The following is a 57,671-nucleotide window of genomic DNA, read 5'->3' on the forward strand; positions in this document are numbered from 1 at the left end:
TGCGCCGGCTGCGACCTGCCGCTGTTTAGCTCGGAGACCAAGTTCGAGAGCGGCACCGGTTGGCCGAGCTTCTACCAGCCGATCGAGGGCAATGTCGGCAAGACGGAGGACCGCAGCTTCGGCATGGTGCGCACCGAGGTGCACTGCCGGCGCTGCGGCGGCCATCTCGGCCACGTCTTCGACGACGGTCCGAAGCCGACCGGGCTGCGCTACTGCATCGACGGCTTCGGACTGGTCTTCCACCCCGCGACGCCGTCGGCGACGTAGGGCGTTGAGGTGTCATTCCGGGGCGGTCCGCAGGACCGAACCCGGAATCTCGACGTTCCGGATTCGCTGCTCACGCAGCGCTCCGGTACGACAATGTGCCCCGGCAATTGTTGCCGGTCCGGCAATTATGCCCCGGTCTTCGGCTGGGGCATTTCTATTTAAGCCATTGATTTCGTGAGAATACCGGCCTTGGCATAGGCCTTGCGACTGTCTCCCCGACTGCGGCCATGGTCGACCGGCCGCCGAGACCGGATTTGGAGACAAAGTTATGGGTATCTTCGATGCAATGAACACCTCGGTGGGTGGCCTGCAGGCGCAGTCCTACGCGCTTCAGAACATCTCGGGCAACATCGCGAACTCGTCCACCACCGGTTACAAGGGCATCGGCACCAGCTTCGTCGATCTCATTCCCGACGCCTCGGTCCCGAGCAAGCAGGTCGCGGGCGGGGTGACGGCCAACGCCAAGGCCACCATCACCACCCAGGGAACGATCTCGTCCTCCAGCGTCGCCACCAACATGGCGATCACCGGTGACGGCTTCTTCTCGATCCAGAAAGCCACCAGCATCGTCGACAACCTGCCGCAGTTCAGCGGCGTGACCTATTACACCCGGCGCGGCGACTTCCAGCTCAACGCCAACGGCAACCTCGTCAACGGCGCCGGCTACTATCTGATGGGCGTCACGGTCGATCCGAAGACCGGCAACCCGCAGGGCAACGTTGCGAGCGTCCTGAAATTCCAGAACAACTTCATCCCGGCGCAGGCAACCACCTCAATCCAATACGCCGCCAACCTGCCGAGCGTGCCGAACACGGTGGCGAGCTCGACCGCAGCGACCGGTACGCTTCTGGCAGCCGGCGGTATCAACCCCTCGGATTTCGCCGCGAACCCGCTGCCGGTCGGCACTCCGCCCGCGCCCTATACCAACGCGACGGTATCCGGCGCAGCCGCAACCGGCAATTTGCGATCGCCGTACTCGTCGACGACGGGGACGGGGACGGTTGCGCTCCAGAACAATTCGGCCGCGGTGGCATCGACCTCCACGTCGCTCGACAACACGGTGGGCACCCATCTCGCCTCTAGCATCCTCACCGCGCTGAGCGGCCAGACGCTGACCATCAACGGCAACACCATCACCTTCAACGGCGGCGCCACCGTCACCACGGCGGGCAGCAACACCACGATCGGTCTCGGCGCCGGCACGACGGCGACGGTTCAGAGTATCCTGACCGCGATTCAAACCGCAGGCGGTGCCGGTGTCACGGCGACCCTGACGGCGAGCGGCAACATTCAGATCTCGACAGGCACGACCACCGACGTGGCGGTCGGCAGTGGTACGGCGGCGACCGCGCTCGGCCTCAGCAGCGTGACGCGCGGCGGCAACGTGTTGTCCTCTCCAGCGATCACGGGTGCCACGGTGCTGAGCGGCACCGCGACCGCCGGCGGCGCCGAGGTGCTCACATCGGGGTTTATTGCGGGCGACACGATCACGGTCGACGGTCAGACGCTGACCTTCATGGCGTCGGGCGCGGCCGGCGCGAACCAGATCAACGTCACCGACAACATTACGACCCTGCTCGGCAAGATCGACGCTCTCTCCGGTGCGTCGGGATCATCGGTCAGCGCCGGTGGCGTGATCACGCTGAACACCGGCACCGTTTCGAACCTGTCGGTGTCGAGCTCCAACAGCGCCGCCTTCGCCGCGCTCGGCTTCACCTCGACCATCACCAAGAATCGCAACGGAGGTGGCACCGCAGGCACCGGCGGCGTGATCGGCAACGATATCGCGACATTCACCAAGGAATCGATCAGCGGCGGTGCGGTGACGGCCTACAACGCCGCCGGCACGCCGGTGAACCTGCAATTGCGCTGGGCCAAAACCGATAGCGCCTCGCTGGGGCCGGGTCATTCCGACAGCTGGAACCTGTTCTACCAGACCGACCCGAACGCGACCGGTACGGCGGTCGGCTGGGTCAATACCGGGCAGGCCTTCACCTTCGCGGCCGACGGCTCGCTGACGTCGCCAAGCGGCTCCGGCATCACAATCCCGAACGTCAGCGTCGGCGGTCAATCGCTCGGCTCGGTCGCCTTCAACATCTCCTCCGGCGGGCTGACGCAGTATGCCTCGACCAGTGGCGCGGTGACCATCAACACCATCACGCAGAACGGCTACGCCGCCGGCCAGCTCCGCTCGGTCGCCGTCAACAATAACGGCCTCGTGGTCGGCACCTTCTCCAACGGCCAGAACCTCGACCTCGCGCAGGTGTCGTTGTCGCACTTCAACGGCACCAACTACCTCAAGGCGCTCGACGGCGGCGCCTACGCGGCGACGGACCAGTCGGGTCCGGCGATCGACGGCGCCTCGGGCACCATCAGCGGCTCGTCGCTGGAGGGATCCAACACCGACATCGCCGACGAGTTCACCAAGCTGATCGTGACCCAGCAGGCCTATTCGGCCAACACCAAGGTGATCACGACGGCGAATTCGATGGTCCAGGATCTCCTCAACGTGTTGCGCTAATCGGCGCGTAACGTAACCAAAGGCGGCAAGTAAGATGGGTTTGAGTTCAGCCCTTGCCAGTGCGATGAGCGGTCTGCGTGCCAACCAGGCTGCGCTGTCGATCGTTTCGTCGAACGTCGCAAACTCGCAGACGCCGGGTTACGTTGCCCAGACGCCGAACCAGATCGAAGTCAGCACCGGTGACTTCGGCGCGACGGCTAAGACCACAGGCGTCAGCCGCGACATCGACAGCTATGTGCAGAACCAGCTGCGCACCGAGACCGGCGGCAGCGGCTATGCCGACCAGATGGCCAACATTCTGAAGCAGCTTCAGAGTGTCTATGGCACGCCCGGCAACAGCGGCACGCTGGAAAACGCGCTGAATAATTTCACCTCATCGCTGCAGGCGCTCTCCACCAGCGCAGGCTCGTCGTCGGCGCAGCGGGTCGCGCTCGGCGCCGCACAGGCGCTGGCGACGCAGCTCAACGTCACCACCAAGGGCATTCAGTCGCTGCGTTCCAACGTCGAGCAGGATCTCAGCACCTCGTCGCAAGCCGCCAATGCGGCGTTGAACCAGATCGCCGACATCAACACCAAGCTGCAGGGCCTGGCGGCCACCGATCCGTCCGCAGCAAACCTGATGGACCAGCGCGACCAGGCCATCAACGCGCTGTCGAAATATGTCGACGTCCGCGTCACCACCGACGGATCGAACCAGGCCAACATCTACACCACGACAGGCATCCAGCTGGTCGGCGCGGGCCTCGCCTCGCAATTCTCGTTCGCGTCCGTGGGCGCGCTGAGTGCTACGTCGCTCTATAATATTGATCCCGCCAAATCAGGCGTTGGCGCGCTCAGCATCAAGCTGCCGAACGGCTCCTCCATCGACGTCGCCGGCAACAACGTCGTCTCCTCCGGGCAGATCGCGGCCGATTTGAAGCTGCGGGACCAGACGCTGGTGCAGGCGCAGAACCAGGTCGACCAGCTCGCCGCGACGATGTCGACCGCGTTGTCGGACAAGACCACGGCGGGCACCCCGGTCTCCGGTCCGCCCGCCGGCTTCGACATCGATCTTGCCGGCGCGCAGCCGGGCAACACCGTCAACATCACCTATACCGACTCCACCAACACGCAGCGTCAGGTGACGCTGGTGAACGTAACCGATCCGACGGCGCTGCCACTGCAGAACGCCACCAATGCCAATCCGGTGCAGATCGGCGTCAATTTTTCAACCGGCATGGGCGCGATCGCTTCCGCGCTCAACAGTGCGCTGCCGGGCTCCCATTTGTCGTTTTCCCCGTCGCCCGCGAGCGCGACGGTGCTGCGCGTCACCGACGACAATTCCGGCCTCGCCAAGGTCACTGCGGCGTCGAGCAGCAAGACGGTCTCCTCGCTGACCTCGGGTGGTCCGCAGCTGCCGCTGTTCACCGACGGTGGCCAGGCGCTCTACACCGGCGCAATCACGGGGACGGGCTTGCAGATGACCGGCCTTGCCGGCCGCATCGCCGTGAACACGCAACTCGCCGCCGATCCGACCAGGCTGTCGATCTACAACACCTCGCCGCTGACGCCCACCGGTGACACCACGCGCTCGGACTATCTGTACTCGCAGCTCACCAGCGCGGTGTACTCCTATTCGCCGCAGACCGGTCTCGGCTCGGCCAGCCAGCCGTTCACCGGCAGCGTTTCGAACTACCTCCAGCAGTTCCTGAGCGTGCAGGCCAACGCCTCGACCCAGGCGACCCAGCTGCAGCAGGGCCAGAGCGTCGTGGTCTCGACGCTACAGGCCAAGTTCAACTCGACCTCCAGCGTCAATCTGGACTCGGAGATGTCGAACCTGATCCAGCTCCAGAATGCCTATGCCGCCAACGCCCACGTGATGTCGGTGGTGCAGAGCATGATGAACACGTTGATCCAGGCTCAAGGGTAATCAGTAGGGCTCTGAAACATGTCGATCAGCAGCATCAATTACGGCTCGTCAGTCCTCGGCGCGCAGATCCGCAATATCAACCAGCAGCTCACCGACCTGTCGACGCAGCTCTCGACCGGCAAGCTGTCGCAGAACTATTCCGGCATGGGCACCAACGAAGGCTTTGCGATCGCCTCGCGCGCGCAGCTTTCGAACATTGCCGCCTATACCGACACGATCACCAACGTCAACGTCAACATCAATCTCGCCAACACCGCGCTGCAGTCGCTGACGACGATCCGCAACACGGTGCAGACAGGCTCGGCCGGCACCTCGCAGGATCTCAACGTCAACGGCCAGACGGTGGCGCAGAACACGGCGGCCGCGCAGTTCGGCTCGATGGTCGGCGTCCTCAACACGCAGTCGGGCAACCGCTATCTGTTCTCCGGGACCGCCTACAACACGCAATCCGTCGCCAATGCCGGCGACATCATCAATGGCACCACGACGCAAGCGGGCCTGAAGACCGTCATGGCGGAGCGCCAGGCCGCCGATCTCGGCGCCAACGGCATGGGACGGCTGGTGCAGTCGACGTTGCCATCCGGCGCGATCCAGGTGCAGGAGGATTCGCCGACGTCGCCGTTCGGGTTGAAGATCGCGGCGGTGTCCTCGACGCTGACGGGCGCGACCGTCACCGGCCCGAGCGGCTCGCCGGTATCGTTCTCGGTCAATCTCAATGGCGTCAATCCAAAGAATGGCGACAAGCTCAGCGTGCAGTTCACGCTGCCCGATGGTTCGACCGAGCAGATCGACCTGACCGCGTCCACTGCGACGCCGACGCCGGTCGGGAGCTTTGCGATCGATCCCGGCAATCCCAATATCATTCCAGCGGTCCCATCCAACCCGGCCATCACCTCGGCGAACCTCAACACCGCGCTGAACACCGCAATCAAGAAGCTGGCGGGCACCTCGCTGGTGGCCGCATCGGCCGTCGCCGCCGGCGACAACTTCTTCAATACGGCGGGATCCGCCACCGCGAATGGTGCGGCCCTCGGCAATCTGGTCTCACCCTATACCTCGACGACCGGGACGGGGTCGGTCGCGTTGCAGGACAGCGCATCGGCGGCTGCCACAACGACGACGTCGCTCGATCCTTCGGCGACACCCCATCTCAACGGGGCCGTTCTCAGCGCGCTCGCCAACGCTCCGACCGGTACTACTTTGACCATCACCGGCGCGAGCGGCGCCCACACGATCACCTTCGACCCCAACGTCGCCACGGTCACGTCGGCCAGCGGCAATACCACGATCGGATTGGCGTCGGGCAGCGTCGCGAAAGTGTCCGACATCTTGAATGCGATCGCGACGGCCGCCGGCATCCCCGCCGCCAACGTGACCCTGAGCGCCAGCGGCAATATCCAGATCGCGACTGGCACTGCCACAGACGTGACGGTCACCGCCGGCCCGGCGGCCACGGCGCTCGGTCTCAGCAGCGTGATGCGAGGCGTCAACACGCCGTCGACGCCTCCGATCACCGGTTCAACCGTGCTGAGCGGCACGGCGACCCCGGGCGGCCCGGAAGTCCTCCAATCGGCGTTCCAGGCGGGGCCGCCTGCCGACACCATCACGGTGAACGGTCAGACGCTGACTTTTGTCGCCTCGGGCGCCACCGGGCCAAACCAGATCAACATTACCGACAACGTCGCAACTCTCCTCAGCAAGATCGATCAGCTCACCGGCACCACGAAGCCGTCGACCATCCATGGCGGCGTGATCACGATCAACACGGACGATCCCGGCAGCCTCAACATCACGAGCTCGAACAGCGCGGCGTTCGGGGCGCTCGGCTTCACGACGTCCCCGGTCACGGCGGCAAAGGCCCCGCTGCGCGTCGGCTCTTCGCCATTAGGCTCTGCGACGACGCTGGTGAACGGCTCGGCCACCACAGTGAAATGGTACACCGGCAATGACGGGCCGGGCTCGGCGCGCTCGACTGCGGTGGCGCGGGTGGATGACTCCGTCACCGTGCAATATGGCGCGCAGGCCGACGAGACCGCGATCCGCAAGCAGTTGCAGGCGATCGCCGTGTTCGGCACGTTCTCGACCTCGCCGACCGGGCAGTATGCGGGCGGGCAGGTGGCCGCGTTGGCCTTGCGCACCACGCAGGCGCTGACGCCGCAGGCCGGGCAACAGAAGATCGAGGACATCCAGACCGACATCGCGATGGCCCAGAACACGATGAAGGACGCGACCACGCGCCAGACCCAGGCCAAGGCGCAACTCCAGACCATCGTCGACCAGGCGGAATCGGCTTCGCCCGACCAGGTCGCGAGCGAGATCCTGTCGCTCCAGAACGCGCTACAGGCGTCCTACCAGACGACCGCCAAGCTCGCGGAGCTCTCGCTGGTCAAGTTCCTGTAACGGCGCATTAAGGCGCCGTTAACCATGCCTGTTTACCTCTTGGAGAGGATTGGAGCGGGCGGAGCCGTCAATGTCGGACAAGATGCAATTGGTGGTGGCGACGCCCTGCTTCGGCGGGCAGGTTTCGAGCATCTATGCGAGCTCCATCTTCGCGCTGCAGCGCGCCGTGCACGGCATGTCGAACCTCGCCCTCAAGGTACATTTGCGCGACGGCGATGCGCTGATCACGCGCGCACGGGCCAATCTGGTCGCGATGTTCCTGGACGACCCCGACGCGACACATTTCCTGTTCATCGATGCCGATATCGGCTTCAGGCCGGAGCAGGTGTTCCGCCTGATCGAATGTGGCGCCGATGTCGTCGCGGGCTGCTATCCGATCAAGCGCGTCAATTGGGGCAAGGCTGCGCGGGCGATCCAGTCGGGACGCATCGATGTGCCGGCGGCCTCGCTCGACTACGTGCTCGAGATCGAGGACCCCGATCGTATCGTGGTGGTCAACGGTTTTACCCGCGTGCGCTATGCGGGCACCGGCTTCCTCATGATCCGCCGCCAGGCGCTGGAGGCGATGTGCCGCCATCCTGATTACGCCAATCTGCAGTTCTTCCGAGAGCATTCGCACGATACGCTGGCCGCGAGTCGGAACCGGTTCGCGCTGTTCGAATGCATGATCGATCCGGCGAGCGGCACTTACCTCTCCGAGGACTTCGCCTTCTGCAAGCGCTGGACCGATATCGGTGGCGAGATCTGGGCCGACATCCAGAGCCCGCTCGATCATGTCGGTCCCTCGGTGTTTCACGGCGACATCGCCTCGCAATTCGCTGCCGTGCCTGCGGCGGCCGACGCGGCGTGAGCTTGTCGGGATGAGCGTCGGCGCATCCCGCCCGTCAGACATCGCGCGCGCATCCGGAGGCGGCTCGCGCTATCGTCTGCGCGATCTGTTCACGCCGCTGGATACGCTGCTCGTCTCCGGCGGTGACGGGCGGCTGGCGCTTGATCCGAAACAGTGCGTCAACGCCTATGGCTGCGGATCCTCGCCTGAGCCCGAGATCTGGAATTTCGCCTCTTCGACCGCATCGACGATCTCGCAAGGAGCCTATGACCGCGCCGCGCTGGCGCGCGAGGAACTGGTCCACAAATCGCTGTTCGACGAGGTCGAGATCGCCTTCGACCGGCGCTGCGAGGACATGCGCGCGGAGCTGCGCGGGCACTTCCTGCTCGCGCCGAGCGTCGATGTCGTGTTCTCGCCATCGGGTACGGATTCCCAGCTGCACGCTCTGTTCCTTGCCCACGCGGTGCTCGGCGCGCCGCCGGTGACGATCGTGGTGGGTGCCGACCAGACCGGCAGCGGCACTGTTCATACCGCGCGCGGGCACCATTTCAGCACGGTGACGGCGAGCGGCGTTGCGGTGCGCAAGGACGCAGCGATCTCGGGCCTTGCCGGCGACACGATCGCGGTGCCGCTGCTTGACGCCGCTTCCGGCTTCGCCATGCGTCCTGACGCGGATGATGCTGTCATCCGTGCAATCGAAGCCAGCCTCGCGCAAGGCCGGCGCGTTCTGTTGCACATCATGGATTCGTCAAAGCTCGGCTGGCGCGCGCCAAGTTTCGCCTGTCTCAACGAGATCGCGCGGCGCTGGCCGCGCGAGGTTCAGATCGTCGTCGATGCCTGCCAGGCGCGACTCGGCCGCCGCCGGCTGCGCCTCTATCTCGATCGCGGCTACATGGTGCTGATAACAGGCTCCAAGTTCTTCGGCGGCCCCGCCTTCAGCGGCGCGCTGCTGCTGCCGAAGGGATTGTCGCGGGCGCTCGACCGGATCGACCGGATCGCGCCTGATTTCTTCGATTATGCCGGCCGCTGTGACTGGCCGATGGCGTGGACGGCGCTGCGCTCGCGCTTCGAACGCCGTCCGAATTTCGGTCAATGGCTGCGCTGGGAAGCGGCCCTGGCCGAGATCGGCACCTATTATGCTGTGCCCGGCGCCTTCCGCACCAAGGCGATGGCCGAGCTGGCAGCCGGCATCGACAGCATGATCGCGCTGTCGCCGTCGCTGCGTGCCGTCCCGCAACCCGTCGGCACTGCTGATGCCGATGATGAAGAATTTATGCAGCGATCGATCTTTCCGTTCACCCTGATGCGCCACAATAGGCCGGTGTCGATCTCGGATACCAGCACCGTCCATCGCGCGCTCGCGCGCGCCATGAACGATGACATCGGCGGCAGCGCCGCGGACCGGCAGGTCGCGGCGCAACGCTGCCTCGTCGGCCAGCCGGTGCGGCTGCAGCAGCCGGACGGTGCGCCGCAGGCTGCGTTGCGGCTCTGTGTCGGCGCGCGAGACGTCACCGAGGCCTGGTCGGCCGACAGCGCGCAAGCGCAACGTAATGTGCAGCACGTTCTCGATCGCATCGCCCACGTCCTGGTGAAGATCGAGCTGCTGCTTGACCGTACCGCCGCTGTGCCGGCGTAGCCCGTATAGGTGTGAAATGTTGCATCCGCTTGCCGCGCCCGACTATGCCGACCGTATCGGCTTTGCGCATTTGACGCGCCAGGCCTTCGAGGGTGTCGACCTGCACCCGCTGCGCGAGCATCTGCTGGCGCGAATTGCCGAAGGGACGGCGCAGGCTGGCGAGGGCCTGGATCTGTCCCTGATCGCCCAGCTGATGGGGGAAAAGGAAGCCGGGCTCGTCATCCAGTCCGAGGTGCTCTCGTTCCACCAGCTGTTTCGGACTCCTACCGCTGCGCCGAAGCCGGGCCTGCGCGTGCTGGCTCTGGCAGCGGACATCGACATGGGCGGTAACACGCCGATCGAATTCCTGCTCGAAGGTTCCGACATCGAGCTCCTGACGCTTTATGTGACCAAGGACAAAGGCCTGCCGGAAACGCTGCCCGAGCACGACGTTGCCATCGTGGTCGCATCTGATTCCGAAGAATGCCGCGAAGCGCTTGCGCTGATCGCAAAGGCTGCGCCGAACTGGCCGCGGCCGTTGCTCAATCGCCCCGAGCTGATCGGCAATCTCGATCGCGACAAATTATTCCGGCTGCTCGCCGGTATTCCCGGTCTCGACATTCCCGTGACCGCCCATGCGACCCGTGCACAATTGACCGCTCTGGCGGAAGGCCGGATTGCCTGCTCGGAGATCACGGGCGAGTTGCACTTTCCGATGATTGTGCGGCCGCGCGGTACGCATGCCGGCGTTGGACTTGCCAAGCTCGACGATGCCACCGCGCTCGCGGCCTATCTCACCGAGCGACAGGAGCAGGACTTCTTCGTGGCGCGTTTTGTCAACTACGCGAGCCCCGACGGGCTCTATCGAAAAATCCGGCTCACCGTGGTCGACGGTAAGCCCTATGCCTGCCACATGGCGATCGCCGATCGCTGGGACATTTGGTATCTCAACGCCTACATGGCGTTTAGCGAAGAGAAGCGGGCTGAAGAGGCCATCTTCATGCAAGACTTCGATCGCGCTTTCGCCGCGCGCCACAGATCCGCGCTTGACGAAATGAGCCGGCGCGTCGGGCTTGATTACTTCATCGTCGATTGCGCCGAGAACCAGAAAGGCGAGCTGTTGGTGTTCGAAGCCGACAACACCGCCGTCGTGCACAACATGGATTCGCCTGTCGTGTTTCCATACAAGCCGCCGCAGATGCGCAAGATCTTTGCCGCATTCACAGCGATGCTGTCGCGGCATGCCGAGGGGACCGCAACGGCGGGCGTGGGAAGCGCAGCATGAACGAGATCATCCGCAATCCGAAGGCCGGCGCCACGAACGGGTCGCTCGATCCGCAGGACTGGAGCGCGTTTCGTGACCTCGCCCATCATATGCTGGACGAGGCGATCGACGGCATTGCCAATGTCCGCGCGCGGCCAGTCTGGCAGCCGATCCCCAACGAGGTCCGTGCGGCTATTCGAACCGACGTGCCGCGCGAGGCAACCGATCTCGCTGACGTCTATCGCGAGTTCTCCGAGCACGTCGCCCCTTACGCGACGGGCAACGTTCATCCCGGCTTCATGGGCTGGGTGCACGGCGGCGGCACCGCCGTCGGCATGGTCGCGGAGATGCTTGCAGCTGGCCTCAACGCCAATCTCGGCGGGCGCGATCACATGCCGATCGAGATCGAGCGCCAGATCGTCGAGTGGATGCGCGGCCTGTTTGGCTTTCCGCAAGGCGCGAGCGGCATCTTCGTCACCGGCACGTCGGTGGCCAATCTGATGGCGGTGCTGGTGGCGCGCACGAATGCGGTCGGCACGCTGACACGGCAGCACGGCATCGGCAGCGACGGTGTGCTGCTCACGGCCTACGCGTCGAAGGCCGCGCATGGCTGCATCTCTCGCGCCATGGACATTGCCGGCTTCGGCACCGACGCGCTGCGCAAGATCGAAGTCGATGCCGATCATCGGATCGATGTCGCTGCTCTGCGCGCACGGATTGCTGTTGATCGCGAAGTCGGTTTCAAGCCGTTCCTGGTCACGGCGTCGGCCGGCACTGTCGACATCGGTGCGATTGACGATCTCAGGGCGATCGCGGAGCTGTGTCGCGAGGAAGGCATCTGGTTTCACGTCGACGGCGCCTTCGGTGCGCTCGCGATCCTGTCGCCGGAACTCGCGCCGTTGCTTGATGGCATCGCGCTTGCGGATTCGATCGCACTCGACTTCCACAAATGGGGACAGGTGCCTTACGACGCCGGCTTCCTACTGGTGCGCGACGGCGAACGTCACAAGCAGGCGTTTGCGCAGCCGGCGGCCTATCTGAGCCGCGAGGCGAGGGGGCTTGCGGCCGGCACTGTCTGGCCTTGCGATCTCGGCCCCGATCTGTCGCGCGGCTTCCGTGCGCTGAAGACGTGGTTCACGCTGAAGACGTTCGGCACTGACCGACTTGGCGAGGTGATCGCGCGAAGCTGTGCGCTCGCAAGATATCTGGAGACGCGTGTTCTCGCCGAGCCTCGGCTCGAGCTGCTGGCGCCCGTCAATCTCAATATCGTCTGCTTCCGCTACCGCGCCGCAGACGCGGTCAATCGCGAGATCGTCGCCGATGTCCAGGAATCCGGCATCGCTGCGCCGTCGAGCACGATTTTGGACGGCAAGTTCGCGATCCGCGCCGCGATCGTCAACCATCGTACCGCCGAGAGCGATATCGATGCGCTGGTGGCGGCCGTGATCAGGTTCGGTATGCAGCGGACCGGCGGATTGATCGAGGTCGAGGCGCCGCCGCTCGCGGCGCAGTGTTCGTGATCAGCGGAAACGACAACGGCCCCGGAGATGATCCGGGGCCGTTGTCGTTTGCGCGAACTTCTTGCGGAGATCAGGCCGCCGTGCTGACGTGACCCTCGGGATGCGCAGCGTTGTATTGGTCGCGCAGCTTCTCTTCATAGGCGATCAGCTTGCGAGCGTCCTTCAGCGCCCTGTAGAGGTCGCCGTTCAGGATGTTGTTGTTGATGCCCTCGATGATCGGCCAGGAGCTCGGTACGGCGGTGACGATGTCCCGCACCAGGTTGAAATAGGTGCCGTGCTGGGTCTGGGGGTCCGGCGAGATGTACATCAGCTGGACCGCCAGATAGACGAGCTTGGCGGGCGTATCTGCGGTCTCGGGTGTGAGGATGTCGCGCTCACGCAGGATCGGCACGTTGTCGCCGTCGATCAGAAGGCGGGCCCGCTGGTCGGTGTTGGTGATGACGCAATTGCCGACGATGATGCGTTCGTGCGGTCTGAGCTCGACCTTGAGGGCCATGCCTGTTCTCCATCAACGCTTTTGTAACGAGCGGCGCACCCTTCCCGAATAACGGCTGCCCGCCCTGATTTGGGTCCAATCCTTGCTGAATGTGGTTAACGGGTCGTTAACATTTTCGCGGCAGCCGAAAAATCAAGCGGTGCCAATGCGTTGCGCCCCTGCGACGACGCCGGTCAGAACCTTTGCAGCGAGGCGTTTCCGTCCGACGCGGAGAAACCACCGGTTTCATTTCACGGATTGTTAGAGGCTCGGAGGCACCGTCCGCCGGTCGTTTGATCAATGTCGGTCAAACAGGACGCGTAGCTACCAGAAAGGTAACAGTATGTCCGGTATCGTCCTCTCCTCTTCGGTTCGCCAGAACCTGCTCTCCCTCCAGTCTACCGCCGATCTCCTCGCCACCACCCAGTCGCGTCTGTCGACCGGCAAGAAGGTGAACTCGGCGCTGGACAACCCCACCAACTTCTTCACCGCACAGTCGCTCGACAACCGCGCCAGCGACATCAACAATTTGCTCGATGGCATCGCCAACGGCGTGCAGGTGCTGCAGGCCGCCAACACCGGCATCACCTCGCTGCAGAAGCTGCTCGACTCCGCCAAGTCGATCGCCAACCAGGCGCTGCAGACCACGGTCGGCTATTCCACCAAGTCGAACGTCTCGACCACGATTGCCGGCGCGACCTCGTCCGACCTGCGCGGCACCACGACCTACTCGAGCGCGACGGCGCTGACCAACGTGCTGTTCGACGGCACGGCCGGCGGTGCGCACGCTGCCACCTCGACCACCACGCTCGGCGGCACGATCGGTACCGTGACCGGCTCGGTTGTTCAGGACAACAACGGCGGCGGTGCGGCCAATATCACGGCGACGACAATCCTGTATGGTGACGGCCTTGCCGCGGGCACTTCCGGTCTGACCACGGGCGCCGCTACCCAGTTTACCGATGGATCGAGCTTCACCGTCAACGGCCACAGCATCACCTTCAAGGCGGGTGCTGCTCCGGCTGCGGCGTCGGCTCCGAGCGGCTATGGTGTCAGCGGCAACATCGCGACCGACGGCAATGGCAATTCGATCATCTATCTTGGTGCCAGTGCCACGAACGCGACAGCCACGGTTGGCGATGTTCTGAAGGCGGTCGACCTTGCCAGCGGCGTCCAGAATGCGGTCGTCGCTGCGGGCGCGGCGACGATCACCACCAACACCAGCCAGACGACGTCGGTGAGCGCGCTCGCTGGCGGCAAGATCACGCTGGAAACCTCGACCGGTGCCGATCTCAGTGTGGTTGGCAAGGCCGACCTGCTGAAAGCTCTCGGCCTGACCACGGCGACCGGCTCCGGCAATGCCACAGTGACGGCGACCCGCACCACCAGCTCGGGCAGCCTCGGCACTCTGATCACCGATGGTTCGACGCTGAACGTCAACGGCAAGACCATCACGTTCAAGAACGCAGGTACGCCTGCGGCTGCCAACGTTGCCAGCGGATCCGGCGTCAGCGGCAACGTCGTCACGGACGGCAGCGGCAACTCGACTGTTTACCTGGAAAAGGGCACGGTTGCCGATATCTTGAATGCGATCGACCTCGCCACCGGCGTGCAGACCGCATCCAACTCCGGCGGCACGGCGACCCTGAGCACCGCGACCGGCCAGACCAACTCGTCGATTGTTGCCGGCGCGCTGCACATCTCCACGGGTGCCAACTCGGATCTGACGATCACCGGAACCGGCAATGCCTTGTCCACGCTCGGCCTCACCGGCGCGACTGGCACCGGTACCGCGTTCACCGCGAGCCGCACCGCGGCCTCCGGTGGCGTCTCCGGTAAGACCTTGACCTTCACCTCCTTCAATGGCGGCACGGCGGTCAACGTCACCTTCGGCGATGGCACCGGCGGCACGGTCAAGACGCTCGATCAGCTCAACACGGCTCTCCAGGCGAACAACCTGACTGCCACGATCGACGCCAACGGCCGGCTGACGGTCTCGGCGACCAACGACTATGCGTCGTCGACGATCGGTTCGGCTGTCTCGGGTGGTACCATTGGCGGCACGCTCACCACGGCGCTGACGTTCTCGAATGCGACCGCGCCGGTTGCTGATCCTATTGCCCAAGCCACCCGCACCAACCTGGTCTCGCAGTACAACAACATCTTGACGCAGATCGACACGACCTCGCTGGACGCTTCGTTCAACGGTGTCAACCTGCTCAACGGTGACCAGCTCAAGCTGGTGTTCGACGAGACCGGCAAGTCGAACCTGAACATCACCGGCGTGACCTTCAACTCGAAGGGTCTGGGTCTCGCTGGTCTGGTGCAGGGCACCGACTTCATCGACAACTCGGCCACCAACAAGGTGCTGGCCAATCTGAACACGGCGTCGAGCACGCTGCGCTCGGAAGCTTCGACCCTCGGTTCGAACCTCTCCGTCGTGCAGGTGCGTCAGGACTTCAACAAGAACCTGATCAACGTGCTGCAGACCGGCTCGTCCAACCTGACGCTGGCCGACACCAACGAGGAAGCGGCCAACAGCCAGGCGCTGTCGACCCGCCAGTCGATCGCGGTCTCCGCGCTGTCGCTGGCCAACCAGTCGCAGCAGAGCGTGCTCCAGCTGCTCCGCTAATAGCGGACGACATCGCAAGCAAGTCATGGCGGCGGGGCTTCGGCCCCGCCGTTTTCTTTTTGCAGGAGCGATCGAGAGGTGATTTGGCGAGACTGAAAAAGTAACCGTTGGTTATGGTTAACGGGGAGCAAACGGCGAAAAAACGTGAAGAGTTTCAGATCGATCGTCACCGATCTCGGCGTGCTCGCACGGCCTTATGGTGAACCGGCGCTTACGGCTCGCAAGCAGATTTCATCTTTTGTTAGCCATGTACGCGCAGGCTGTGCCCGTCACTCGATCCGAAGCGATCGAACGAAGACGCGTAAACCAGAAGGGTAAGAGTCATGTCCGGTATTGTTCTCTCTGCGTCGGTTCGCCAGAACCTGCTCTCTCTCCAGTCCACCGCCGATCTCCTCGCCACCACCCAGTCGCGCCTGTCGACGGGCAAGAAGGTGAACACGGCGCTGGATAACCCCACCAACTTCTTCACCGCACAGTCGCTCGACAACCGCGCCAGCGACATCAACAATTTGCTCGATGGCATCGCCAACGGCGTGCAGGTGCTGCAGGCCGCCAACACCGGCATCACCTCGCTGCAGAAGCTGCTCGACTCCGCCAAGTCGATCGCCAACCAGGCGCTGCAGACCACGGTCGGCTATTCCACCAAGTCGAACGTCTCGACCACGATTGCCGGCGCGACCTCGTCCGACCTGCGCGGCACCACGACCTACTCAAGCGCGACGGCGCTGACCAACGTGCTGTTCGACGGTACGGCCGGCGGTACCCACGCTGCCACCTCGACCACCACGCTCGGCGGCACGATCGGTACCGTGACCGGCTCGGTTGTTCAGGACAACAACGGCGGCGGTGCGGCCAATATCACAGCGACGACAATCCTGTATGGTGACGGCCTTGCCGCGGGCACTTCCGGTCTAACCACGGGCGCCGCTACCCAGTTCACCGATGGATCGAGCTTCACCGTCAACGGCCACACCATCACCTTCAAGGCGGGAGCTGTTCCGGCTGCGGCGTCGGCTCCGAGCGGCTATGGTGTCAGCGGCAACATCGCGACCGACGGTAGCGGCAATTCGATCATCTATCTTGGTGCCAGTGCCACGAACGCGACAGCCACGGTTGGCGATGTTCTGAAGGCGGTCGACCTTGCCAGCGGCGTTCAGAATGCGGTCGTGGCTGCGGGCGCAGCGACGATCACCACCAACGCCAGCCAGACGACGTCGGTGAGCGCGCTCGCTGGCGGCAAGATCACGCTGGAAACCTCGACCGGTGCCGATCTCAGTGTGGTTGGCAAGGCCGACCTGCTGAAGGCTCTCGGCCTGACCACGGCGACCGGCTCCGGCAATGCCACAGTGACGGCGACCCGCACCACCAGCTCGGCCAGCCTCGGCTCGCTGATCACGGACGGTTCGACGCTGAACGTCAACGGCAAGACCATCACGTTCAAGAACGGCGGTACGCCGGCGGCTGCGAACGTGCCCTCCGGGTCCGGCGTGTCCGGCAACGTGGTCACCGATGGCAACGGCAACTCGACCGTCTACCTGAACAAGGGCACCATCGCCGACATTCTGAATGCGGTGGACCTCGCCACCGGCGTGCAGACCGCATCCAACTCCGGCGGCACGGCGACCCTGAGCACCGCGACCGGCCAGACCAACTCGTCGATTGTTGCCGGCGCGCTGCACATCTCCACGGGCGCGAACTCGGATCTGTCGATTACCGGTTCGGGCAACGCGCTGTCCGTACTCGGTCTCACCGGGTCGACCGGCACCGGCACGGCCTTCACGGCGAGCCGGGCCGCTGCTCCCGGCAGCATCTCGGGCAAGACCTTGACCTTCACTTCCTTCAATGGCGGCACGGCGGTCAACGTCACCTTCGGCGATGGCACCGGCGGTACGGTCAAGACGCTGGACCAATTGAATGCCAAGCTGCAGGCCAACAATCTGGCCGCGACGATCGACGCCAACGGCCTGCTCACGGTGTCCGTGATCAACGACTATGCGTCGTCGACGATCGGCTCGGCGACTGCTGGCGGTGCGATCGGCGGCACGATCACGACCGCCTTGACCTGGACCAACGCGACAACGCCGACAGTCGACGCGGTCGCTCAGGCCACCCGTTCGAATCTCGTTGCGCAGTACAACAACATCATGTCGCAGATCGACACGACCTCGGTCGACTCGTCGTTCAACGGCGTGAACCTGCTCAACGGCGACCAGCTCAAGCTGGTGTTCGACGAGACCGGCAAGTCGAGCCTGAACATCACCGGCGTGACCTTCAACTCGAAAGGGCTCGGTCTCGCCGCGCTGCTGCAGGGCACCGATTTCATCGACAACGCCGCGACCAATCGCGTGCTCACCAGCCTGAATTCCGCCTCGAGCACCTTGCGCTCGGAGGCTTCGACCCTCGGTTCGAACCTCTCGGTGGTGCAGGTGCGTCAGGACTTCAACAAGAACCTGATCAACGTGCTGCAGACCGGTTCGTCCAACCTGACGCTGGCCGACACCAACGAGGAAGCGGCCAACAGCCAGGCGCTGTCGACCCGCCAGTCGATCGCGGTCTCCGCGCTCTCCCTGGCCAATACTTCGCAGCAGAGCGTGCTCCAGCTGCTCCGTTAATAAGTAGCTGATATCGCAGAATAAAATAGGGCGGCGGGGCTTCGGCCCCGCCGCCTTTTTTGTCGTTCTGGAGGGCCTACGAGCCGTCAACCCCGCATTAACCCTATCCCTTAAGTCGCCGTTAACCATACTTTAAAGGACAGCCCCTAAGACTCCACCAAAGCACGTTCCAGATCGGCGAGCCCGATTCGTATCCGGTTCAAGAGGAAGACCGCCAATGTCCAACATCGTTCTCTCGGCGTCAGTTCGCCAGAACCTGTTGTCGCTGCAATCCACGGCCGATCTGCTCGCCACCACCCAGTCGCGTTTGTCGACCGGCAAGAAGGTCAACACCGCGCTCGATAACCCGACCAACTTCTTCACAGCGCAGGGGCTGGACAACCGGGCGAGCGACATCAGCAACCTGCTCGATGGCATCAACAACGGTGTGCAGGTGCTGCAGGCCGCGAATACCGGCATCACCTCGCTGCAGAAGCTCATCGACAGCGCCAAATCGATCGCCAACCAGGCGCTGCAGACCACGGTGGGCTATTCGACCAAGTCGAACATCTCGACCACGATTCCCGGTGCGACGCCGGCGGATCTGCGCGGCACCACCAGCTATACGAACGCAACCGCGACCGGCAATGTCGTTACCAACGGCACCGCCGGCGGCACGACCCCGATCACGACGGCGACGACGCTGGGCGGCATTTCGCAATCTCTGGTCGGAGCTGCGGCTCCGAACGGTGCCGGCACGGCCGCAAGTCTCGCCCCCGGGCTGTTCCTGTACGGCTCGCCGGCAGCTGCGAGCACCATCGCCGCAAATGGCGCGCCGGCAGACGGTGACGTGATGGTGGTGGACGGCAAGACGATCACTTTCCGCGCCGGTCCCACGCCTGCAGCCGGTGCAGTTCCCGCAGGCTCGGGCCTCAACGGAAACATGGTCACCGACGGGAACGGCAATTCGACCATTTACATGGGCACGCCTGGCACTCCGACCGCCACCGTTCAGGACGTGATGAATGCAATCGACCTGGCGAGCGGCGTGCAGAAGGCGGCCATCTCGGCAGGCCTTGCCACACTATCCAACTCGTCCGGCACAAACGCGGCCATCGCCGGCGGCGTTCTGACCCTCACGACTGGCACGGGCTCCGACCTCAGCATCACCGGCAAGTCCGATCTTCTGAACGCACTTGGTCTGACGACCGCGACGGGTTCCGGCAACACGACCGTCACGAAGACTCGTCTGACCACGTCGGCGACGCTGGGCAGCCTCGTCCAGGACGGTTCCACGCTCAACGTGGACGGCAAGACCATCAGCTTCAGGAACGCCGTGGTGCCGGCCGCCGCTCCGGCGGGGTCCACCAAGATCGGCAATCTCGTGACCGACAACACGACCGGCAACACGGTGGTGTATCTTCAGGGTGGCAACATCCAGGACACGCTAAATGCAATCGACCTGGCGACTGGGGCAGGTACGATCAGCGGCGGCGCGGTGGTTGCGGCGAGCGGCTCGTCGCTGTCGTCGGTCGTTAACGGTGCACTCAAGCTCTCAACCGGCACCTCGGCGGATCTGTCGATCACCGGGACGGGAAATGCCCTCTCCGCATTCGGACTGACCGGATCCACGGGCACCGCCACCGCCTTCACTGCGACCCGCGCGCCGGGAACGGGCAGCATCTCGGGCAAGACGCTGACCTTCACCTCGTTCAACGGCGGGACACCCGTCAACGTCACGTTCGGCGACGGCACCCATGGTACCGTCAAGACGCTCGATCAATTGAACGCTCAGCTTCAGGCCAACCACCTGACTGCGACGGTCGACGCCAACGGGCTGCTCACGATCACCACCGTCAACGAGTACGCCTCCTCGACGCTCGGCTCAAACACGGCCGGCGGCGTGGTCGGCGGCACGATCACCGGCGTGGCCTCTTTCACGACCGCGCAGCCGCCGATTCAGGACCCGGTCGCGCAAACCGCGCGTTCGAACCTCGTCAGCCAGTTCAACAACATCCTGGCGCAGATCGACACGACGTCGCAGGACTCCTCGTTCAACGGCGTCAACCTGCTGAATGGCGATACGCTCAAGCTCATCTTCAACGAAACCGGCAGCTCCACGCTCAATATCAATGGTGTGGTGTTCAACGCGGCCGGCCTGGGTCTGAGCAACCTCGTCAGCGGCATCGACTTCATCGATAACGGGGCCACCAACAGGGTACTCACCAGTCTCAACGCGGCCTCGAGCACTCTGCGCTCGGAAGCGTCCGCGCTCGGCTCCAATCTCTCGATCGTGCAGGTGCGTCAGGACTTCTCCAAGAACCTGATCAACGTGCTGCAGACCGGCTCGTCCAACCTGACGCTCGCCGACACCAACGAGGAGGCGGCCAACAGCCAGGCGCTGTCGACCCGCCAGTCGATCGCGGTCTCCGCGTTGTCGCTGGCCAACCAGTCGCAGCAGAGCGTGCTGCAGCTGCTCCGCTAGTTCGAAAGCGCAAATACAAAGTTTGAGACGGCGCGGCGGGGCTAATGCTCCGCCGTTGTTTTGAGGGAGTTCGCTAAGACGGGATTAGCTGCGATCGATGCGCATGATGCAGTGCAAGTTTACAGCTTGCATCTTGCGCAACTATCATCGCGCTCATGAAGCACTCTGTGACCCGTAATAATCCGGAGTCCTTCCAAGCGCACATGTAAGCAAATCTTAAGCGCTGCTGCATAGGGTTGGGAAAGAAATCCTTAAGTCCGTTCAACGGATTAGGAAGCTTCCAAGGTGTGATTGATGTCGAATTCCGCTGCCTCGGCCTACGCGCGTGTCGCAACGACCACCGCATCTCCTCGCGACATCGAAGCGCAGACTTTGCTGAAGGCTGCCAACAAGCTCCAGGATGCCGTCAACGCCGCTGATCCGTTCAGCGAGCAGACCACGCAGGCGCTGTTGTTCAATCGCAAGCTCTGGACCATCTTCCTCAGCGAGGCGATGCGCGACAACAACCCGCAGCCGCTCGAGGTCCGGCAGAAGATCGCCAATATCAGCGTGTTCGTGCTGAGCCAGACTGCGGCGCTGCAGATGAGCCCGCAGTTCGATCACTTCCGCCCGCTGATCGAGATCAACCGCAACATCGCCGCCGGTCTGTCCGGCCGGCCGTGACGGAACGAGCCCGGCCACGCTCGACAAATGAGTGGCCGATTAAGCGCTGAGGTCCGTGTTGAGCGGGCGCGTGGGCTCCGACTTCAAATCCAGTGCGTGGAAATAGGCTCGCCGGCGCAGGATCGCCTCGTCGGGAAATTGAGTGACCACTGCCTCGGTCTTTTCGTTGACGACCTGGAAGACCATGGATGCAGCGGCCTGGTCGAACACGACCTGACGCGAGATGTTCGCATTGCTCTGCAGATCATTGCTCGCGGGCGCGCTCGTGTCGCTCGCGGCGACCGTCTGGCTCAGCGGCAGATCGGTTTGCACGGCATCGTTCGCCGCCGAATTCGACGTCGTTACGAACTGCACGGGGGCCGGGATCCCCACCGGCCGGATGCTGAAATCTGTACTCATGGCAGCCTCCTGGTTGCCTTGCGTGAGTCAAATCCCAACCCCTCTCAATGCGCAACCATGGAACACCAGGATTGAAGACCGGGTTAGCAAACGTGCCTAACCGCGCGACGCTTTTGCCGCGCGGTTTTTCGTAAAATTTGAAGCAGTTTTGGTGTGTGCCTAGAGCGTGCGACTAACCGCGAGCGGAGTGATGTGACGGGGCCCCGGCGCGGCGCGGCGGCCTGCTGCGGTATAGGTGTTCGGCACATTGCGCTTCTGGATCTCGGCGTTGACGCCGCGCACGACGCTTTCCGAGACCGCATGCGCGGTCGCGAGCACGGTAAGGTTGACCTGGAGCATGGCGCGGAAGGCGTCGTGGTGCCGGTGCAGTGTCGATAGCAGCTCGGGCGCCGATTTTGCAAGCTTGTCCTGGTTCGCTTTCAACTGGCTGACGGCGGCGACATAGCGCTTCGACAGCTCCTGCTTCTTGCCTTCCATCGTCATCGCCTCGCGGACCTTGCCGGCGCGGACCAGTTCGGTCTCGCGCTCGATCAGGCCGAGCAGGGCGTTCATCGCATCCATCAGATCTTCGGCGAGCTTGCGCGCCTCGGCGCTGCCGGGCGTGTTGTTCGGGCGCTGCGCTGGCATCGGCTGACGTGACGCGTTGAAGTGGTTCATCTCGTTTGACCTTATGCCGTACGAAGAGTGGTTTTGGCCTGCTGCATGATCAGGGTACGGTAGACGTCGCGCGCGACGCCGACGCCGCCGGCGCTGGCAAAGTTCTTGGAATATTGCTCGGTCAGCATCGAGCGCCATACGCCGGTGCCGGGCGTGTCGCCGAACGGACCTTCGCCCTTCAGGCCTGAAGTCATCTGCGCGAACATGCTGTTGAGGAACATGCCTTCGAAATCGGTGGCGGTCTTCTGCGCCTTGGCCTGCTGCTGCGGCGAGACCTTCTGGAGCGCTGCGGCGAGCTCGAAGTCGGGTCGGCCGTTGCGGCTTTCCACCGCGAAGGCGGGGTTCGAGGAAAGAGCAGCGGTGGCGAGACGCGCGGTGTTGATCGTGCCGGTCTGCATCACATCACCTCGATGTCGGCTTCGATCGCGCCGGCGGCCTTGATCGCCTGCAGGATGCTGATGAGGTCGCGCGGGCCGATGCCGAGGCCGTTGAGGCCGTCGACGAGCTGTTGCAGCGAGACGCCGTCCTTGACGACGGCAAACTTCTTGCCGTCCTCGGTGACGCCGACGCTGGAGCGCGGCGTCACCACGGTCCGCCCCCGCGACAGCGAGTTGGGCTGGCTCACTTGCGGGCTCTCGGAAATCGTCACCGTGAGATTGCCCTGCGCGACCGCGACGGTGGCGACGCGGACGTCGCGGCCCATCACGATGATGCCGGAGCGCTCGTCGATGATGATCTTGGCGGCAAGATCGGGATCGACCTGGAGCTGCTCGATCTCGGTCAGGAAGGCGACGACGTTGCCCTTGAACTCGGGTGGGATCGTCAGCTGCACCGTCGAGGGATCGATCGGCTCGGCACTCTTGACGCCGAGATAGTCGTTGATCGCGGCGGCAATGCGCTTGGCCGTGGTGAAGTCGGCGTTGCGCAGCGCGAGCCGGACATTCGGCAGGCGATTGAGCGCGAACTCGATCTCGCGCTCGATGATGGCGCCGTTGGCGATGCGCCCGACGGTCGGGACACCGCGCACGATTTTCGCCGCTTCGCCCTCGGCCTGGAAGCCGGAGATCGCGAGCGAGCCCTGCGCGACCGCATAGACATTGCCGTCGGCACCTAACAGGGGGGTGACGAGCAGGGTGCCGCCGCGCAGATCCTTGGCATCGCCAAGGGCCGAGACGGTGACGTCCATGCGCGTGCCCTGCGTGGCGAAGGCCGGCAGGTTGCCGGTCACCATCACGGCGGCGACGTTGCCGGTCCGGATCGTGGCGCCGCGGATGTTGACGCCCATGCGTTCCAGCATCGCTTGCAGCGACTGCTTGGTGAAGGGGATGTTGTTGAGGGTGTCGCCGGTGCCGTTGAGGCCGACCACGAGGCCGTAGCCGATGAGCTGGTTCTGCCGCACGCCTTCGATATTGGCGAGGTCCTTGATGCGCGAGGTCGCGTTTGCGGACGCGGCCGATAGCGCCAGCGCTGACAGCGCGGCAAAGGCCACCCCAAAAATCCTCACCCAACGAACGCCTGGCATCCTGTGCTCCCCAAGGCTTTCCGAAAAGCCTCCTCACGTCTCGGACCACCTGCGACACTCCCATGACGAGCTGGTCCGACGCTGTCCTTGCGAGCGTTGTGCCAACGCGGTGCAGAGGGCCTAGATGGTTGAATAGGTTGAGTAAATTTGTTTGCTCCGATGTCAGCGGCTGTTGCCGCTAAGGAGCGAAACTGCCGCGTGTCGGCAGATTTTGCCGGGCCGTTTACGCCTCGTTAACCATAATGTGGCGAATGTGGCGCATCGATCACCCGGATTGCTTCGATGCGCATCTACGGACCGAATGGCACCACGCTTGGGACGCCGGCCAGCCAGGCCAGGCGGACGAGCTCCGGCACCTTCGTGTTGCCGGACACCTCATCGGCGCAGGAGACGCGGAGCGCAGCTGCGCCGAAAGCCACCGCCAACATCGACGGGCTGCTCGCGCTGCAAGGTATTGAGGAAGATCCGATCGAGCGCCGCAAGCGTTCGGTCGCCCGCGGCAAGACCGCGCTCGACGTGCTCGATGACCTCAAGATGGGATTGTTGTCGGGCAATCTCGACAAGTCGACCGTGATGCGGTTGCGTGATGCGGCGGCGAATTTGAAATCGTCCTCCGGCGATCCTGGCCTTGATTCCGTGCTGGCCGAGATCGAGCTGCGGGTCGAGGTCGAGCTGGCCAAGGCCGGGCAGGGCTAGTCAGGCAGGCTTAAGAACGTGATCCGTCACCCTGAGGTGGCCGCTTCTTCAGCGGCCCTCGAAGGGCGACGGCCCCGCTGATGCGTCTCGGCCGTTCATCCTTCGAGGCTCCCGGCGCGATGCTTTGCATCGCGCCGCTCGCACCTCAGGATGACGGGACTCCTATGAGTCTTCCACGCGCAGTCGCTACGCCGCTTCTTCCTTCTGCTGCGCGTCGTAGCGGCGCTGGGCGGCGAGCACGTCTTTCAGATTCTCCTCGGCCCAATCGCGCAGCGGATCGACCGCGGCGGCGAGCGTCACGCCGAGCTGCGTGATCGAATATTCGACCGTGACCGGCACGGTCGCGATGGCTCGGCGCTTGAGCAGGCCGTCGCGTTCCAGCGACTTGAGAACCTGGCTCAGCATCTTCTGAGAAATCCCCTCAATCGTGCGGCGCAACTGATTGAAGCGCATCGGCTCCTCGCGCAGCAGCAACAGGATCAGCACGGCCCATTTGTCGCCGACGCGATCGAGAATTTGGCGTGTTGGGCACTCGGCGGCATAGACATTGGGTTTCATCTCGGTTTCTCGCGCTTGGCTCGCATCTATTGTTCCGGTTACTCCTGCGTAATCAGGTAAGCACAAAGTGCGCTCTTAACACTAGCATTCTTTGCGATATCTAGTCACTGATAGTTACTTCTGGAGCAAAGGAGCCTTCCATGAAAATCGCAGTTGCCGGCGCCTCGGGCCGGGCCGGGTCGGAGATCACCAAGGAACTGTCCCGCCGGGGGCACACGGTCACCGCCATTGCCCGGAATCCGGAGAAGATTGCAGGCCTGCCGAACGTCACCCCGACCAAGGGAGACGTTCTCGACCAGGCCGGTCTGACGAAACTCTGGAGCGGCCACGACGTTGCGGTGAGTTCCGTGCACTTCCTGGCGAGCGACCCGCACAAGCTGATTGGCGCGGCCAAGGCTTCCGGCGTCGGACGCTATCTGGTTGTCGGCGGCGCCGGCAGCCTTGAGGTCGCTCCCGGCGTCAAACTGGTCACAACTCCCGGTTTTCCGGCTCAATACAAGGCCGAGGCAGAGGCGGGGTCTGCGTTCCTCGACCTGTTGCGGCAGGAAAAGGAGCTGAACTGGACCTTCATCTCGCCCTCGGCACTGTTCGTCGAGGAGGCGCGGACGGGCAAGTTCCGGCTCGGCACCGACCAGCTTCTCGCAGATGCGAACGGCAAGAGCTGGATCAGCTTCGCCGACTACGCGATCGCGCTCGCCGACGAGATCGAGAAGCCGGCCTATCAGAGGCAGCGTTTTACGGTCGGGTACTAGGCTTTTGGCCGCCCCCGGGCTTCTGCCGGATAAACCTTCCTGTGCAAGGGCTTGGGGGCGGTAACCGCGCCATTAAGGAAATATTGTCTGTCACAGGTGGTAGCTATATAAGCCCCGGCTCAACGGACCCCGTTCCGTTCTTGAGTCGTTGCTTAAGAAGATAGGCCGCCCTTGGAAAAGTTGAAAAACTACCGACCGACCGAAAAAGAGCCTTTCATGAACGACCGGCAGAAGGAGTACTTCCGTTTGAAGCTCCTCGCCTGGAAGGATGAGATCCTCAAAGAGTCCAAGCTCACCCTGCAAGCCCTGCAGGAGGAGAACGTGAACCACCCCGATCTTGCCGATCGGGCATCGTCCGAAACCGACCGCGCCATCGAACTCCGCGCCCGCGACCGCCAGCGCAAGTTGATCGCCAAGATCGACGCCGCGCTCCAGCGCATCGAGGACAACACCTACGGCTATTGCGAGGATACCGGCGAGCCGATCTCGTTGAAGCGGCTCGAAGCCCGGCCCATCGCGACGCTCTCGGTGGAAGCGCAGGAGCGCCACGAGAAACGCGAGAAGGTCTATCGCGACGAATAGAGTCCGAGCCGCAGCGATGCGGCTCTTTGTTTTTGGGACGCAAGGCGCCGTTTGGCGCCATGATCAGCGTTTTGCCTGTCGCTTGCCGCCAAGCGCCTCGAGGTGTGCGCGATCGCGAAAAGTGAATCGCGATCAATGACCTGAAGTCCACTCTTGCGAGCTCACGTGAGTTCACATGAGAAACAGCCTTCACTTCAGGTGCGGGAGGTTTTGCGAGTCGCATCAACGGGATCGGCCCGGATGCTGTGAAGCTGAGCCAGCAGCATCAAGTTTCGCTGCAATCAGGCTTTCCTGCGACGCGGCAAGGCGCGCATCCCCATAAAGCCCGGACCAGCTCAAAATTTCCTTAAACGCCGGCAGCAGCGGCGGGGCCGGTTTCGTCGGCATCCGACGCGGCGATCCTCGCCACCGCCGAAAGCCTGATCCGGCTCGGCCTCGTCAAGGCTTGAGGCCGCACGTCGGCCGCGCTTGTCAGGCCCGGGCGGGGATGCTCCACTGCCGCCCTTGATTTGCGTAGCGTGGGAGAGGCGGCGCCGATGGACAAGATACTCGAAGCCGCAAAGGCGATCGCGCTGGCGCGCCGGAACCATGCGCCACTCGCGGCGCTGGAACATCCGCCTGGTGACGAGGCCGAGGGCTATCAGGTCCAGCGCACGCTGCATGATCTCTTGCTGCCGCATGCAGGTCCGCTGGTCGGCTACAAGATCGGCTGTACCAGCCAGGTGATGCAGGACTACATCGGCATCCCGCACCCCTGCGGCGGCGGTGTGTTCCAGAAGGGCGTGCACGACAGCGGCGTCAAGCTCGCGGCTTCAGACTATGTCCGCGTCGGTGTCGAATGCGAGATCGCCGTGCGGCTGAAGCGGAACCTTGCCGCCGGCGAGGCGCCATTCACCGCGGAATGGGTCGGGGAGGCCGTCGAGGCCTACCATCCCGCCATCGAGATCGTCGACGACCGCTATGTGAAGTGGGAGACGATGGGCGCTCCGACGCTGATTGCCGACGATTTCTTCGCCGCCGGCTGCGTGCTGGGCCCCGCCGTCCCGCGCTCGTCGGTACCGGACCTGAAAGCGGTCAAGGGTCGCGCCATCGTCAACGGCGAGGAAGTCAGCCACGGCACCGGCGCCGACGTGCTCGGCCATCCCCACAACGCGCTCGCCTGGCTTGCCAACCATCTCGCCGCGGAAGGCAAGGGGCTGCATGCGGGACAACTCGTGCTGACGGGGAGCCTGGTCAAGACGCTGTGGCTGAAAGCCGGCGACAAGGTGCGGATGGAGCTGGATGGGCTCGGCGTGGTGGAGGCGGAGTTTACTTAGGAAGGGGCGGCCGGTCCCCGCCGTCATTCCCCGCGAAAGCGGGGAATCCAGTACGCCGCGCTGTCCCGATCCAGAAACGAAGGCCTCGGAGTACTGGATCGTCCGCCTTCGCGGACGATGACAGCAGAGTGCTTGGCTTGCGCTACTGCTCATCACAATCGCTGACGACAGACAGGGCAAAGCGCCTTCGCCAAAAATACATGCGGCCCTCGCCAGGGGAGCTAGCGAGGGCCGCGTCGTACATCGTCGTTCGCGCCTAGGTTCGCGAGCACGATGTGGGAGCTCGGGAGAGGCTTAGAAGGGCAGCAGCACGTCCATGACTTGCTGGCCGTAGCGCGGCTGCTGCACATCCATGATCTGGCCGCGGCCGCCATAGGCGATGCGGGCCTGTGCGATCTTGGTGGAATCGATGGTGTTATCGCTCTGGATGTCTTCGGGGCGGACGATGCCGGCGACGATGAGTTCGCGGATCTCGTAGTTGACGCGGATCTCCTGCTTGCCCTCGACCACCAGGTTGCCATTCGGCAGCACCTGCGTCACGACGGCGGCGACGTTGGTCTGCAAGGCTTCCTTGCGGTCGACGCTTCCCTTGCCCTCGCTGGACGCGGTGGAGTCGGCGGTGAGAATGCGGCCGGGCAGGATCTTGTTGGCCTGCGTGATCGTCTTCGCGCCGATGAAATCGGTGATGCCCGAATCTTCCTTGTTGCTGCGGCTGCGCTGGGTGTCGTTCTCGATATTGGCCTTGTCGGTGATGTTCACGGTCACGGTCAGGAGATCGCCGACCTGATGGGCGCGCTGGTCCTTGAAGAAGGCGCGGCTGCCGTTGCGCCACAGCGAGTTCGGATTGTAGGAGGCGACTTCCGGCTTGGGCATCGGCATCTGCACCGGCTTGTAGCCGGGCTGCGTCGTCGGATTGTCGATCGCCGACAGCTTCGGTTGCTCGCCGATCTGGGACAGGCGGTCGATCGAGGAGCAGCCGCCCAGCGCGCTCGCTGTCAGCAACAGTGCGGAGATCGCGATGTGACGAAGACGGGAAGCCGAACTGAAAGCGGACATGACGAACTCTTACTTTGCTTGTGCTTGCGAGGCGCGAGCTTGCGGGATCTGGGCATCTGCGATCCGGGCCGGCGAATTCGGCGCTTGGACCAGGTTGCGGAGGAGGGCTGCGGTGTCGACAGGGGCGGGCGCTTCGTCCCGCTTGAGCGAGGAGGTGTGTTCGACCGCCGGTTCCATCGACGCGGACTGGCTGGCGCCCTGTACGGTGACCTGGCCGCGGCCGGTGACGACACCGGTCAGCGTGCGCTTGGTCTGCAGATTGAGGACACTCACGGTGTCGCCCTCGGCGCCGCCCTCGATCGCCTTGCCGCGGGTGGTGAGGTAGATCCCCGGGACCTGGTAGATCACGGTGACGCTCTGGTCGCGCGACACGAATTCGGGCTTGGCGATGTCGGCGATGCGGATCGGCGTGCCGGCGCGCATCGGCCGGCGCAGCTGCATGCCGATGGCGCGGTCGCGCTGCGCGGGCTCACCCGTCACTTCGGCCTTGGGCCGTCGCTCCAGCGCGACATCGGAGGATTTCAGCATCTCGGTGCGATCGACGTCGCGGGTCAGGACAGCGACGTCGATGGTCTCGATCGCGGTGCCGGTCAGGCGCAGCTTGGTCGGCGCCGGGTTGCTGTCGTTGTTGATCTCGAACGAGATGTCGAAGCGGCCGCCGCGAGCATCGTAGCGAGTCGCAACCGGCTGCAGCGTGCCAGTGTTGGAGGCTTCCAGCCTGATGTCGGAGATGCCACGGTCGAAGGTGACGGTGATGTTGGCGGCATCGCCCAGGCCGAAGCGGCGCTCGAGCGCGGAAGTGACCGCGTTTTCGAGGTCCTTGTTGGCGAGCGTGCGGGCAAGCCGGGTGACCTGGACTTCCTTGATGTCGCCGATCATCACGCCGATCACCTGCTTGGCGCGGAGCACGTTCAGGACCTGGGCGACCGGCAGCGCGCCGGTGGTGCCGAGATCGGGCGAGCGATAGACCGGAACCTGCGCGGCCGAACCGGCATTGTCGATGAGGTCGCCGACCCGCACCACGTCCGAGCTGACCGTGACGCTGGCGCGCAGCTTCGGCGCGGTGATGCCGTCGTCGGCGGCCTGCGCCGGCAGGGCCAGCACGAGCATGGCGGAGATTGTGACAAGTGCGGTGCGGATCATCATCATCACCTCAGCGGAACAGCGCCGTGGTCGATTGCATCATCTGGTCGGCGGCGCTGATCACCTTGGCATTCATCTCATAGGCGCGCTGCGCGGCGATCAGGTCGCTCATCTCCGAGACGACGTCGACATTAGCCTGCTCGAGGCTGCCCTGGGTGATCTTGCCGTAGCCTTCCGAATTCGCGATGCCGTCCTGCGGCGTGCCTGACGACGTCGTCTCAATGAACTGGTTGCTGCCGACCGGCTGCAAGCCCGCCTTGTTGATGAAACGGGTCACGCCGATCTGGCCGAGAACGGTGTTGGTCGACGAGCCCGGCAGCGTCACGGTCACCTGGCCCTGCTCGTTGACGGTGATGCCCGAGGCGTTGTTCGGAATCGTGATGGTCGGCTGCACCGGGTTGCCGCCGGCGGTGACGACGCGGCCCTGATTGTCCATCTGGAACGTGCCGTCGCGGGTGTACTGGAAGGTGCCGTCCGGCATCAGGATCTTGAAGAAGCCTTCGCCGGAGATGGCGAGATCGAGGTCGTTGCCGGTCTGCGACAGCGTACCTTGCGTCATGCTGCGCGGCGTGCCGACGGTCTTGACGCCGCCACCGATGTCGACGCCGACGGGCAGGATGGTGCCCTGGTCCGAGGCCTGGGCGCCGACGCGGCGGACGTGCTCGTAGATCAGATCCTCGAACGCCGCGGTCTGTTTCTTGAAGCCGGTGGTGCGCAGGTTGGCGATGTTGTTGGAGATCACCTGAACGTTCAGTTCCTGTGCCGCCATTCCGGTCGCTGCGGTGTGAAGCGCCTGCATGTCAGTTCTCTCCTAATCAGGCCGGAACGTCGGCGAGCTTTTCGATCGCCGATTTGTGGAGGTCGCTCTGCTGCTGGAGCAGGTTGGCGATGGCGGTGTAGCTGCGCATCACCTCGACCATGCGGCTCATCTCGCCGACCGAATTCACGTTCGACTTCTCGATGTAGCCCTGCTGCAGGGTGGACTTGGCGTCGGGCTGCTGGGTCGCGGAGCCTGTGTCATAGAGATTGGCGCCGAGCTTGGTCAGCTTGGCCGGATCGTCGAACGTCACCATGCGGATCTTGCCGCGGATCGTGTCGGTCTTGGCCGTGCCTTCCAGCACCGTCACGGTGCCGTCGGGGGCGACGTTGATGTCGTGGTCGGTCGGCTGGAACACGATCGGGCCGGCGGTGCCGAGCACGAGGTTGCCGTCCGAGGTCATCAGCTGGCCGGTGCTGCTGAGCGCGAACTTGCCGTCGCGGGTGTAGCGCTCCGCGCCGTTGGCCTGCACGGCGAAGAAGGCGTTGCCGCTGATCGCCATGTCGAGCGGGTTGTTGGTCGCCTCCATCGGCCCCTGGCCGACGTCGCGATAGGTGCCGCGGTCCTGCACATAGGAGACCCGGCGGTCGGAGCCGATGAAATTGTCCTCATGCGCGTTCGAGCGGAGATACTCCTCGAACAGCGAATGGTCGGCCTTGAAGCCGTTGGTGTTGACGTTGGCGACGTTGTTGGCGATGACATCCATCTGCCGCTCCAACGTCATCTGCCGTGACAATCCGATCAGAAGCGCATTCTGCATCGGTCAATCTCCCCTTGCGTGAGACCTGCCATCTCGCTCTCCCAAGCGCGCCGGCCGATCCCGTGAACGAGGCCGTCGGGTTCTCCCAAACCATCCGGTCTCGCCCCTCTCTGAGCGAAAGCCGTGCCAAGTCGGAAAGATGTGTGATTACAGTCGCTTGCTTATTTTTCGGCCGAGAAGGCAGGGGGCAGAAAGGTTCTGTTAGCCATGTTTGCCCGGCAGATTTTTCCTAGCAGAGGGCCGATTGAAAGGTTCCGTTAACCATTATTACCGTAGCGTTTGCGTGTGAGAGGAGCGCTTTGCGCTGGGGCATTTGTATCGCGTCACTGTCTGCCAGGAGGCTTCGCCCTTTCGACCCTTTATGAGATGAGCGGGCCCGGACGATCATGGCAGAGAATGAAGCGGAAGGCGGCGCAGCCGCCGAAGGCGCGGAAGCCGCTGCCCCCAAGAGCAAGTTCAAGCTGATCCTGATCATCGTCGGCGTGCTGGTCGTGCTCGGCGGCGGTGCCGCCACCTGGTTCCTGTTCTTCCGTCATGGCGACGACGAGCACCATGCCGAGGTCGCGCCGCCGCCCAAGCCGCCGGCCTTCGTCGAAGTGCCGGACATGATGGTCAACCTCGCCGGCGCGCCCGGCGAGCGCGTGCAATATCTCAAGCTCAAGATCGTGCTCGAGCTAAAGGAAGAAAAGCAGATCGAGGCGATCAAGCCGTCGATGCCGCGGGTCACCGACATCTTCCAGACCTATGTGCGCGAGCTCCGCTCCTCCGACCTCAATGGCTCCGCCGGCATCTTCCGCCTCAAGGAAGAGCTGACCAAGCGCGTCAACGCCGCGGTCGCGCCGATCCAGGTCAGCGCGGTGCTGTTCAAGGAAGTCGTGCTCCAGTGAGGATGCAGCGGAAGGGTACGGGCTAGCGTCATGGCCGGCAACGAGCAGATGGACCAGGATGCGATTGCCGCCCAATGGGAGGCGTCGCTCGATTCCGAGGATCCCGCGGAGGCCGCGAAGGCCGCTGCCGAAAACGAACTTTCGGAGACCATGGCCCTGCAATGGGCGGCCATGGTCGAGGACGGCAGCCGCGATCTCGGCAACGGCAAGAATTCCGGCGAGCGGGTGCTGTCGCAGGAGGAGATCGACAATCTCCTCGGCTTCACCGTCGGCGACGTCACGCTCGACGATCACAGCGGCATTCGCGCGATCATCGATTCGGCGATGGTCTCCTACGAGCGTCTGCCGATGCTCGAAATCGTCTTCGACCGCCTGGTGCGGCTGTTGACGACCTCCTTGCGCAATTTCACCTCCGACAACGTCGAAGTCTCGCTCGACCGCATCACCTCGGTGCGCTTCGGCGATTACATGAACTCGATCCCGCTGCCTGCCGTGCTCTCGGTGTTCAAGGCCGAGGAGTGGGAAAACTTCGGCATGGCGACGGTGGATTCCAGCCTGATCTACTCGATGATCGACGTGCTGCTCGGCGGCCGCCGCGGCTCGAGCCAGCTGCGCATCGAGGGCCGGCCCTACACCACGATCGAGACCGAGCTGGTCAAGCGCCTGGTCGAGGTGGTGCTGACCGATGCCGAGCAGGCGTTCCGGCCGCTGTCGCCGGTGACCTTCACGATCGACCGGCTCGAGACCAATCCGCGCTTCGCCGCGATCAGCCGTCCCGCCAACGCCGCGATCCTGGTGCGCCTGCGCATCGACATGGAAGACCGCGGCGGCAACATCGAGCTCTTGCTTCCCTACGCGACCATCGAACCGATCCGGCCCGTTCTGCTCCAGATGTTCATGGGCGAAAAGTTCGGCCGTGATCCGATCTGGGAAGGCCATTTCGCCACCGAGATCGCCCAGGCCGAGATTTCCGTTGATGCCGTGCTCTACGAGGCCGACATTCCACTCAAGCAGCTGATGCGGCTCAAGGTCGGCGACACGCTGCCGCTGGACATGCGCGCGGATGCCAACGTCACCGTGCGCTGCGGCGACGTCACCATCACCGAAGGACGCATGGGCCGGGTCGGAGAGCGCGTTGCGATCCGCGTGACGAAACCCCTGCGCAAGCCAAGTACGACACTTGCGATGTTCGAGAAGGTGGACGAACAGAATAAGCTGATGGAGGCCCCATGAACCACTCCCTAGGAATGGCGATCGAGACGCTGGTGGCCATCTTGCTGATGCTCACGATCGGCTACTGCATCCTGCTCAACAAGCGGCTGACGCGGCTGAAGGCGGACGAGCATTCGCTGAAGGCCGTGATCGCAGAGCTGATCACCGCGACCGAGATCGCCGAACGCGCGATCGGCGGGCTCAAGCTCGCCGTGCGCGACGTCAACGAGAATCTCGGCAGCCAGCTCGCGGCCGCGACGCAAATGTCCGATCAGCTCTACAAGCAGCTCGGCGAAGCCGACCATGTGGTGCGCCGCCTCTCCAAGATCGCCATCGCGGCGCGCCCCGTGACCAATCCGGAAGCTGCCGCTGCCCCCGTCGCCAAGCCGTCGCCCGCGAAAGCGGTGGCCGCCGCCGCCGAAGCCTTCTCGGAGCGCCGAAGGTCCAACGGTATCGCCGCATAAAGTCAGGGTATGAAGTCCTTTCGTAACATCCGCGTCATTCCGGTCGTGCTGGTTGCCGTCGCAGGTCTCGCCACGCTGAAAGTGGCAGGGCTCGTGATCAATGGCGGCTACGTGTTCGACTACCAGCCGAACACGTTGAAGAAGTCCTGGGCGCAGCAGAATTTGAACTTCCCGACCGGGCGAGAGGACCCTGACATCACCGGCTCGACGCATGGCGAGCCGAAGGAAGCGCCGAAGCCGGCCGCACCCGAGAGCAAGCCCGAGGGCACTTCGGTCAAGATGGACGAAGCCCAGCCGCAGGTCTCGGCCTCGGAGCGGGCGATCCTGGAACGGCTGCAATCGCGCCGCCAGGAGATCGAGGCCCGCCAGCGCGAGATCGACATCCGCGAGAGCCTGTTGAAGTCGGCCGAAAAGCGCATCGAAGGCAAGGTCGTGGAAATGAAGGCCGTGGAGTCCCGCATCAGCGCGACCCAGGCCGAGCAGAAGGCCGCCGAGGCCCAGCGCCTCAAGGGCCTCGTGACCATGTATGAAGGCATGAAGCCCAAGGACGCCGCGCGGGTGTTCGACCGGCTCGAGATGAGCGTGCTGATCGAGATCGCCTCGGCGATCGCCCCCCGCAAGATGTCCGACATCCTGGGACTGATGTCGTCGGAAGCCGCCGAGCGGCTGACGGTCGAGATGGCGCGCCGTGCCAATGGCGGCGGGGATCAGGCTGCTTCCGCCGGGGATCTTCCCAAGATCGACGGCAAGCCGACGCAAAAGCCGAATTGAGGGCTCATACTTAAGAAGTCCTTAATTGGCAAAACCTACATTCGAGGGCATGGGCCGGCCTTAGCGCCGGCGTGGACCCGTCGAACCGGAAGAAATGCCGCCAATGGCGCGAGAGGCTGCCGCTGGATTTGTGTCGCGAGCCCGCGCCCTGGCGCTGGCGCTGTCGCGCCATGTCCGGAAAGCGGTCTTGCTGGGCGCCTGCGCGCTGGTCATTCCTAATTCTTTTGCCCGCGCCGCCGACCCGATCCGGGGCGAGGCGACTTTCTCGGCCGGTGGCGGCTTTGCCCGTCTCGTCATCAAGCTCGGCGAGGATGTTCCCTCCGAGGTGACGACGGCCGGCTCCATTCTCGTCATCCGCTTCGACCGCCCGGTCGACGTTCCCGTCGATCGCGTGCCGGAGGGCGCGCCCGACTATATCAACTCCGCGCGTCGCGACCCTGATGGCAGCGCCATCAGGCTGTCGCTGGCGCGGCGCGTCACCGTCAACACCATGAATGCGGGCGAGCGCACCTTCATCGACCTGCTGCCCGAGGGATGGAAGGGCCCGCCACCGAGCCTGCCGATGGATGTGGTGAAGGAGCTCGCCGAGCGCGCCCGTGTTGCCGAGCGCGCACTGCGCGCCCAGCGCGCCGCAGCCGAAAGCAAGAAGCGTCCGCCGATCCGCGTGCGCACCTCGGTCCAGCCGACCTTCGTGCGCTTCGTGTTCGAGATGCCCGACGGCGTCGGCGTCTCCTCCGTGCTCAATGAGCAGAGGCTCACGCTCGTCTTCAATGCCAATCTCAACTTCGATCTCGCCGATGCCGTCGTCGCCGCGCCGCCGAACGTCGCTTCGATCAAGCAGAAGGCTGACATCGATACGACCAGCGTCGAGATCGCCCTGATCGGCGATTCCGACGTGCACTCCTTCCGTGACGACAAGAACTATGTCGTCGACATCGCCTTCCAGCCCGACAAGGGCAAGACCGCGGCGACGCCGGAGGCCGCGATCGCAAAGGCTGAGGCCGGCAGTCACGGACCGGCGCCGGCGGCTGAAAAGCCTGCGGCCGCCAAGCCGAAGGAGGCTCATAGCGAGATCAAGCCGCCGACCTCGGAGGCGATCGCGCGCGAAGCCAAGATCGAGGTGAAGCCCGAAGCGCCCGCCGCGATGCCGGCAGCCGAAGCGCCGAAACCTGCTGCTGCCGTCAACTCGACTGAAGCTCCGCATGTCACGGATGCGCCCAAGCCCGCGCCGCCCGCAATGGAAGCCGCCGTACCTGCCAAGCCCATGGCTGCCGAAGCGCCTAAAGAGGTCGCGAAGGAGCCGGTCAAGGAACAGACTAAGGAGACGGTCAAGGAAGCAGCAAAGGACGCGCCCAAACCGGCTCCGGTCGAGGCGCAAGCCGGCGCGCCGCCCCCTGTTGCCAGCGTCGATGCGCGGCGCGACAGCGACGGCTTGCGCGTGACGTTCCCGCTTTCCGTTGCAACGCCGGCCGCAGCGTTCCGCCGCGGCGACACGGTGTGGCTGGTGTTCGACTCGCCAAAGCCCATCGATGTCGAAACGATCCGCGCCCGGGGTGGTTCGATGATCGGCGAGGTCAGCCGCATGCCACTCGAGAAGGGACAGGGGGTGCGAATCCGTCTCACCCGTCCGCTGGTCTATTCGCTGACCAGCGAGGAGGTCGGCAAGGAGACCAACTGGCTGCTGACGCTCGCCGACAAGATCCAGGCGCCGCCGTTGCCGCTGATGATGTCTCGCAACATCACCGATCCCGCACTCGCCAACATCGCCATCCCCTTTGCCAATCCAGGCCAGCTGCACAAGCTTACCGACCCTGACGCCGGTGACATGCTCTACGTCGTCACCGCGCAGCGGCCGGTCCGCGGCTTCATCAAGCGACAGGATCTCGTCGATCTCTCGCTGCTGGAATCCGCGCACGGCATCGCGATCCGGCCAAATTCCGACGATGTCGGCGTCGAGGTCGGACAGGACAAGGTCATTCTCGGCAAGAAGGGCGGCCTGACGCTGTCGCCGGTCGACGTCTCTGCGGAGCGCGCACCGACTGCGGTGCGGCCGGTCTTCAGTCCCGAGAGCTGGCGCAAGGGCCAGTCGGAAGATTTCTGGACGCGCCAGAGCGATCTGATCACGGCGATCTCGGCCGTCGAGCCGGCGCAACGCTCGCTGCCGCGGCTCGATCTCGCCCAGTTCTACATGTCGCGCGCGATGTATTACGAAGCCAAGTCCGTGACCGAGGTGATGCTTTCAGATCCGCTCAACAAGGAGGAGAGCAGCGCGCTGATCATCCACGCGATCGCGAGCATCCTGATCGGGCGTACGACCCAGGGCCTGAAGGATCTCGCCAACCCCGTGATCGGCAACAGCCACGATTCCCAGCTCTGGAAGGCGCTCGCTTATGCGCGCCAGGGCAAATGGGCGGACGCCCGAGAGAAATTCAAGAACGTCGAATTCGCCATCGCTTCGCTGCCGCTGGACATCCAGCGCATCGTGACGATGGATGCGATGCGCGCCTCGCTCGAGGTCAAGGACTATGCCGGCGCGTCCAAGCGCCGCGGCGAGATCGAAGTGGTCGGCGTGCCGCCGGAGGCGGCGCCTGGCTTTGCGGTGCTGCGCGGCCGGCTCGCCGAAGCGGTCGGGCACGACAAGGACGCACTCGACGACTATAAATTCGCGGTTGCCTCGGCCGATCGGCAGGCCGCCGCCGAAGCCAAGCAGCTCGAGGTCGCGTTGCGCCAAAAGCGCGACGAGATCGGCAAGGAAGAGGCGCTGAAGGAGCTAGAGACGCTGTCGATGACTTGGCGCGGCGACTCGATCGAGGTCAAGACGCTGCAGATGCTATCGCAGCTCTATTCCGAAAGCGGGCGCTACCGCGACGCGCTCACCGCGGCGCGCACCGCGACGAAGATGCAGCCGAACTCGGAAGCCTCGCGCCAGGCGCAGGATCTGGCCTCGGATCTGTTTACGCAGATCTTCCTGGGGCCCAAAGGCGATGAACTGCCGCCGGTCGAGGCGCTCGGGATGTTCTACGAGTTTCGCGAGCTGACGCCGATCGGCCGCCGCGGCGACGAGCTGATCCGCCGTCTTGCCGACCGTCTCGCTTCGATCGACCTGCTCGACCAGGCCGCCGAGCTCCTGCAATACCAGGTCGACCACCGCCTCGAAGGCGCAGCACGCGCGCAGGTCGCCGCGCGCCTGGCCATGATCTATCTCGCCAACCGCAAGCCGGACATGGCGATCACGGCGCTGCGCGCCAGCCGCATCAGCGACCTCTCCGGCGAGCTGCGGCAGCAGCGCCTGCTGCTCGAGGCGCGGGCGCAGAGCGACGTCGGCCGCCATGACCTCGCGCTCGACATCGTTTCCAACGTAGCGGGGCGTGAAGTGCTGCGGCTGCGGTCGGATATTTTCTGGGCGGCGCGGCGCTGGCGGGAGTCCGCCGAGCAGATCGAGCTCTATTACGGCGACCGCTTCCGCGACTTCAAGCCGCTCAACGCGGTCGAGAAGAGCGACATCATCCGCGCCGCCGTCGGCTATGCGCTTGCCGACGATTCGATCGGACTGTCGCGTTTCCGCGAGAAATACGCGCCCTTGATGAGCGAGAGCGCCGACCGGATCGCCTTCGACATAGCCAGCAAGCCGGCCGCCGCCTCCAGCGCCGAATTCGCCGAGATCGCAAAACTCGCCGCAAGCGTCGACACGCTCGACGGTTTCCTGCGCGAGATGAAGCAGCGCTTCCCCGACGCCACCGCCCGCGCCCCGGCCTCGCCGCAGGCCAAGGACGAGACCGAGCACACCGGCTCGCTGCCGACGATCCCCGTGGTGCGGCAGATCAAGATGACGCGGTAGAAATTCTGCTACTTCTGGCCTCTCGACAGGTGCCGGCCGAGGCGGCAACCTGCCCACCTTCGTGCCGGGAGAGCGACGATATGAGCAAGCCTGCCAAGACCGAAGCCGAACTCATCGCCATGGCGCGGGCCGAATTGAAGGTCCATGCCAACGGCCCTGACAGCCTCGTCATCTCTGTTGTCCGCGACGGCGACAGCTGGGAGTTCCGCGCCGACGCCGACCAGGCCACACGCGACAAGCCCGGCTTCCCGGAGAGTGTCGCCATGCTAGTGCAAATCGGCGATCACCTCAGCAAGCAGTATAATGTGAAGCGGTAGAGGCCGTTGAACGACCCACATTCTCGGTGTCATCGCCCGATTTGATCGGGCGAACCAGTACTCCGAGACAGTCGTGATGCGATGGAGAGGCCGCGGCGTACTGGATGCCCCGGTCGAGCCGGGGCATGACAGCGGAAGTTGCGGTAACTATCCCCCGTAACTCTGCACCAGGCTCCCCGCCACCAGCGACCAGCCGTCGACCAGCACGAAGAAGATCAGCTTGAACGGCAGCGAGATCGTCGCGGGCGGCAGCATCATCATGCCCATCGACATCAGCACCGAGGCGACGACGAGGTCGATGATCAGGAAGGGGAGGAACAGCAGGAAGCCGATCTCGAAGGCGCGCTTCAGCTCGGAGATCATGAAGGCCGGGACCAGGATGCGCAGCGCGAGGTCGTCGGGCGTCGCCGGTGGCGGCTCGCCGGAGAGATCGAGAAACAGCTTCAAATCCTTCTCGCGCACGTTCTTCTGCATGAAGCCGCGCAACGGAACGGAGGCGCGCTGGAACGCGTCCTCGACGCTGATCTGGTTGGCGACCAGCGGGCGGATGCCGTCGTCGTAGGATTTCTGCAGCACTGGTCCCATCACGAAGAAGGTGAGGAACATCGCCAGCGCCAGGATCACGGAGTTCGGCGGCGCGGTCGCCGTGCCCATCGCGGTGCGCAGCAGCGACAGCACGACCACGATGCGCGTGAACGACGTCATCATGATCAGGATCGACGGGGCGATCGACAGCACCGTGAGCAGCGCAATCAGCTGGATCGCACGCTCGGTGACGCCGCCACCGCCAGCCCCGCCGCCGCCGAGATTGATGCTGATGTCCTGCGCATGCGCGGGCATCGCGAGCGACGTCGCGGCGATCAGGACAGAAAAAAAGAATACTCTACGCGGGAAGGACGGCAGCCTCACGAAGACGGCTTCGGACGGCCGAGCAGCGAGGCCATCTCGTCTTCGAGATTTTCAAAGCTGGTCTTCTCCTGAGCCGGCCTTGCCGGCGGAGCCGGAGGTGCGGGCGGCTCGGCGCGGGCAGCGGGCGGCTCGGCGCGGGCAGCGCGCGGAGCAGGCGCATCCGGTGCGACCGGCGGGGCGATGGGCTCGCCGGCCGGACGGCGCAAGGCAGCCTCGAGGCGCTGGGCCATCTCGGCGAGATTCTGTTCGGCGCTCGACGGCGCGCCGGCAGCGGGGGCCGGCGGCGGAACGGGGGGGGCGGCCTGCGGTATGGGCGGAGGAGGTGGCGGCGCAGCTGCACGCTCGGCGCGCACCGGCGGCATTTTCGCCGGATCGCTCTGGCGCGGCGGGCGCGGCATCAGCGGCGGTTCGTTACGTGCAACGCGCGGCATCGGCTCGTGACGAGACTCACGCTCGGGACGCGGCATCGGTTCAGGCGGGAAGCCGCCGAGCTGCGGCTCACTGCGGCGCTCGGCCAGTGTAGGCGCCGGCCGGCGGACCTCGTCGGCGAACGACGGACGCGCGGGCCGGGGCGGCGGCTCGGGCATCTGCGGTTCGGGATGGTCGAGCACTTCGGGGCGCGGCGCCTCGTCGGCCCAGCTGCCGGCATCCGGCATCGGGGCGAGGCGCGGCGGCTCGGCGGCGCTGGGACGCTGCGGAATCTGGTCGCGGCCCGCGGCGGCGCGCACGATATTCGGTTCGACGACGATGTCGGTGGGGCCGCCGATCATCAGGAGATGCTCGACATTGTCACGGCGGACCAGCACCAGGCGCCGGCGCCCATCGACCGCGGCAGCGTCGATCACGGCGAGCCGGGGCATCCTGCCGCGCTGGGTGTTGGCACCGAGCCGGGTGGTCGCGAATCGGCGGACCAGCCACGCCGCGACGCCGATCAACGCCAGAACGACGATGAACGCGACGATGAAGGTGATAGGACTACCGTTCATACCTGTCCCCGGTAAATGGCGCTTCTGTCGTGCCTATGGTCGGATCCCGACCATCGGCCTGCGATGCCCCAAACCTGTGATTTCTTAACGTCCCGCGGCAAGTTTTGCCGTCCCCAACTCTTAATAACCCATGAATCGCCCGATCCAAAACGACTTCTTGGCCTGCGCATGCGTCGCCAAGCGGTTGGGTTAATGCGGCTTTTGGAACGGGTCGAATCAGGCGGCGGGATTACATGTCTCAATCGGAAACATGGATCCACCGTGCCTTAACCACCTGTTAACCATACACGCGGCAAATTCTGCCTAGCTTCGGATCTCAGGGTCCGCAAGAGGCGGAAGGAGCCGCAACGATGTCCATCAACGATCTTCCGGTGCTGTCGGCGCTTCGCACCAAGATGCAGTGGCACCAGGAACGCCAGCGCGTCCTGTCCGAGAACGTCTCCAATTCCGACACCCCCAATTTCCGGCCACGGGAGCTGGTCGAGCCGAAGTTCGACAAGAACGGAGCCACCACAGGCTCGATGGGGACCCTGGCCATGACTGTCACCAGCGCCTCCCACATGACGCCGTCGGGTGCGGCCTCGAGCTTCGACCAGAACAAGAACGCCGGTTTCGAGACCCGCCCCGCAGGCAACGCCGTCAATCTCGAAGAGGAGATGATGAAGTCCGCCAACAACCAGATGGACTACGCGGCGGTGACCTCGCTCTACTCGAAGAGCCTGCATCTTCTGAAGACCGCGATTGGCAAAGGCTAGAGCGAGAGGAACTAGATCATGGCCAACGACAGCAGTGACTTTGCCCGCTCCATGGCGATCGCGACCTCGGGCCTGCGGGCCCAGGCCGGGCGCATGCGGGTGATCTCCGAGAACATCGCGAATGCGGATTCGACCTCGGCCACCGCAGGCGGCGATCCCTATCGGCGCAAGGTGCCGACGTTCTCCTCCGCGCTCGACCGCACGCTCGACGCGCAGGTGGTCACGCTTGGCAGGATCAAGCCCGACCAGTCCGACTTTCGCGTCAAATACGAGCCGACAAATCCGGCGGCGGACGCCTCCGGCAACGTCAAATATCCCAATGTGAATTCGGTGGTCGAGATGACCGACATGCGCGATGCGCAGCGGTCCTACGAGGCCAATGTCAACATCATCAGTGCAACGCGCCGGATGATCCAGCGCACGCTCGACATCCTCAAGGCCTGAACAGGAAATTTAAGCCATGGCAACACCGACAATCGCGGCCAATGCCTACGCCAATCTTGCGCGCGTGCTGGAAAACACCGGCGCGGGCAAGGGCAGCGAGCCGAACGGGCAGTCCTTTGCCGCGCTGCTCAAAGACGCCGTCGGCAGCGTCATGGAATCCGGCCGCAAGTCCGACGCGCAGACCGTGGCGATGGCCAACGGCAAGGCGAACGTCATGGACGTGGTGACGGCGGTCGCAGACACCGATGTCGCGGTGTCCACGCTGGTCTCGGTCCGCGACCGCGTGATCGCGGCGTATGAAGACATCATGAAGATGCCGATCTGATCGTCATTCCGGGGCGCGACGAAGTCGCGAGCCCGGAATCTATGGTGCTCAGATGACGCGGCTGAATGGATTCCGGGTTCTCGCTTCGCGAGCCCCGGAATGACAAGACAGAGTGAGAAATTGCAAATGACCGGACCCGAGACCCTCGACGTCGCCCGCGATGCGATTTGGACCATCGTGATCGTGTCCTCGCCGCTGATGGTGGTCGGGCTGGTGGTCGGCGTGATCGTGTCGCTGTTCCAGGCGCTGACGCAGATCCAGGAGCAGACGCTGGTCTATGTGCCGAAGATCCTGGCCATTTTTGCCACAATGCTATTGGCGCTGCCGTTCATGGCCGACGCGCTGCATTCCCACATGCTGCGGATCTCGTCGCGAATCATCGGCGGCTGAGGCACAATGCGCCCACCATGCGCATCGACGTCTCGCTGCTGCCGGCACTTGCCGCGGCCTTCATGCTCGCTTTCGCCCGGGTCGGCGCGATGGTGATGCTGCTGCCGGGGCTCGGCGAGACCAACATCCCGACGCGGGTGAAGCTGTCGATCGCGCTGCTGCTCACGCTGATCATCCTGCCGCTGCATCGCAATGCCTATCAGATCGACATGGGCTCGCTCGCGCCGATGCTGGTCCTGATGCTGCATGAGATCGTGATCGGCATCGTGCTCGGCGCCACCGCGCGCGTGACGCTCGCGGCGCTCCAGGTCGCGGGCGCGGTGATCGCGCAGCAGATGGGACTTGGCTTCGTCACCTCGGTCGATCCGACCCAGGGGCAGCAGGGCGTTCTTGTCGGCAACTTCCTCACCATGCTGGGCGTGACCTTGCTGTTCGCCACCGACAGCCATCATCTGGTGATCGCGGCGCTGAACGACAGCTATTCGATCTTTGCCCCGGGCGAGACCGTCTCGAGCGGCGACGTCGCCTCGCTGGCGACGCGCGCCTTCTCCGCCGCGTTCCTGCTCGGCCTGCAGTTGTCGGGGCCGTTCCTGGTGTTCGGCCTCGTCTTCAACATCGGACTTGGGGTGCTGGCGCGCCTGATGCCGCAGATGCAGGTCTATTTCGTCGGCGTGCCGCTGTCGATCTTCGCGGGCTTCATGGTGCTGGCCGTGGTGCTCACCGCGATGATGGGCACCTATCTCGACTACTTCATCGGCGTCATGCACCAGATGCTGCCGCTCAAGTGACGGGTGATCGATGGCGGAAGACAACGATCCAGAGAGTCAAACAGAAGACCCGACGCAAAAGCGCCTCGACCAGGCGCTCGAACGCGGCGACGTCGCCAAAAGCCAGGAGATCAACACCTGGTTCATGATCGCGGGCGGCACGCTGGTGGTCTCGACCTTCTCGGGCTCGGTCGGCAGCGGCCTGCTGACGCCGTTGCGCAATCTGCTCGCCAATTCCTGGATGATCAAAACCGATTCCGGCAATCTGCTCGCGCTGATGCAGCAGATCGAGGTCGCGGTGCTGGCTGCGGTCGGCGTGCCGCTCTTGATGCTGGTGATCGCGGCCATTGCCGGCAATATGCTGCAGCACAGGCTGGTGTGGTCGACCGAATCCCTCATTCCCAAATTCAGCAAGCTCTCGCCGGCTGCCGGCTTCAAGCGCATCTTCGGCAAGCAGGCAGGGGTGAATTTTCTCAAGGGCATCGGCAAGCTGGTCGTGCTCGGTGTGGTCATGACCACGATCCTGTGGCCGGAGCGGCACCGCATGGAGGCGATGGTCAAGCTCGATCCGATGGCCATGTTGGGCGCCTCCACCAGCCTGACCGTCCATCTGCTCGGCGCGGTGGTCGCAGCGCTCGCGATCATCGCCATCGGGGATTATTTCTTCCAGTATCGCAGCTGGTTCCAGCGGCAGAAGATGTCGCTGCAGGAGATCAAGGAAGAGTTCAAGCAGTCCGAAGGCGACCCGCACATCAAGGGCAAGCTCCGGCAGTTGCGGCAGCAGCGCTCCAAGAAGCGCATGATGGCGGCGGTTCCCAAGGCGTCGGTGATCATCACCAACCCGACCCACTATTCGGTGGCGCTATCCTACGAACGCGGCATGTCGGCGCCGATCTGCGTCGCCAAGGGCGTCGACAATCTCGCTTTCAAGATCCGGGAGATCGCGCGCGAGCACGACATCCCGATCGTCGAGAACGTGCCACTGGCCCGCGCGCTCTATGCGACCGCAGAAATCGACAAGGAAATCCCCGTCGAGCACTACCATGCGGTCGCCGAAGTCATCGGCTATGTCATCCGGCTGAAGCGCGGTTTCAGTGCCGCGCGGCAATAAAACCCCGGAAAAGTACCGGAAATGGCCGTAAACTGGGAATCAGCGTACCTTTCGCCCCTGTCGCCCTTGCGTCTGCGGGTCCGATTCAGGCAGGGAGGACCCGACGTGCCCTGTGGCACGTTGATTCTCTGCCGACAGGCTGCCCTAGCGTGAAATGACCGCCGAGACCGACCACGATCTGTCACGCGAGCCCGTTGCGGCGCATGAGCCGTCGCCGCGCTCGGGCAGCATTGCGCTGGTGCTGCTGGTGGCCGCCGGCCTCGTCGCGGTCGCCGTCGGCCTGATGACGCTCGGGCGCGCGCAGGCGCAGCCCTACATCCTCGGCATCCTCGCCGTGCTGGCGATGATCGGCCTGTTCAACCTGTTCGCCTTCGCCGCCGGGATCATCCGCTTCGCCGACCGTAATCTCGACGATCCCATCATCGGCCGCATCTCCGACCATGCCTTCGACGGCCTCGCCGTGACCGATCCGCGCGGCCATGTGGTCTATTCCAACGCGGCCTATCTGACGTTGACCGGTGCCGCCGGCCCGCAGGACGTGCGCCCCGTGGAGCGCGTCTTCATCGGCAATCCTGACGTTTCCGAAGCCGTGTTCCGCCTGCTGAAAGCCGCGCGTGAAGGAAAACGGCAGCAGGAAGAGGTGCGCATTTCCGGCCAGGACGGCAGCCACGGGCGCTGGCTGCGCATGCGGGTGCGTCCGCTCGGCACCGGCAAGCGCGAGGCCAAATATGCGGTGTGGTCGATCGCCGACATCACCCGCGACCGCGAGCGCCAGGAGGACGTGTTCCAGGAGCTCCAGCACGCGATCGAATATCTCGATCACGCGCCGTGCGGCTTCTTCTCGGTCAATCCCGCCGGCGAGCTCGCTTATGTCAACGCGACGCTGGCCAACTGGCTCGATTATGATCTCGCCGAGATCGGCTCGGGCGGCCTGAAGCTCGCCGACATCGTCTCGGGCGACGGCGCTTCGCTGCTGTCTTCGATCGTGGCGGTGCCGGGCGAGGTGAAGACCGAAGTCTTCGACATCGATCTGCGCATGCGCACCGGCAAGACCATGCCGGTCCGGCTCTATCACAAGCTCGCCTTCGGCGCCGACGGCGCGCCGGGACCCTCGCGCACGCTCGTCATCAGCCGCGCCCGTGACGAGCGCAGCGATCCTGATCGTGCGGCCGAAGTGCGCTTCATGCGCTTTTTCGACCACACGCCGATGGCGATCGCCACCGTCGATCGCGGCGGCAACGTCGTGCGCGCGAATGCGCGCTACGCCAAGCTCGCGCAGGGCCTCGGGCTCGACAGCGCCTCCAAGTCGATCTTCCGTGCGGTCAATGCGCGCGATCGGCACCTTTTGATTGCAGCCATCAATCAGGCGGCCGAAAATCAGGCCGACATCGCGCCGGTCGAGGTGGCGTTGGAAGGACGCAAGGAGCGCTGGGGCCAGTTCTTCGTCACGCCGGTCGATGCCGCCGAGAACGATGCGGAAGCCGCGATCGTGCACATGCTCGAGACCACCGAGCGGCGTGCGCTGGAGAATCAGATCAACCAGTCGCAGAAAATGGAGACGGTCGGCCAACTCGCCGGCGGCATCGCTCACGACTTCAACAACGTGCTCTCCGCCATCATGATGGCGAACGACTTCCTGCTGAACGCGCACAAGCCGACCGATCCGTCGTTCCAGGACATCATGCAGATCAAGCAGAACGCGACGCGGGCTGCGACCCTGGTGCGGCAGCTGCTCGCCTTCTCGCGGCGGCAGACGCTGCGGCCGCAGGTGCTCGATCTCGGCGATGCGCTCTCCGATCTCACCATGCTGCTGCGCCGGCTGATCGGCGAGAAGGTCAAGCTCGACCTGATCCACGGCCGCGACCTCTGGCCGGTCAAGGTCGACGTCTCCCAGTTCGAGCAGGTCATCGTCAATCTCGCGGTGAACGCGCGCGATGCCATGCCCGACGGCGGCAAGCTGATCATCCGTACCGCCAACGTCGCGACGGAAGAGGCGGGCAAGCTCGCCTACAAGGGCATGCCGGCGGCGGACTATGTGCGGATTGAAGTTGCCGACACCGGCACCGGCATTCCCGCTGATATCCGCGACAAGATCTTCGAGCCGTTCTTCTCGACCAAGGAAGTCGGCAAGGGCACCGGCCTTGGCCTTTCGACTGTCTACGGCATCGTCAAACAGACCGGCGGCTTCATCTACGTTGATTCCCAGCCGGGACAAGGCACCTCGTTCCACATCTTCCTGCCGCGTCACCACGCCGAGCCGGAAGTCCAGGTCGAGCAGCCTGCGGCCGTGGCCGCCGCGACGAACGGCGCTGCCAAGGACGCTGCGCCCGCCGCTGTGGAGGCCAAGCCTCGCACCGATCTCACCGGGCAGGGCACCATTCTGCTGGTCGAGGACGAAGAGGGCCTGCGCGCGCTGAATGCTCGCGGCCTGCGCTCGCGCGGCTATACCGTGGTCGAGGCAGAGAACGGCGTCGAGGCGATGGAGGTGCTGGACGAGCAGAGCGGCGCGATCGATCTCGTCGTTTCTGACGTCGTCATGCCGGAAATGGATGGTCCGACGCTGCTCAGGGCGATGCGGGAGAAGAACCCTGATATCCGCTTCATCTTCGTCTCCGGCTACGCCGAGGATGCTTTCGAGAAGAGCCTGCCCGAGGGCCAGCAGTTCGACTTCCTGCCAAAGCCGTTCACGCTCAGCCAGCTCGTGGCGGCGGTGAAGGAGACGATGACGAAGCAGGGGTGAGTGAGGTAGGGACGGAGGCGCCTCAGACTCCGTCATTTGCGAGCGTAGCGAAGCAATCCAGAATCTTTCCGGCGGGGCAGTCTGGATTGCTTCGCTGCGCTCGCAATGACGGGGAGGGAGCGGAATTCCCCCTGCCGGTAACCCGCGACCACAGTTCCCGCACGTATCCGGCCAACCCCCCGTCAAATATGGACTTTTACCGTGTCCCCGCGACCGAGGGCCGCAGCCGCGGGTTCCGAAACCGGCTTCCTTTTTGGAGAAGTCTGCCCATGTTACTGGCACGTCCCCATGCCGGGGATTTGGGAAACGAACATGAATTTCTCGCAATGGTCCCGCAGTCTCGTGAAGACGATTGCCGTCGTCCTGGCGCTCGCGCTGCCGACGGCGCTGGCGATCTCGTCCGCTGACGCCCGCGTCGGCGGCGGCTTCTCGTCGGGTTCGCGCGGTTCGCGGACCTTCTCGGCCCCGCCGTCGACCACGACCGCGCCGGGCTCGACCTCGCAATTCAACCGCACCTATAGCCAGCCGGGCGCGGGTATGAGCACAACCGCGCCTTCGCGCGGCGGCTTTTTCAACCGCGGCGGCGGTTTCCTGGGTGGTCTTGCGGCCGGCTTCCTCGGCGCCGGCTTGCTCGGCATGCTGTTCGGTGGTGGCCTGTTCGGCGGTCTCGGCGGCCTGTCGTCGTTCCTGGGCCTGATCATCCAGATCGTGCTCGTCGTGTTCGTGGTGCGGCTGGCGATGTCCTGGTGGCAGCGCCGCAATTCGCCGCAGGCGGCCTATGCCGGTGCGGGACCGCAGACGAGCAATCGCAGCGGTCTCGGTGGCGGCCTTGGTGGCGGTCTTGGCTCTGGTCTGGGCGGCGGCTTCGGCTTCGGCGCCAACAACGCGCCGCTCGAGATCAAGCCTGCTGATTATGAGGCGTTCGAGCGCCTGCTCGGCGACATCCAGTCGGCGTGGTCGAACGAGGACGTCGCAAAGCTGCACACGCTCGCGACGCCGGAAATGGTCTCCTATTTCGAGCAGGACCTTGCCCAGAACCGCGCGCGCAACGTCGTCAACAAGGTGACCAACGTCAAGCTGTTGCAGGGCGATCTCGCGGAAGCCTGGCGTGAAGGCGAGACTGATTACGCGACCGTGGCGATGCGCTTTTCGCTCACCGACAAGACGGTCGACCGCAGCACCGGCGCGATCGTCGCCGGCAGCGAGCAGCCTGGCGAGGTCACCGAAGTCTGGACCTTCGCGCGCCGCCCGGGCAGCCCCTGGGAATTGTCGGCGATCCAGCAGACCAACTGATCGCACGCAGAGCAACAAACGAGGGCGTCGTGCCTCAAGCACGGCGCCCTTTTTCTTTGAGCCGCCGATGTCCTGATACGGCCGAGCATTTTGCGGGAAGCACTTAATTGCTTGTTGCCTGCGCCGAGCTCCCGCAACTTCGCGCCAGCCAGGTGCAGAAGGAGATATTCGGTGAGCCAGTCCGTCGCGCACTCCAGGACACATCACGACAACCCCGCCAGAAATTCGTCCTTGCCGTTGGAGGCGATTGAAGCTGCCTATGACCGGATCGAGGCCGAGCGCGACCGCAATTGCTGGATCTATGTCCGCCCGCGCGAGGAGGCGCTCGAAGCATGCCGCAAGCTCGTGGCGCGCGCGCGGACGGGCGAACATCTTCCGCTGCTCGGCATTCCCTTTGGCGTGAAGGACAATATCGACGTCGAGGGAATGCCGACCACCGCCGCCTGCCCGGCGTTCAGCTACACGCCGTGGCATTCCGCGCGCAGCGTCGAACGCCTCAGCGCGGCCGGCGCAATTTGCCTCGGAAAGACCAATCTCGATCAGTTCGCCACAGGCTTGTCCGGCGCGCGTTCGCCCTATGGCCCCTGCGCGTCGGTTGCCGACGCGCGCTATGTTGCGGGCGGCTCAAGTTCCGGGTCTGCGGTCGCCGTGGCGGCAGGGCACGTGGCGTTCGCGCTCGGCACCGACACCGGCGGGTCCGGCCGCATACCCGCCGGTTTCAACAACATCGTCGGAATCAAGCCGACCGTTGGGCTGGTGTCGTCACGCGGGCTGGTGCCGAATTGTCCGACGATCGATTGCGTTTCGGTGTTCTGCAATACCGTCAGCGATGGCGAGGCAATCCTCGACATTATCGAAGGGTTCGACTTCGAAGATCCCTACAGCCGCCGACCGAGGGCGTTTTCCTTCGCGGGAGGATCGTTGTCATCGTTCCGGTTCGGCCGCATTGCATCAGCCGATCTCGAATGCTTCGGCATGCCCGAATGCGGCGAGCTCTATCAGCGCGCCTGCGCGCGTTTCACCGAGATCGGCGGAACGGCTGTTGAGGTGGACTTCACCCCGTTCCGCCAGGCCGGGGAGTTGATGTTCAGCGGACCTTGGGTCGCCGAGCGGCACTCGGCAATCGCTGCGCTCCTGGACATCGAGTCCGGCTCCCTGCTCGATGTCACCAGGACCGTGCTGGCTTCAGCCGCCGGCTATTCGGCGATCGATACGTTCGGGGCGATTCACCGTTTGCACCGGCTGCGCCGCGACGCCGAGGCGATCTTTGCGGGGATCGACGCGCTGGTGGTCCCGACCGCACCGCGGCCCTTCACATTGGAAGAGATGCTGCGCGATCCGATCACGCTCAACAATCACCTCGGCTACTATTCGTACTTTGCCAATCTGCTTGATCTCTGCGGCGTAGCGGTTCCGAATGCGACATTGCCTGATGGCATGCCGATGGGCGTGACCCTGCTGGCGCCGGCCTGGCACGATCGCGCGCTGATCGGACTGGCGCGGCGATTCGAGGCTGGTGCAGACCGAGCGGCCTTCGAATTGAAGCCCAGCGCCTGAAAGGCGGAGATTATTCCATCTCCTGCCCGAGCATCGAAAGATCCAGGATCGAAATCACGGATCTGTCGTACCGGATCACGCCTTCCCCCTGGAGCCGCGCGAGTTGCACGGTCACCCATTGGCGGGTGGACCCGATGAGATTGGCGAGATCGCCGTGGGTAAACGGCATGCCGACGACGATCTCGTTGTCGCGCTTCACGCCGTAGACGTGCGACAGGAAAATCAGCAGGCTGTGCAGCCGCTCGGTCACCGAGCGCGTCCCAAGCATCTGGGCCATCGCCGAATAGCATCGCGCCTTGAACGCCAGGGCATCCAGCAAGGCGACGGCGATCGCCGCCGATTCCAGCGCAAGCCGCCGCAGCGCCGGTCCGGGCATGAACGTCAGCTGGCTGCGTTCGGCCGCAACCGACGTCCACATATGTGGGCCCGTTCCGAACATGTCGGGGCCGCCGACGAAGTTGCCGGGAAACCAGTAGGCGAGGGTGACCTCGCGTCCTGACGGCGCCGCATAATAGCTGCGGATGCGCCCCTCGCTGATCAGGTAGATCCCGACCTGTGCGTCGCCCTGAGACCAGACCAGCTGGCCGGCTTCCAGCGTCTTCTCGCGTCCGATCGCACGCAGGCGATTGCGATCGGCCCGGTTGAGGCCATCGAGCAGGCCAGGCAGCGGCCTGACGAGGTCATCCGACTCGGCCAGCATCACACCTGCCGCTATCGCGCTGTTCGCCCTGTGCATCGCCGGCTCCACCATGAGACCCGGCGTCGATGATTCAAGAACCATGCCAGCGCAATGCGATTCTCCTCTCGATTTGCGAGGTCGAGGTGATCAGCTCGCGTCCGACTGATTGAACGCCCGCAATCCTTCGGCGCGGATGACGTCGAGACAATCCTTCTTGAGGGAAAGATAGGTTGGCTCGACCATGATCGTGCTCGACCGCGGACGCGGCAGCTTGACCGCGACCTCGCGCAGGATGCGGCCGGGTCCCGCGCTCATGATGAGAACGCGGTCGGCCAGCACGATGGCTTCATCGATGTCATGCGTGACGAACACGATCGTTGCGTTGATCCGGTCGCGCAGTTCCAGCAGATTGTCTTGCATCACCGCCCGGGTCTGCGCGTCGAGGGCCCCGAAGGGCTCGTCCATCAGCAGCACGCGGGGCTGGTTGGCCAGCGCCCGCGCGATCGCCACGCGCTGCTGCATGCCGCCGGACAGCGTGTTCGGATAAGCGTCGGCGAAACGCTTGAGACCGATCATCGCGATCAGATCGTCGGCGATGGCATTCGCTTCCTTCCTGGACTTGCCATGCATCCTGGGGCCGTGCGCGATGTTCCTGCGGACCGACTTCCAGGGGAAAAGATGCGGCTGCTGGAACACCATGCCGACATCGGACCGCGGGCCGCCAACAGGCGAGCCTTCCACCAGGATGTCGCCTTCATAAGGCACTTCCAGTCCGGCGATCGTGTTGAGCACCGTCGATTTGCCGCAGCCGGAGGGCCCGACGATGCAGACGAACTCGCCAGGCGCGACGTCAAAGGACACGCGATCCACCGCGACGGTCTGCCCGCGATGGGTGTCGAACACGATGCTCAGGTTCGAGACTTGAATGGCCGGTTGCTTCCGCGCCTCCTCGACGGAGGCCGGTGAGCTTGCCAGCGCCAGTTTCACGATCGATCGAGATCCCGACATCAGCGCCACCAGACGGTACGTTCGGCAAGAACCGCAAACAGCCGGTCGGCAATGAACGAAATCAACCCGAGCGCGGCGAGCCCGCCCATGACCTGGCCCGTCTGCATGTTCTGCTGCGCAATCTCGATCCGGTAAACGATGCCGGCGAAAGTGCCGGCAAGCTCGGCCGCGACCAGCGTGTAAAAGGAGATGCTGACAGCGGTGCGCAAGCCCACCACGATGTAGGGCAGCGCGCCCAGCAGCACGATCTCCTGCAGCATCTGCCGCCGCGGCGTGCCGAGCATCAAGGCCGCCCGGATCAGGCCGCGGTCGACCTTCTGCACGCCGATATGGGTCGAAAGCCAGACCGTGAAGAACACGCCCCATACGACGAGGAAGAGTTTGCCCGCCTCCGACAGGCCGAACCAGAGAATGACGATCGGCACGAAAGCAATCGGCGGAATTGGCCGCAGGATGTGGAAGAGCGGTGACAGCAGGCTCGACATGACCGGGAATTGGCCGGTGAGGATGCCGAGCAGGATGCCGAGGGCGCCGCCCACCATGAAGCCCGTGGTGACGCGATAGAGGCTGGCCGTGAGATCGCCGAGGAATTGTCCGCTTCGTATCCACTCGAGCACGGCCGCGGCAACCACCGTCGGCGGCGGAAACAGCACCATGTTGACGGCCCCGGAGCGGGACGCCAATTCCCAGAGGCCGACGAACAGCGGCAGCGACAGCGCCCCGACCAGAATATTGAGGCGGCGAAGACGGGCTGAATCCGGCCGCAGATTGCGGCCGCTGCTGCGAACAGCAATCTGCTGTGGCGCCGAGGTGCCGTCCTGCATGGCTGTGCGGGGGCCTATTTCCACGAAAGAGTGACCCGTTCGGGGGCAATCTTGTTCAGCGGCTCGCTGACGACGACCTTGCTGAAGTCGGGCATCACAGCTCCCGGAGGATGGTTGCCGCTCTCGAGGCGCCATGCGGAGTGGGTCTTGAGAATCTCGACCAGCCGGTCGTCGAGACGCACCCGGTAAACATAATCGGTCCAGATCGTGGCGAGTTCGTCCCGCTTCATGCCGACGGCGTCCGCCACGACCGTGATCGCGTCATCCGGATGTGCCTTCATCCAGACCTCCGCATCGATCAGTGTGGCGATGAACTGCTCGATCAGCGCGGGGTTGGCGTCCAGATAGGGCCTCATGACGACGATGTTGAACGTCTCGGAATAAGTGCCTGAAGTATCGAGCTCGGCGACGGCTTCGCCCAGGGCCTTCTTCGCGTTGGCGATGTGGGGCTCCCAGGTGTCGATCGCATCGATGCTTCCGGCTGCGAGCGCCGGCAGCATCTCCTGCGGCCGCAGGTTGACGAGGGTGACATCCTTGGCCGTCAATCCCGCCGACTTCAGCAAGGTCGCCGTGTAAACCTCGCTGCCGGTGCCGGCGGTGAATCCGATTCGCTTGCCGCGAAGATCCGCCCTGGTCTTGATGGCGGCCTTGGCCCAAGGCCGGAGATCGGTCCGAGGTTTTGCGCAAGCCGGGCTTTGAGCAATTCCGCGGCCGAGGCGCAGCCTGGACTGATGGCAAGGCAGCAAAGCGCAAGTGCTGCGATTGGGCGGACGGTGTTCCAGTGCATGACGATCTCCCTCGCGCCGCGCCCGGCGGCAGCCCCGATGCGACCGCGGAGACCGCCCTGAACGGTTCCGCCACAGACTCCCGCGTCCTCCCCGGCCGGTCGCTTGAGGATCGGCCTATGTTGGCATGCTCGCCCGGCGCCACGATCTCGGGAAGCAATTAATCGACACGGCGTTCGGGGGACCGGCGTGATGGAGCGTCAGCAAGGCGGCGCCGTCTCATCCTGACGGAACATCCGACCGCATGCTACATTGGGCCCGTCGCTCCCACGCTCACGGACCCCCCCCATGAAATACGAGCTCTATTACTGGCCCGAGATCCAGGGTCGCGGCGAATATGTGCGGCTGGCGCTGGAGGAGGCGGGTGCGGCCTACGTCGACGTCGCACGCGGCCCGCGCGGTAGCGACGCCATGATGAAGATGATGGAGGCCCGCAAGGGCACGCCGCCCTTTGCGCCGCCGTTCCTGAAAGCGGGCAAGCTCGTCATTGGCCAGACCGCCAACATCCTGCTCTATCTCGGCGCGCGACATGGGCTCGCGCCGAAGATGGAAGCGGGCAAACTCTGGGTGCACCAGCTTCAGCTCACGATCAGCGATTTCGCGGTGGAGATCCACGACACCCATCATCCGCTCGGGCCCTCGCAGTACTACGAAGACCAGAAGGCGCCGGCGAAGAAGCGCACGGCCGACTTCTGGGACGAGCGCGTGCCGAAATATCTCGGCTATTTCGAGCGGCTTCTCGACGGAAAGGGCGGCGCCTATGTCACCGGTCGCAGGCTAACCTACGTCGATCTCTCGCTATTCCAGATCGTCGCCGGACTGCGCTATGCCTTTCCCAGGCGCATGAAAGCGTTCGAGAAGAATATCCCTGGTCTCGTCGGCCTGCACGACCGCGTCGCCGCACGGCCGAACATCAAGGCCTATCTCGGCAGCGAGCGCCGCATTCCCTTCAATGAGCAGGGCATCTTCCGGCGCTATCGCGAGCTCGACGCCTGAGGTCGCGCTATCCGGCAAGTTGCGGCCGGGCACGCGAAAAGCCCGGCCGTCGGGACCGGGCGATCCATCGCAGAAAAGCTCGATCAGGCGAGCTGATCGATCCGGGTGCCCTGACCGGGCGGCAGCGGCGCCGGCGGCGTCGGCTGGTAGGTCGGGTCGTTGTCCTGGGTCTTGGTCTGGTCGTCGGCCTGCTTGGTCGTGTCGTAGCTCGGGACCACGATCGTGACAGGCGGCGGCGCAACGCTGGAAACGCTCATCCACGGATCCTCACAGATTGAACCTGATGACCCTGCCCTGCGAGGGACGAAGTTTCCTTCAAACGAATCGTTAAAATGCGAGGGATCGGGTGGGTTGAATGACGTTTTCTCGCGCCAATCGTCCCGATGTCCCGGCGAGCCAGTGGCCTCTCCTCGTCATTGCGAGCGCAGCGAAGCAATCCAGAATCCTTCCGTGGAAAGACGCTGCGCTCGCAATGACGGAGTACGTGGTGGGCAGCGTCGCGATGCCCTCTACACTCGGGGAAGGAGTGAAGGCAGCCCGGCCTACTCGTCCTTGGGCCGCGTGATCGCGATCGCGGCTTCCGTCTTGGTGCGGGTGCATTCCATGTTGAGCCGCTTGTAGCGCATGGTGATCTTGTCGCCGCGGAGCAGGCCCATGCGCTTCAGGCAGCGCGTCGCGCCGGTTGTGGTGTCGTCCTTGGTCACTGTGAAGATGATCGCGGCCGCGGAGGCCACGAGGTCATAGAACTGCGGCGTCGGCTTGCGGTCGCCCTTGGCGTAGAGCTCGTTGGAATAGGCCTGTCCCTGAGAACGGCAGCCGAGCGACAGCTCCTTCGCCGCGGGATGGGTGAGGTAGATGATGTTGGCAGCCTTGAAGTTGACCTTCAACCCGTCGATGCCGCCGGCAAGCTGCTTGGCGATGTCGTCGCACTGGTCGGCACGCGCGGGCGCGGCGAGGGTCACAAGGCCGGTGATTGCGGCGGCTACAATAATCGCGCCGCGGACGTGCAGTCTGGAAATCATGATGAAAAGCCCCTTGAGGGCGCGCATTCAACCGTCGCCGCGCGCGAAGCGCAAGGGGTGCAACCCGGCTCGACCGGGCACAATTCCAGCTATTGAAGGTAGGCGGCAAAAATGGCCGTCATGGCACCCAAATAAAGCACCGAATCGGGATGCCCCGGCCGCGCCAGGACGCCTTCCCTTTGTAGCAAAAAAGCTTAGAACGCTTCCATGCTGAGAGGCCCGCCAGGGCTGCAAAACCCGAGATCGCCCCATGAACGCTCCCACCGCCTTCCCCGACCAGTCCAAGCCCGTCCCGCCCTACAAGCACACCCCGCTGTTTCCGCTGGGCAAGGACGAGACGCCCTACAAGAAGATTTCGTCCGAGGGCGTCAGGGTCGAGAAGGTCTTGGGCAAGGACATGCTGGTGGTCTCGCGCGAGGCGCTGCGGGCGCTGTCGGAGGCGGCTTTCGGCGACATCAATCATTATTTGCGCCCGGGCCATCTGAAACAGCTCCGCGCCATCCTGGAGGACGGCGAGGCCAGCCCGAACGACAAGTTCGTCGCGCTCGACTTCTTGAAGAACGCCAACATCGCCGCCGGCGGCGTGCTGCCGATGTGCCAGGACACCGGCACTGCGATCATCATGGGCAAGAAGGGCTGCAACGTCATCACCGACGGTGAGGACGAGGCGGCGCTGTCGGAAGGCGCGCGCGATGCCTATCTGCGCCGTAACCTGCGCTACTCGCAGGTTGCTCCCTTGTCGATGTATGAGGAGAAGAACACCGCCAACAACATGCCGGCGCAGTGCGAGATCTATGCCGAGGGCGGCTCTTCAGAAGTAGATTCGGCCTACAAATTCATGTTCATGGCGAAGGGCGGCGGCTCCGCCAACAAGAGCTTTCTGTTCCAGGCCACGCCCTCGGTGCTGACCAAGGACCGGTTGCTGGCTTTCCTGAAGGAGAAGATCCTGACGCTCGGCACCGCCGCGTGCCCGCCTTATCACCTCGCCATCGTGATCGGCGGCACCTCGGCCGAGCTCTGCATGAAGACGGTGAAGCTCGCCTCCGCCCGCTATCTCGATGCGCTGCCGACCCACGGCTCGCCCGATGGCAACGCCTTCCGCGACGTCGAGATGGAGAAGGAAATCCACAAGATGACGCAGTCGCTCGGAGTCGGCGCACAGTTCGGCGGAAAATATTTCTGCCACGACGTGCGGGTTATCCGCATGCCGCGCCACGGTGCCTCGCTGCCGATCGGGCTTGGCGTGTCCTGCTCGGCCGACCGCCAGGTGCTCGGCAAGATCACCAAGGACGGCGTCTATCTCGAGGAGCTCGAGCATAATCCGGCGCAGTACCTGCCGCAGGTCGAAGAGGCGCTCGGCGGCGAGGTCGTCAAGATCGACCTCAACCAGCCGATGAAGGACATCCTGGCGACGTTCTCGAAATATCCGATCAAGACGCGGGTCTCGATGACCGGCACCATGATCGTCGCGCGCGACAGCGCACACGCCAAGCTGCGCGAGCGGCTGGAGAAGGGCGAGCCGCTACCCGACTATTTCAAGAACCATCCGGTCTACTACGCCGGCCCGGCCAAAACGCCCGAGGGCTACGCCTCCGGCGCGTTCGGTCCGACCACGGCGGGCCGCATGGATTCCTTCGTCGACCAGTTCCAGGCCGCCGGCGGCTCGATGGTAATGGTCGCAAAGGGCAACCGCGCACCTGCCGTGCGCGAAGCTTGCAAGAAATATGGCGGCTTCTATCTCGGCTCGATCGGCGGTGCGGCGGCGAACCTCGCCGAGCACTGCATCAAGAAGGTCGAGGTGCTCGAATATCCCGAGCTCGGCATGGAAGCGATCTGGCGCATCGAGGTCGTCGACTTCCCGGCGTTCATCATCATCGATGACAAGGGGAACGACTTCTTCAAGGAGTTGAATCTGGGCTGAGCCGGCGCTCCAGCGCCGTCATTCCGGGGCGCGCCTCTTGGCGCGAGCTATGATGCGCAATTGCGCATCTGAGAATCCATCGGGCTTCAACGTTGGTGGAAGAATGGATTCCGGGCCTGCATGCTGCGCATGCATCCCGGAATGACAGGGAGGTGGAGTAGCTCTACGCCCGTGCTCCGGTGAACGGGAAACTGCCCATCGGGCCGATGCCCATCTCGCCGTTGATGTTGTCGCCGGAAAC

Annotated in this window: 52 protein-coding genes (2 of these 52 only partly in view); 33 read left to right on the plus strand and 19 right to left on the minus strand. The window is 64.3% G+C overall.

Going from position 1 to position 57,671, the window contains the following annotated elements:
• The 8 genes from msrB to XH80_RS19375 form a co-directional block, all read left to right on the plus strand.
• Positions 1-267: the 3' portion of a peptide-methionine (R)-S-oxide reductase MsrB gene (msrB, locus tag XH80_RS19340; protein WP_271599924.1), read on the plus strand. The gene continues 246 nt to the left of window position 1, outside the view; 267 of the gene's 513 nt are visible here — the last part of the coding sequence; its start codon lies off the left edge, out of view; its stop codon occupies positions 265-267.
• Positions 268-535: 268 nt separating this feature from the next.
• Positions 536-2,788: a flagellar hook-basal body complex protein gene (locus tag XH80_RS19345; protein WP_271599925.1), complete on the plus strand. Its 2,253-nt coding sequence runs from the start codon at positions 536-538 to the stop codon at positions 2,786-2,788.
• Between the two features lie 34 nt (positions 2,789-2,822).
• Complete coding sequence (gene flgK, locus XH80_RS19350) at positions 2,823-4,697, plus strand: flagellar hook-associated protein FlgK (RefSeq protein ID WP_271599926.1); 1,875 nt, start codon at positions 2,823-2,825, stop codon at positions 4,695-4,697.
• Positions 4,698-4,715: 18 nt separating this feature from the next.
• Positions 4,716-7,097, plus strand: coding sequence for a flagellar hook associated protein (locus XH80_RS19355; protein ID WP_271599927.1), 2,382 nt, complete (start codon positions 4,716-4,718; stop codon positions 7,095-7,097).
• Positions 7,098-7,167: 70 nt separating this feature from the next.
• Entirely contained in the window at positions 7,168-7,947 is a 780-nt protein-coding gene (locus tag XH80_RS19360; protein ID WP_271599928.1) for a hypothetical protein, read from the plus strand.
• A 10-nt stretch (positions 7,948-7,957) separates the two neighbouring features.
• On the plus strand, positions 7,958-9,562 hold the full coding sequence (locus XH80_RS19365) for a hypothetical protein (protein ID WP_271599929.1): 1,605 nt from the start codon (positions 7,958-7,960) through the stop codon (positions 9,560-9,562).
• Positions 9,563-9,578: 16 nt separating this feature from the next.
• The gene (locus tag XH80_RS19370; protein ID WP_271599930.1) at positions 9,579-10,826 is read left to right on the plus strand and encodes an ATP-grasp domain-containing protein; all 1,248 of its coding nucleotides are present in this window, start codon (positions 9,579-9,581) and stop codon (positions 10,824-10,826) included.
• The gene (locus XH80_RS19375; protein ID WP_271599931.1) at positions 10,823-12,325 is read left to right on the plus strand and encodes a pyridoxal phosphate-dependent decarboxylase family protein; all 1,503 of its coding nucleotides are present in this window, start codon (positions 10,823-10,825) and stop codon (positions 12,323-12,325) included. The genes XH80_RS19370 and XH80_RS19375 overlap by 4 nt, the downstream gene beginning before the upstream one ends.
• A 70-nt stretch (positions 12,326-12,395) precedes the next feature.
• Here XH80_RS19375 and flbT read toward each other — a convergent pair whose 3' ends face one another.
• Positions 12,396-12,821: a flagellar biosynthesis repressor FlbT gene (gene flbT, locus XH80_RS19380; RefSeq protein ID WP_237864948.1), complete on the minus strand. Its 426-nt coding sequence runs from the start codon at positions 12,819-12,821 to the stop codon at positions 12,396-12,398.
• A gap of 322 nt (positions 12,822-13,143) precedes the next feature.
• On the opposite strand from flbT, the gene XH80_RS19385 reads away from it, so the two are divergent.
• The 4 genes from XH80_RS19385 to flaF all read left to right on the plus strand — a co-directional run bounded on the left by XH80_RS19385 (position 13,144) and on the right by flaF (position 21,171).
• Complete coding sequence (locus tag XH80_RS19385) at positions 13,144-15,432, plus strand: DUF1522 domain-containing protein (protein ID WP_271599932.1); 2,289 nt, start codon at positions 13,144-13,146, stop codon at positions 15,430-15,432.
• A 323-nt stretch (positions 15,433-15,755) separates the two neighbouring features.
• The gene (locus XH80_RS19390) at positions 15,756-18,044 is read left to right on the plus strand and encodes a DUF1522 domain-containing protein (protein WP_271599933.1); all 2,289 of its coding nucleotides are present in this window, start codon (positions 15,756-15,758) and stop codon (positions 18,042-18,044) included.
• A gap of 217 nt (positions 18,045-18,261) precedes the next feature.
• Positions 18,262-20,508, plus strand: a complete 2,247-nt coding sequence (locus XH80_RS19395; RefSeq protein WP_271599934.1) for a DUF1522 domain-containing protein — start codon at positions 18,262-18,264, stop codon at positions 20,506-20,508.
• 294 nt (positions 20,509-20,802) lie between these two features.
• A complete protein-coding gene (gene flaF, locus XH80_RS19400) occupies positions 20,803-21,171 on the plus strand; it encodes a flagellar biosynthesis regulator FlaF (protein ID WP_220003020.1) in 369 nt (122 codons plus the stop codon).
• Positions 21,172-21,210: 39 nt separating this feature from the next.
• Here flaF and XH80_RS19405 read toward each other — a convergent pair whose 3' ends face one another.
• From XH80_RS19405 to XH80_RS19420, 4 genes are all read right to left on the minus strand, one after another.
• Entirely contained in the window at positions 21,211-21,570 is a 360-nt protein-coding gene (locus XH80_RS19405; protein WP_057747395.1) for a hypothetical protein, read from the minus strand.
• 159 nt (positions 21,571-21,729) lie between these two features.
• Positions 21,730-22,227 carry a hypothetical protein gene (locus XH80_RS19410; RefSeq protein WP_271599935.1) on the minus strand — a complete coding sequence of 166 codons (498 nt, stop codon included), beginning with the start codon at positions 22,225-22,227 and terminating at the stop codon, positions 21,730-21,732.
• 11 nt (positions 22,228-22,238) lie between these two features.
• Positions 22,239-22,625, minus strand: coding sequence for a flagellar assembly peptidoglycan hydrolase FlgJ (gene flgJ, locus XH80_RS19415; protein WP_271599936.1), 387 nt, complete (start codon positions 22,623-22,625; stop codon positions 22,239-22,241).
• Positions 22,625-23,749: a flagellar basal body P-ring protein FlgI gene (locus tag XH80_RS19420; protein WP_271599937.1), complete on the minus strand. Its 1,125-nt coding sequence runs from the start codon at positions 23,747-23,749 to the stop codon at positions 22,625-22,627. The genes flgJ and XH80_RS19420 overlap by 1 nt, the downstream gene beginning before the upstream one ends.
• Positions 23,750-24,031: 282 nt before the next feature.
• On the opposite strand from XH80_RS19420, the gene XH80_RS19425 reads away from it, so the two are divergent.
• A complete protein-coding gene (locus tag XH80_RS19425; RefSeq protein WP_057747391.1) occupies positions 24,032-24,445 on the plus strand; it encodes a flagellar assembly protein FliX in 414 nt (137 codons plus the stop codon).
• 186 nt (positions 24,446-24,631) lie between these two features.
• Here the strand turns inward: XH80_RS19425 and XH80_RS19430 are convergent, their stop codons facing one another.
• Entirely contained in the window at positions 24,632-25,003 is a 372-nt protein-coding gene (locus XH80_RS19430) for a winged helix-turn-helix transcriptional regulator (RefSeq protein ID WP_057747390.1), read from the minus strand.
• A gap of 140 nt (positions 25,004-25,143) precedes the next feature.
• Here XH80_RS19430 and XH80_RS19435 point away from each other — a divergent pair, with 140 nt between their 5' ends.
• The 3 genes from XH80_RS19435 (at position 25,144) to XH80_RS19445 (ending at position 27,653) form a co-directional block, all read left to right on the plus strand.
• Complete coding sequence (locus XH80_RS19435; protein ID WP_271599938.1) at positions 25,144-25,755, plus strand: NAD(P)-dependent oxidoreductase; 612 nt, start codon at positions 25,144-25,146, stop codon at positions 25,753-25,755.
• 216 nt (positions 25,756-25,971) lie between these two features.
• Entirely contained in the window at positions 25,972-26,337 is a 366-nt protein-coding gene (dksA, locus tag XH80_RS19440) for an RNA polymerase-binding protein DksA (protein WP_008554760.1), read from the plus strand.
• A gap of 536 nt (positions 26,338-26,873) precedes the next feature.
• Positions 26,874-27,653, plus strand: a complete 780-nt coding sequence (locus tag XH80_RS19445; protein ID WP_271599939.1) for a 2-keto-4-pentenoate hydratase — start codon at positions 26,874-26,876, stop codon at positions 27,651-27,653.
• A 294-nt stretch (positions 27,654-27,947) separates the two neighbouring features.
• Here XH80_RS19445 and flgH read toward each other — a convergent pair whose 3' ends face one another.
• The 4 genes from flgH to flgF are packed head-to-tail and all read right to left on the minus strand — an operon-like array spanning position 27,948 to position 31,429.
• Positions 27,948-28,709 (minus strand): flagellar basal body L-ring protein FlgH, encoded by a 762-nt coding sequence (gene flgH, locus XH80_RS19450; RefSeq protein ID WP_271599940.1) that lies wholly within the window; start codon positions 28,707-28,709, stop codon positions 27,948-27,950.
• 9 nt (positions 28,710-28,718) lie between these two features.
• The gene (gene flgA / locus XH80_RS19455) at positions 28,719-29,852 is read right to left on the minus strand and encodes a flagellar basal body P-ring formation chaperone FlgA (RefSeq protein ID WP_271599941.1); all 1,134 of its coding nucleotides are present in this window, start codon (positions 29,850-29,852) and stop codon (positions 28,719-28,721) included.
• Between the two features lie 10 nt (positions 29,853-29,862).
• On the minus strand, positions 29,863-30,651 hold the full coding sequence (gene flgG / locus XH80_RS19460; protein WP_057747386.1) for a flagellar basal-body rod protein FlgG: 789 nt from the start codon (positions 30,649-30,651) through the stop codon (positions 29,863-29,865).
• Positions 30,652-30,667: 16 nt separating this feature from the next.
• Positions 30,668-31,429: a flagellar basal-body rod protein FlgF gene (flgF, locus tag XH80_RS19465; RefSeq protein ID WP_220003011.1), complete on the minus strand. Its 762-nt coding sequence runs from the start codon at positions 31,427-31,429 to the stop codon at positions 30,668-30,670.
• 386 nt (positions 31,430-31,815) lie between these two features.
• Here flgF and fliL point away from each other — a divergent pair, with 386 nt between their 5' ends.
• From fliL to XH80_RS19495, 6 genes are all read left to right on the plus strand, one after another.
• On the plus strand, positions 31,816-32,316 hold the full coding sequence (fliL, locus tag XH80_RS19470; RefSeq protein WP_057747384.1) for a flagellar basal body-associated protein FliL: 501 nt from the start codon (positions 31,816-31,818) through the stop codon (positions 32,314-32,316).
• Positions 32,317-32,346: 30 nt separating this feature from the next.
• Positions 32,347-33,549, plus strand: coding sequence for a flagellar motor switch protein FliM (gene fliM, locus XH80_RS19475; protein ID WP_220003009.1), 1,203 nt, complete (start codon positions 32,347-32,349; stop codon positions 33,547-33,549).
• On the plus strand, positions 33,546-33,992 hold the full coding sequence (locus tag XH80_RS19480) for a DUF6468 domain-containing protein (RefSeq protein WP_057747382.1): 447 nt from the start codon (positions 33,546-33,548) through the stop codon (positions 33,990-33,992). Before fliM ends, XH80_RS19480 begins: the two co-directional genes overlap by 4 nt.
• 9 nt (positions 33,993-34,001) lie before the next feature.
• Positions 34,002-34,763, plus strand: coding sequence for a MotE family protein (locus XH80_RS19485; RefSeq protein WP_271599942.1), 762 nt, complete (start codon positions 34,002-34,004; stop codon positions 34,761-34,763).
• Between the two features lie 103 nt (positions 34,764-34,866).
• On the plus strand, positions 34,867-38,601 hold the full coding sequence (locus XH80_RS19490; RefSeq protein WP_271599943.1) for a tetratricopeptide repeat protein: 3,735 nt from the start codon (positions 34,867-34,869) through the stop codon (positions 38,599-38,601).
• 80 nt (positions 38,602-38,681) lie between these two features.
• Positions 38,682-38,918: a hypothetical protein gene (locus XH80_RS19495; protein WP_271599944.1), complete on the plus strand. Its 237-nt coding sequence runs from the start codon at positions 38,682-38,684 to the stop codon at positions 38,916-38,918.
• Between the two features lie 147 nt (positions 38,919-39,065).
• Here XH80_RS19495 and fliP read toward each other — a convergent pair whose 3' ends face one another.
• Complete coding sequence (gene fliP / locus XH80_RS19500; RefSeq protein WP_271599945.1) at positions 39,066-39,827, minus strand: flagellar type III secretion system pore protein FliP; 762 nt, start codon at positions 39,825-39,827, stop codon at positions 39,066-39,068.
• Positions 39,824-40,813 (minus strand): flagellar biosynthetic protein FliO, encoded by a 990-nt coding sequence (locus tag XH80_RS19505; RefSeq protein ID WP_271599946.1) that lies wholly within the window; start codon positions 40,811-40,813, stop codon positions 39,824-39,826. Before XH80_RS19505 ends, fliP begins: the two co-directional genes overlap by 4 nt.
• A 350-nt stretch (positions 40,814-41,163) precedes the next feature.
• Between XH80_RS19505 and flgB the strand changes: the two genes are divergently transcribed.
• From flgB to atzF, 9 genes are all read left to right on the plus strand, one after another.
• Positions 41,164-41,568, plus strand: a complete 405-nt coding sequence (gene flgB / locus XH80_RS19510; RefSeq protein ID WP_057747377.1) for a flagellar basal body rod protein FlgB — start codon at positions 41,164-41,166, stop codon at positions 41,566-41,568.
• An 18-nt stretch (positions 41,569-41,586) separates the two neighbouring features.
• Entirely contained in the window at positions 41,587-42,012 is a 426-nt protein-coding gene (gene flgC / locus XH80_RS19515; RefSeq protein WP_057747376.1) for a flagellar basal body rod protein FlgC, read from the plus strand.
• 16 nt (positions 42,013-42,028) lie between these two features.
• A complete protein-coding gene (gene fliE, locus XH80_RS19520) occupies positions 42,029-42,337 on the plus strand; it encodes a flagellar hook-basal body complex protein FliE (protein WP_057747375.1) in 309 nt (102 codons plus the stop codon).
• A gap of 126 nt (positions 42,338-42,463) precedes the next feature.
• Positions 42,464-42,727: a flagellar biosynthesis protein FliQ gene (gene fliQ / locus XH80_RS19525; RefSeq protein ID WP_027534765.1), complete on the plus strand. Its 264-nt coding sequence runs from the start codon at positions 42,464-42,466 to the stop codon at positions 42,725-42,727.
• 17 nt (positions 42,728-42,744) lie between these two features.
• Positions 42,745-43,515, plus strand: a complete 771-nt coding sequence (fliR, locus tag XH80_RS19530) for a flagellar biosynthetic protein FliR (RefSeq protein ID WP_271599947.1) — start codon at positions 42,745-42,747, stop codon at positions 43,513-43,515.
• A gap of 10 nt (positions 43,516-43,525) precedes the next feature.
• Positions 43,526-44,605: a flagellar biosynthesis protein FlhB gene (gene flhB, locus XH80_RS19535; RefSeq protein WP_271599948.1), complete on the plus strand. Its 1,080-nt coding sequence runs from the start codon at positions 43,526-43,528 to the stop codon at positions 44,603-44,605.
• Positions 44,606-44,759: 154 nt separating this feature from the next.
• Positions 44,760-47,345, plus strand: a complete 2,586-nt coding sequence (gene cckA, locus XH80_RS19540) for a cell cycle histidine kinase CckA (RefSeq protein ID WP_271599949.1) — start codon at positions 44,760-44,762, stop codon at positions 47,343-47,345.
• Positions 47,346-47,633: 288 nt separating this feature from the next.
• Positions 47,634-48,638, plus strand: a complete 1,005-nt coding sequence (locus XH80_RS19545; RefSeq protein ID WP_271599950.1) for a Tim44 domain-containing protein — start codon at positions 47,634-47,636, stop codon at positions 48,636-48,638.
• A 171-nt stretch (positions 48,639-48,809) separates the two neighbouring features.
• Positions 48,810-50,195, plus strand: coding sequence for an allophanate hydrolase (gene atzF, locus XH80_RS19550; protein WP_271599951.1), 1,386 nt, complete (start codon positions 48,810-48,812; stop codon positions 50,193-50,195).
• 10 nt (positions 50,196-50,205) lie between these two features.
• On the opposite strand, the gene XH80_RS19555 is transcribed toward atzF, so the two are convergent.
• The 4 genes from XH80_RS19555 to XH80_RS19570 form a co-directional block, all read right to left on the minus strand.
• Positions 50,206-50,931 carry a Crp/Fnr family transcriptional regulator gene (locus XH80_RS19555; RefSeq protein WP_271599952.1) on the minus strand — a complete coding sequence of 242 codons (726 nt, stop codon included), beginning with the start codon at positions 50,929-50,931 and terminating at the stop codon, positions 50,206-50,208.
• A 90-nt stretch (positions 50,932-51,021) separates the two neighbouring features.
• Positions 51,022-51,882 (minus strand): ABC transporter ATP-binding protein, encoded by an 861-nt coding sequence (locus XH80_RS19560; protein ID WP_442868550.1) that lies wholly within the window; start codon positions 51,880-51,882, stop codon positions 51,022-51,024.
• Positions 51,882-52,730, minus strand: a complete 849-nt coding sequence (locus tag XH80_RS19565; RefSeq protein WP_271599953.1) for an ABC transporter permease — start codon at positions 52,728-52,730, stop codon at positions 51,882-51,884. The genes XH80_RS19560 and XH80_RS19565 overlap by 1 nt, the downstream gene beginning before the upstream one ends.
• The gene (locus XH80_RS19570; protein WP_271599954.1) at positions 52,721-53,452 is read right to left on the minus strand and encodes an ABC transporter substrate-binding protein; all 732 of its coding nucleotides are present in this window, start codon (positions 53,450-53,452) and stop codon (positions 52,721-52,723) included. The genes XH80_RS19565 and XH80_RS19570 overlap by 10 nt, the downstream gene beginning before the upstream one ends.
• Positions 53,453-53,779: 327 nt before the next feature.
• Between XH80_RS19570 and XH80_RS19575 the strand changes: the two genes are divergently transcribed.
• Complete coding sequence (locus XH80_RS19575; protein WP_271599955.1) at positions 53,780-54,487, plus strand: glutathione S-transferase; 708 nt, start codon at positions 53,780-53,782, stop codon at positions 54,485-54,487.
• Positions 54,488-54,570: 83 nt separating this feature from the next.
• Here the strand turns inward: XH80_RS19575 and XH80_RS19580 are convergent, their stop codons facing one another.
• The gene (locus tag XH80_RS19580) at positions 54,571-54,744 is read right to left on the minus strand and encodes a hypothetical protein (RefSeq protein WP_271599956.1); all 174 of its coding nucleotides are present in this window, start codon (positions 54,742-54,744) and stop codon (positions 54,571-54,573) included.
• A 285-nt stretch (positions 54,745-55,029) separates the two neighbouring features.
• Positions 55,030-55,509, minus strand: coding sequence for a hypothetical protein (locus XH80_RS19585; RefSeq protein ID WP_271599957.1), 480 nt, complete (start codon positions 55,507-55,509; stop codon positions 55,030-55,032).
• A 250-nt stretch (positions 55,510-55,759) separates the two neighbouring features.
• Between XH80_RS19585 and XH80_RS19590 the strand changes: the two genes are divergently transcribed.
• Complete coding sequence (locus XH80_RS19590; protein ID WP_271599958.1) at positions 55,760-57,430, plus strand: fumarate hydratase; 1,671 nt, start codon at positions 55,760-55,762, stop codon at positions 57,428-57,430.
• Between the two features lie 163 nt (positions 57,431-57,593).
• Here the strand turns inward: XH80_RS19590 and XH80_RS19595 are convergent, their stop codons facing one another.
• Positions 57,594-57,671, minus strand: partial view of a hypothetical protein gene (locus tag XH80_RS19595; protein ID WP_271599959.1) — the 3' end only. Its footprint extends 219 nt past the window's final position; 78 of the gene's 297 nt are visible here — the last part of the coding sequence; its start codon lies beyond the right edge, outside the window — the gene reads right to left on this strand; it ends in the stop codon at positions 57,594-57,596.

It is taken from the genome of Bradyrhizobium sp. CCBAU 45384 (genome assembly GCF_028128665.1).
In the GTDB taxonomy this organism is placed as follows: domain Bacteria; phylum Pseudomonadota; class Alphaproteobacteria; order Rhizobiales; family Xanthobacteraceae; genus Bradyrhizobium; species Bradyrhizobium manausense.

Bases quoted from the DNA above. Each gene is read 5' to 3' on its own strand.
- XH80_RS19555 (WP_271599952.1), bottom strand. From the start codon at position 50,931: ATGCACAGGGCGAACAGCGCGATAGCGGCAGGTGTGATGCTGGCCGAG.
- flgH (WP_271599940.1), bottom strand. From the start codon at position 28,709: ATGTCCGCTTTCAGTTCGGCTTCCCGTCTTCGTCACATCGCGATCTCC.
- fliL (WP_057747384.1), top strand. From the start codon at position 31,816: ATGGCAGAGAATGAAGCGGAAGGCGGCGCAGCCGCCGAAGGCGCGGAA.
- XH80_RS19355 (WP_271599927.1), top strand. From the start codon at position 4,716: ATGTCGATCAGCAGCATCAATTACGGCTCGTCAGTCCTCGGCGCGCAG.
- XH80_RS19405 (WP_057747395.1), bottom strand. From the start codon at position 21,570: ATGAGTACAGATTTCAGCATCCGGCCGGTGGGGATCCCGGCCCCCGTG.
- XH80_RS19385 (WP_271599932.1), top strand. From the start codon at position 13,144: ATGTCCGGTATCGTCCTCTCCTCTTCGGTTCGCCAGAACCTGCTCTCC.
- XH80_RS19370 (WP_271599930.1), top strand. From the start codon at position 9,579: ATGTTGCATCCGCTTGCCGCGCCCGACTATGCCGACCGTATCGGCTTT.
- XH80_RS19590 (WP_271599958.1), top strand. From the start codon at position 55,760: ATGAACGCTCCCACCGCCTTCCCCGACCAGTCCAAGCCCGTCCCGCCC.
- XH80_RS19505 (WP_271599946.1), bottom strand. From the start codon at position 40,813: ATGAACGGTAGTCCTATCACCTTCATCGTCGCGTTCATCGTCGTTCTG.
- XH80_RS19480 (WP_057747382.1), top strand. From the start codon at position 33,546: ATGAACCACTCCCTAGGAATGGCGATCGAGACGCTGGTGGCCATCTTG.
- flgJ (WP_271599936.1), bottom strand. From the start codon at position 22,625: ATGCAGACCGGCACGATCAACACCGCGCGTCTCGCCACCGCTGCTCTT.
- XH80_RS19430 (WP_057747390.1), bottom strand. From the start codon at position 25,003: ATGAAACCCAATGTCTATGCCGCCGAGTGCCCAACACGCCAAATTCTC.
- XH80_RS19375 (WP_271599931.1), top strand. From the start codon at position 10,823: ATGAACGAGATCATCCGCAATCCGAAGGCCGGCGCCACGAACGGGTCG.
- XH80_RS19490 (WP_271599943.1), top strand. From the start codon at position 34,867: ATGGCGCGAGAGGCTGCCGCTGGATTTGTGTCGCGAGCCCGCGCCCTG.
- XH80_RS19420 (WP_271599937.1), bottom strand. From the start codon at position 23,749: ATGCCAGGCGTTCGTTGGGTGAGGATTTTTGGGGTGGCCTTTGCCGCG.
- XH80_RS19390 (WP_271599933.1), top strand. From the start codon at position 15,756: ATGTCCGGTATTGTTCTCTCTGCGTCGGTTCGCCAGAACCTGCTCTCT.
- XH80_RS19395 (WP_271599934.1), top strand. From the start codon at position 18,262: ATGTCCAACATCGTTCTCTCGGCGTCAGTTCGCCAGAACCTGTTGTCG.
- flgG (WP_057747386.1), bottom strand. From the start codon at position 30,651: ATGCAGGCGCTTCACACCGCAGCGACCGGAATGGCGGCACAGGAACTG.
- flgC (WP_057747376.1), top strand. From the start codon at position 41,587: ATGGCCAACGACAGCAGTGACTTTGCCCGCTCCATGGCGATCGCGACC.
- cckA (WP_271599949.1), top strand. From the start codon at position 44,760: ATGACCGCCGAGACCGACCACGATCTGTCACGCGAGCCCGTTGCGGCG.
- XH80_RS19575 (WP_271599955.1), top strand. From the start codon at position 53,780: ATGAAATACGAGCTCTATTACTGGCCCGAGATCCAGGGTCGCGGCGAA.
- flgK (WP_271599926.1), top strand. From the start codon at position 2,823: ATGGGTTTGAGTTCAGCCCTTGCCAGTGCGATGAGCGGTCTGCGTGCC.
- fliR (WP_271599947.1), top strand. From the start codon at position 42,745: ATGCGCATCGACGTCTCGCTGCTGCCGGCACTTGCCGCGGCCTTCATG.
- fliM (WP_220003009.1), top strand. From the start codon at position 32,347: ATGGCCGGCAACGAGCAGATGGACCAGGATGCGATTGCCGCCCAATGG.
- XH80_RS19580 (WP_271599956.1), bottom strand. From the start codon at position 54,744: ATGAGCGTTTCCAGCGTTGCGCCGCCGCCTGTCACGATCGTGGTCCCG.
- XH80_RS19410 (WP_271599935.1), bottom strand. From the start codon at position 22,227: ATGAACCACTTCAACGCGTCACGTCAGCCGATGCCAGCGCAGCGCCCG.
- flbT (WP_237864948.1), bottom strand. From the start codon at position 12,821: ATGGCCCTCAAGGTCGAGCTCAGACCGCACGAACGCATCATCGTCGGC.
- fliQ (WP_027534765.1), top strand. From the start codon at position 42,464: ATGACCGGACCCGAGACCCTCGACGTCGCCCGCGATGCGATTTGGACC.
- XH80_RS19545 (WP_271599950.1), top strand. From the start codon at position 47,634: ATGCCGGGGATTTGGGAAACGAACATGAATTTCTCGCAATGGTCCCGC.
- XH80_RS19365 (WP_271599929.1), top strand. From the start codon at position 7,958: ATGAGCGTCGGCGCATCCCGCCCGTCAGACATCGCGCGCGCATCCGGA.
- flgF (WP_220003011.1), bottom strand. From the start codon at position 31,429: ATGCAGAATGCGCTTCTGATCGGATTGTCACGGCAGATGACGTTGGAG.
- flgB (WP_057747377.1), top strand. From the start codon at position 41,164: ATGTCCATCAACGATCTTCCGGTGCTGTCGGCGCTTCGCACCAAGATG.
- XH80_RS19425 (WP_057747391.1), top strand. From the start codon at position 24,032: ATGCGCATCTACGGACCGAATGGCACCACGCTTGGGACGCCGGCCAGC.
- fliE (WP_057747375.1), top strand. From the start codon at position 42,029: ATGGCAACACCGACAATCGCGGCCAATGCCTACGCCAATCTTGCGCGC.
- XH80_RS19495 (WP_271599944.1), top strand. From the start codon at position 38,682: ATGAGCAAGCCTGCCAAGACCGAAGCCGAACTCATCGCCATGGCGCGG.
- XH80_RS19585 (WP_271599957.1), bottom strand. From the start codon at position 55,509: ATGATTTCCAGACTGCACGTCCGCGGCGCGATTATTGTAGCCGCCGCA.
- flgA (WP_271599941.1), bottom strand. From the start codon at position 29,852: ATGATCCGCACCGCACTTGTCACAATCTCCGCCATGCTCGTGCTGGCC.
- XH80_RS19435 (WP_271599938.1), top strand. From the start codon at position 25,144: ATGAAAATCGCAGTTGCCGGCGCCTCGGGCCGGGCCGGGTCGGAGATC.
- flhB (WP_271599948.1), top strand. From the start codon at position 43,526: ATGGCGGAAGACAACGATCCAGAGAGTCAAACAGAAGACCCGACGCAA.
- XH80_RS19445 (WP_271599939.1), top strand. From the start codon at position 26,874: ATGGACAAGATACTCGAAGCCGCAAAGGCGATCGCGCTGGCGCGCCGG.
- XH80_RS19485 (WP_271599942.1), top strand. From the start codon at position 34,002: ATGAAGTCCTTTCGTAACATCCGCGTCATTCCGGTCGTGCTGGTTGCC.
- XH80_RS19345 (WP_271599925.1), top strand. From the start codon at position 536: ATGGGTATCTTCGATGCAATGAACACCTCGGTGGGTGGCCTGCAGGCG.
- XH80_RS19360 (WP_271599928.1), top strand. From the start codon at position 7,168: ATGTCGGACAAGATGCAATTGGTGGTGGCGACGCCCTGCTTCGGCGGG.
- dksA (WP_008554760.1), top strand. From the start codon at position 25,972: ATGAACGACCGGCAGAAGGAGTACTTCCGTTTGAAGCTCCTCGCCTGG.
- flaF (WP_220003020.1), top strand. From the start codon at position 20,803: ATGTCGAATTCCGCTGCCTCGGCCTACGCGCGTGTCGCAACGACCACC.
- XH80_RS19560 (WP_442868550.1), bottom strand. From the start codon at position 51,882: ATGTCGGGATCTCGATCGATCGTGAAACTGGCGCTGGCAAGCTCACCG.